We start from the raw sequence: 57308 nt of genomic DNA on the forward strand, positions 1-57308 counted from the left end.
CGCCGGCCCGGTGGGCGCACCCGCCCGCCGGCCCGGCCGGCCGGTTACGCGACCGGCGCGAGCACCGCGTTCGAGGGGCCGCGAGCCGCCGACAGGTCCCGGGACACCGCCTCCGCGTCGCGCAGCGCCCGTACCGCGTTGGACCAGGTCAGCTTGGCCAGGTCGGCCTTCGACCAGCCGCGCGCCAGCAGTTCGGCGATCAGGTTCGGATAGCCCGCCACATCGTCCAGCCCGGACGGGGTGAAGGCCGTGCCGTCGTAGTCCCCGCCGATGCCGATGTGGTCGATCCCGGCGACCTCGCGCATGTGGTCCAGGTGGTCGGCCACCGTGGCGGCCGTGGCCCGCGGGCGGGGGCGTGCCTCCTCGAAGGCCCGGTGCAGGGCCATCGCCCCGGGCGTGGTGTCGAGGTGGTGGAAGCCGTGGGCCCGCAGGTTCTCGTCCGCGGCGAGGGTCCACTCGACCGCCGCCGGGAGGATGAACTTCGGTACGAAGGTGGCCATCGCCACCCCGCCGTTGGCCGGCAGCAGCGCCAGCACGTCGTCCGGGATGTTGCGCGGGTGGTCGCAGACCGCCCGCGCGGAGGAGTGCGAGAAGATCACGGGCGCGGCGGTGGCGGCGAGCGCGTCCCGCATCGTCGTGGCGGCGACGTGGGAGAGGTCCACGAGCATGCCGACGCGGTTCATCTCGCGGACGACCTCGCGGCCGAAGTCGTTCAGTCCCCCGTGCCGGGGCTCGTCCGTCGCCGAGTCCGCCCAGTCGATGGTGTCGTTGTGGGTGAGCGTCATGTACCGCACGCCCAGCTGGTGCAGGGCGCGCAGGGTGGCCAGCGAGTTGTTGATGGAGTGGCCGCCCTCGGCACCCATCAGGGAGGCGATCCGGCCGTCGGCGCGGGCCGCCTCCATGTCGTCCGCCGTCAGCGCCCGCACCAGGTCGCGCGGGTAGCGCCCGATGAGCTGGGCGACGATGTCGATCTGCTCCAGGGTGGCGCTGACCGCCTCGTCCCCCGCGTAGTCGGAGCGGACGTAGACGGACCAGAACTGCGCGCCGACCCCTCCGGCCCGCAGCCGGGGGATGTCGGTGTGCAGGTGGGCCGACTGGTCCGAGGCGAGGTCCCAGCGGTCGAGGTCGTAGCGCACCGTCGCCGGTGAGCCCGCGGGGGCGGCCCCGTTGCGCAGCGCCCAGGGCAGGTCGTTGTGCCCGTCGACGACCGGGTGCTCGCCGAGCAGGGCACGCGCCTCCTCCAGGCGCCGCGCCGCGCTCACTTGCCGAATCCGAAGGAGTCCGCGCCCGCCACCTTCGTACGCAGCCGCTTGCCCTTCTCGGTGGCCTGGTCGGCCAGCTCCTGCTGGAACTCCCGCATCCGCCCCAGCAGCTCCGCGTCGTGCGCGGCGAGCATGCGCACGGCCAGCAGGCCCGCGTTGCGCGCCCCGGCGACGGAGACGGTGGCGACGGGGACGCCCGCCGGCATCTGCACGATGGACAGCAGCGAGTCCATGCCGTCGAGGTACTTCAGCGGGACCGGCACGCCGATGACCGGCAGCGGGGTGACGGAGGCCAGCATGCCGGGCAGGTGGGCCGCCCCGCCCGCGCCGGCGATGATCGCCTTGAGTCCGCGCCCGGCGGCCTGCTCGCCGTACGCGATCATCTCGCGCGGCATCCGGTGGGCGGAGACGACGTCGACCTCGTAGGGGATCTCGAACTCGTCCAGGGCCTTGGCGGCGGCCTCCATGACCGGCCAGTCCGAGTCCGAGCCCATGACGATGCCGACGACGGGGCCCGCGGAGGGGGCAGTGGTGCTCATTCGGTGATCGTTCCTCTGAGGTAGCCGGCAGCGTGACGTGCTCGCTCCAGCACATCGTCCAGATCGTCGCCGTAGGTGTTGACGTGGCCGACCTTGCGGCCGTGCTTCACGTCCTTGCCGTACATGTGGATCTTCAACTGCGGATCGTGGGCCATGCAGTGCAGGTACGCCGCGTACATGTCGGGGTAGTCCCCGCCGAGCACGTTGGCCATGACCGTCCAGCGGGCCCGGGGGCGCGGGTCGCCCAGGGGGAGGTCCAGGACCGCGCGGACGTGGTTGGCGAACTGGGAGGTGACGGCGCCGTCCTGGGTCCAGTGGCCGCTGTTGTGCGGGCGCATGGCCAGCTCGTTGACCAGGATCCGCCCGTCGGCGGTCTCGAACAGCTCCACGGCCAGGTGGCCGGTCACGTCGAGCTCCTTGGCGATGCGCAGGGCCAGGGCCTGGGCCTCGCCCGCCAGGGCCTCCGAGAGGTTCGGGGCCGGGGCGATCACCGTGTCGCAGACCCCGTCCACCTGGACGGACTCCACGACGGGGTAGGCCACCGCCTGGCCGTGCGGGGAGCGGACGATGTTGGCCGCGAGCTCGCGGACGAACTCGACCTTCTCCTCCGCGAGGACCGGGACGCCCGCCTTGAAGGGGGCCTCCGCGTCCTCGGGCGCGCGGACGAACCACACGCCCTTGCCGTCGTATCCGCCGCGCACCGTCTTGAGGATGATCGGGAAGCCGCCCACCTCGTCCGCGAAGGCCGCCGCGTCCGCCGGATCGCGCACGATCCGGTGGCGGGGGCAGGGCGCGCCGATCTCGTCGAGCCTGGCGCGCATCACCCCCTTGTCCTGGGCGTGCACCAACGCGTCGGGCCCCGGTCGGACGGGGACGCCGTCCGCTTCCAGGGCCCTGAGGTGCTCGGTGGGCACGTGCTCGTGATCGAACGTGATCACGTCGCAGCCGCGCGCGAAGGCGCGCAGCGTGTCCAGGTCGCGATAGTCGCCGATGACGACGTCGCTCACGACCTGGGCCGCCGAGTCCTGAGGGGTGTCACTGAGGATCTTGAATTTGATTCCGAGGGGGATACCCGCCTCGTGGGTCATGCGGGCGAGCTGTCCGCCGCCGACCATGCCGACTACCGGGAACGTCACTCCTCCAGGGTATCCGCCGGTATTCCGCCATCCGGACGGGCCCTGGCGCGGAACGTGCGTACACCGCGGTGTGCCGTGCGTCGCAGGGTGCCCGAAGGCACAGACGGGGCACAGGGGGGACACTTACGATGGGTGGGTTGACGGAATGCCACCGGACGCCCGTACGGGGCGGTGACCGACAGGGACTGAACCATCAGATGAGCACGCCGGGCAACGGATCTGTTCTCGAACGCGTACGCGGCCTCGTACGGGAGGTCGCCAAGTTCGGGGCGGTCGGCGGTCTGGGTGTGCTGGTCAACCTGGGTGTCTTCAACCTGATCCGGCACACGACCGACCTCCAGGTGGTGCGCGCGAGCGTGATAGCCACCGTCGTGGCCATCGCCACCAACTACCTGGGCTTCCGCTACTTCGCCTACCGGGACCGGGCCAAGAGCGGCCGCACCCGCGAGCTGACCCTGTTCGCCGTGTTCAGCGGCGTCGGCCTGGTCATCGAGAACGGCGTGCTGTACACGGCCACGTACGGCTTCGGCTGGGACGGCCCGGTCGCGACGAACGTGTTCAAGTTCGTCGGCATCGGCACGGCGACCGTCTTCCGCTTCTGGTCCTACCGGACCTGGGTCTTCAAGGCCCTGCCCGCCGGGCCGGAGGCCGCGGCCGCTCCGGCGCCCGCCGCGCCCCTGTCCGGGCCGGCGCCCCTGCGCACGGGCGCGAGGCCGCGGCCGGTCCCCGAACCGGAGCCGGCGAACAACTGAGCCGGCTCTCCCGCCGGCACCGCCGCGGCCGGGCCGGACCTCAGCGGACCGTCACCCGCGGCTCCCCGCGCTCGGGGGCCGTCCGGCTCAGGAACAGGGCGAAGACCGGCGGCTTCGCCTGCAGCAGTTCGAGCCGCCCGCCGTCCGCCTCCGCGAGGTCCCGGGCGACCGCCAGGCCGATGCCGGTCGAGTTGCGGCCGCTGATGGCCCGCTCGAAGATCCGGTTGCCGAGGTCGGGCGGGACTCCGGGGCCCTCGTCCGTCACCTCCAGCACGGCCTGGTTGCCGATGACCCGGGTGCGCAACGCGACCGTGCCGCCGCCGTGCATGAGCGCGTTCTCCACCAGGGTCGCCAGGACCTGCGAGACCGCCCCCGGAGTGCCGACGGCCCGTACGCCGGGCTTGCCGGAGCGTACGAGGGCCCGGCCGGCGCTGCGGTAGGCGGGCCGCCACTCCTCCTCCTGCTGCTTGACGACCTCGTCCAGGTCGAAGGGGACCGCCGAGCCGGTCCGGGGGTCCCGGGAGTTCGTCAGCAGCCGCTGGACCACGTCCGTGAGGCGCTCGACCTGGGTGAGGGCGATCGTCGCCTCCTCCCGGACCGTCGCCAGGTCGTCGGTGACGGTGATCTCCTCCAGCCGCATGGACAGGGCCGTGAGCGGGGTGCGCAGCTGGTGGGAGGCGTCGGCGGCCAGTCTGCGCTCGGCGGTCAGCATCCGGCCGATCCGCTCGGCGCTGGAGTCCAGTACGTCGGCGACCCGGTCGAGCTCGGGTACCCCGTACCGCTTGTGGCGGGGCCTCGGATCGCCCGAGCCCAGCCGCTCCGCCGTCTCGGCGAGATCGGTGAGCGGTGAGGCCAGCCGGTTCGCCTGCCGTACGGCGAGGAGTACGGCCGCCACGACGGCCAGCAGGGCCACGGCGCCGACGACGGCCAAGGTCCGCCCGACCTCCCGGGTCACGGTGGACCGGGACTCCTCGACGATGACGGTCTCGCCCTGCTCACCGCGCGCGATGCCCCGGACGACGCTTCCGGAGATCCGGTCCCCCACCTCCACGGCGGGCCGGTCGGGCACGGTGACCCGCGCGTAGTGGCCGGCGTCGAGCTGCTCGGCGAGCGCCAGGGGGTCGATCTGCCGCTTCTCCGCGAGGTCCGTCTCGACGATGCCCATCAGCCGCAGCGCCTCGGACTCGATCCGGTCCTGGGCGCTGCTGGTGATGGTGCGGGTCTCCACGATGACCAGGGAGACCCCGAAGACGGCGATGACGACGAGCACCACGGCGAGCGTGGAGTTGATCAAGCGGCGGCGCATGGCTCGGGTGGTTCCTCGGGTCGGCGTCTCGGGGCGGGTCCTCGGGGTCGGTTCCCCGGGAGGCCGGTCAGCTCTTCTCGAAGCGGAAGCCGACGCCCCGGACGGTGGCGATGTAGCGGGGGTTCGCCGCGTCGTCGCCCAGCTTCTTGCGCAGCCAGGAGATGTGCATGTCGAGGGTCTTGGTGGACGACCACCAGGTGGTGTCCCAGACCTCGCGCATCAGCTGGTCGCGGGTCACGACCCGGCCGGCGTCGCGGACCAGGACGCGCAGCAGGTCGAATTCCTTGGCCGTGAGCTGGAGCTCCTCGTCGCCCATCCAGGCGCGGTGCGATTCGACGTCGATCCGCACGCCGTGGGTGGCGGGGGGCTGGGCCGTCTCGGCGGCGCCGCGCCGGAGCAGGGCCCGGACCCGGGCCAGCAGCTCGGCGAGCCGGAAGGGCTTGGTCACGTAGTCGTCGGCGCCGGCGTCCAGGCCGACCACCGTGTCGACCTCGTCCGCGCGGGCGGTGAGGACCAGGATCGGGAAGCCGTGGCCCTCGGCGCGCAGTCTGCGGGCCACTTCCAGGCCGTCCATGCCCGGCAGGCCCAGGTCCAGGACGACGAGGTCGACGCCGCCCTGCAGTCCCGCGTCCAGGGCCGTGGGGCCGTCCTCCCGGACCTCGACCTCGTACCCCTCCCGGCGCAGGGCGCGGGCGAGAGGTTCCGAGATGGATGCGTCGTCCTCGGCGAGCAGTACACGCGTCATGTGGGTGATGGTAGTCCGCACGAGCTAAAAGGAGGGGCCTGCCCACAGAGCCCTGCCGATCTGGGGTTATGACGGTCTGGCGACCTTCGAATACCGTCAAACGGTTCCCTGAGAGCCTTGTGATCCATATCTCAAGTCCTTCCATATGCGGCAGTGTCGTGTCGTATGGTGGCGAGACGCCTGATGCACTACCAAGGGACCTTTGTGCCGAAAAGCGAGCCGAAGGTCTCTGATTTCTGTTCGGGCCGGTCGGCAGTCTTGATGAAGAAGTGACGGACTGCTGTCTCCGGCCCCGAAGACAGCGAAGACCTGTGGGCCGGCCCTGCGCGCGATGGTGCGCGACAGGGCGTGGATCCCGGTGAACGGCTGACCCTCCGCCCCGATCCGTCGGGGCGGGCCCCCGGGCGTGGGGCGGGTCGACCGCCGCCGGTGCCGGCCACCCCTCACCGGGCGCTCATCAGCTCACAAGGCCGAGGCGTCCCGAGCAAGCAAGGATCGACCATGGCTTCCAGCCTGACGAAGGACCCGGCGGATCCGTCCACCGAGAAGACCTTCTTCGGCCACCCCCGTGGCCTGGCCACTCTGTTCATGACCGAGATGTGGGAGCGCTTCTCCTACTACGGCATGCGCGCCCTCCTCGTCGTCTACCTGATCTCGGGTGGCGTCGACGCCGCGACCGACAGCCAGGGCGGCGGCCTGGCCATGAAGGCCGCCACGGCCACGGCCATCTACTCCATCTACGTGGCCATGGTCTACCTCATGGCGCTGCCCGGTGGCTGGTTCGGCGACCGCGTCTGGGGTGCCCGCAAGACGGTCGCCATCGCCGGTGGCGTGATCATGGCGGGCCACTTCTCGCTCGCCCTGCCGGGCCAGGCGATGTTCTTCGTCGGCCTCGCGCTGGTGGCGGCCGGTTCCGGCCTGCTGAAGGCCAACATCTCCACGATGGTCGGCCACCTCTACGACGGTCCGCAGGACCCGCGTCGCGACAGTGGCTTCACCCTCTTCTACGTGGGCATCAACCTCGGTGCCTTCGTCGCGCCGTTCGTCATCGGCACCGTCGGCCAGACCGTCAACTGGCACCTGGGCTTCGCCCTGGCCGGCGCGGGCATGGCGGTGGGCCTGATCCAGTTCATGCTGGGCACCAAGCACCTCAGCCCGACCAGCAGCCTGGTTCCGAACCCGCTGTCGGCGCAGGAGCGCACCGCGATCGTCATGAAGGTCGCCGGAGCGGTCGGTGTCGTCGCCGCCTTCTACGCGGTCATCGGCTTCACCGGTGTCTTCACGCTGAACTGGGCCCTGGTGCCGCTGACCCTGGCGGGTCTGCTGATCCCGGTCGGCGTCCTGGTCCGCATCAAGCGCGACAAGGACCTGTCGGCGCCCGAGCAGTCGAAGATGAACGGCTACATCTGGTTCTTCGTCGCCGCCGCCGTCTTCTGGATGATCTACGACCAGGGTGGTTCCACGCTGGCCGCCTTCGCCGAGAAGAACTCCGCGAACACGGTCTTCGGCTTCGACTTCCCCTCGACGTGGTTCCAGTCCCTGAACCCGCTCTTCGTCATGACCCTGGCCCCGGTCTTCGCCTGGCTGTGGATCTGGCTGGCGCGCAAGAACCAGGAACCGACGACCATCGTGAAGTTCTCGATGGCCCTGGTCCTCGTGGGCGCCTCGTTCTTCGTCTTCGTCGTGCCGATGGGCATGGCGAACGGCGGCGACAAGGTCAGCCCGATGTGGCTGGTCTCGATCTACATGATCCAGACGATCGCCGAGCTGTGCCTGTCGCCGGTGGGCCTGTCGGTCACCACGAAGATGGCCCCGCAGAAGTACGCGAGCCAGATGATGGGTGTCTGGTTCCTCGCGGTCACCGCCGGTGACTGCACCACGGGCCTGCTCTCCATCGCCGGGGTCGACCTGAACGGCACCACGATCATCGCCGCGCAGGCCGCGCTGGCGGCGCTCGCGGGCTTCGCGATCTACATGTACCGCAAGAAGGTCCAGACGATGATGGGCGACGTCCACTGACGCCCTGAACCGCTGCCTCACCGGGACGGCCCGGCACACCTCGCGGTGTGCCGGGCCGTCCTGCCGTACGGGCGCCGGCGGGCGCCGTACCGGGCCTAGCGGGTGCCGCGCAGGCGGCGCCAGGGGGTGAAGGTGAACACCGCGCCGCCGAGCAGGACCACCGTGCCGGCGATCAGGGCCAGGGCCTTGATGCCGCCCTCGTCCTCTGCGCCGGTCTCGGCGAGGTTGCCCGAGGAGGCGCCGGCGGAGGTGTTCCCGGTGCTGGACGGGGAGCCCGATCCGCCCTGCTGGGCGGTGGTGTCCAGCTCCAGCGAGACGCCGCTGCTGGTCGCCTTGCAGGGGACGTTGATCGGCGCCGCGCCCGGTGCCATCGTGACGTCGATCGTCAGCTGGTCCGGGCTCAGCGTCACCTTGCCGGTCTTGCCGGGGGTGTAGGTGCCGGTCATGTCGCTGAGGCTGACGGGGGCCTTGTCCGGGATGGGCTCCGCGTTGGCCGGGCCGGAGACCTTGACCGCGCCGGTGTCGGCGCCGCCCAGTTTGACGTTCATCGAGGGCTTGAGGGCCCCGGCGGGCAGGGCCATGGGCGCGGCCATCGCGCCCTTGGCGGTCTTGACGGTCAGGTCGTAGCCGCCGCCCTTCTTCTTCGCGTTGATCGTGACCGGGGTCTTGATGCCGCCGGGCACGACCGGGCCGCAGTCGAAGGCGACCTCGACGGCCTTGCCCGGGAAGTCGGTCTGACCACCGGAGCCGGCGGTGGTGCCGCCGTTGTTCGTGCCTCCGTTCGTGGTGCCGCCGTTGGTGGCGCCTCCGTTCGTGGTGCCTCCGTTGCCGGAGCCGGCGGACACGTCGATGGTGGCCCCGGCGGCCACGTTCCCCTGCGGCGCGCACTTGGTGACGAACGTGCCGAAGGAGAAGGAGACGGCGACGTCGTACTTGCCGGGGGTCAGAGTGATCTTGCCGGCCTTGGTGAGCTTCAGCTTGCCCTTCATCGCCGACATGACCATGGGGGCCTTCTTGGCGATCGGCGGGTTCTTCTTCTCCCCGACGACCTTCAGCTCCCCCATCCCGCCGCTCAGCGCGATCCAGCCGGTCGGCTGGACGGCGTCCTTCGGGATGTCCATCAGGTCGGTGTTGTTCGAGGCGGGCTTGACCGTCTCCCAGACCACGTCGACCTCGTCACCGACCTTGGCCGAGGCCGGGGCCGTGACCTTCGCCGTGGTCTCGCCCTCGACCGGGTCGCCGCCGCCGGCCGGCGGCACGCACTTGACCTTGTACGTGGTCTCGGCGGCCAGGGCGGGAGAAGCCGATGTGGCGATACCCGCGCCGCCGAGCAGCAGCGCGACCACGGCCGCGCTCACCCTCCGTTGGGTCTTCACGAATGTCCCTTCGTCGTCGAACGTTTCTCAGACGGTGCGGACGTCTGCGGTGCTGTCTCCGGCGCGCTGTCCGGGGTGAACCACGGCAGGACCGCCGCGGTGGTCTCAGGGGTCTCCGCGGACGGTGCGGAGCGGGCCGGCGCGGATCCCCGCGGGGCGGGCGTCCGCGGCAGCCGGGCCGTCACGGCCGCCGTGCCGTCCTGGGGCCGCGCGCCCCGGTGGCGGCCGCCGGCGGGGCCGGGACGCGGGCGGACCCGGTCGACGACGGCCATGCCGACGCGGAAGACGGCGGCGGGGACCACCACCAGGAGCAGGCCCCAGAAGAGCAGGACCCCGTACGGCCGGTCCACGCGCCAGGGCTGGGTGGCCACGACGGTCTCGCCGTACTTGAGGGAGAGCGTGTAGTCCCCGTGGGCCCCCGCGGCGAGGGCGGCGTCCAGGGCGATCTCCGCCTTGCCGCCGGGCGCGATGGTCCCCTTCCAGCGGACCTCCTCCCACCGGGGCGCGAACACCCCGTGGGCGGTGCCGAGCTGGAAGACGGGGTCCTTGACGGGTGCGGAGCCGAGATTGCCGACGGTGACCGTGAACTTCCGGCTCGGCGGGGCCCCGAACCAGGTGAGCACCCCGTCCCCGCCCTCCAGCCGGACCCCGGTGAGCATCGCGAGGCGGGCGGTGCCGGACGCGGCCGGCAGCTCGGCCACCGGGTGGTCCGTGATCCTCAGCGGAAGGGCCACGGTGGACTGGTCGCCGTTGACGGAGGTGACGTTGACGACGCACGGGCAGGGCTCGGGCGGCGCCGCCACGGGCAGCCGGGCGGCGAAGCGCCCGTCGTCGGCGACCGAGACGGCGGCTCCGTCGGCGTTGGCGCAGCTGTTGGTGCCGCCGATCATGTTCTGCCCGCAGACCAGCAGCATCACCATGGTCCTCGGACGCCAGCCGGTGCCGGTGACGGTGATCTCGGCGCCCTTGGCGGCCTCCGGCAGGGAGAGGGCCGCGGCGGCCCGGCCCTCGTCGGCGGCCGCCGGCGGCGCGGGCGCCAGGAGCAGGGCGCACGCCGCCAGCCCCGCCGCGAGGAGGGCCGCGAGTCCCGCGGTGGCTCGGGGGCGTACGCCGGGCAGGGCACTCACGTGGCTGCTCCCGTCAGTTCGTGTTCCGGTGCGTGGGCGGGTCCCGTTCCCGGGGCCGCGCCGGGCGGTTCGCCGCGCGGCGGCTCCGGCCGGGGGCGCCGGCCCCGTACGAGGTACAGCGCGGTCAGCGCGGTCCCGCCGAGGGCGGCCAGGCCGGCGGCGGTCCAGCCGGCGATCCGCCAGGGCACGAACCACGCGCTGGTGCCCGCCTCGGCCCGGGCGCCGCCGGGAGCGCTGACGGCGACGGTGACGCGGACCCGGTCGAGGACGGGGGCTCCGGGCCAGGGCTCGGTCAGCGCCACCCGCTCACCGGGGAGCAGCTCCACGGGCAGGGTGCGGGGGCCGCGGCCGGGTACGTCGCCGAGGCGGCCGTCGGCGCGGATCTCCAGCTCGGGGGCCAGGGCGACGTTGCCCCGGTTGACCAGGGTGTACGCGACCTGGGCCGAGGCGCCGCGGCCGCGCACGGCGACGTCCTCGACGGTGAGGGCGGCCAGGGTCGGTCCGCCGACCCGCAGGTGGACCCGTACGCCCACCTCGCGGCCGCCCTCGGTGGCGACCACGGCCGCGGGGTGGTCGCCGGGCGCGGAGGCGGGCGGGACGGTGACGGTGAAGGGGACCACCGCGCGGGTGCGGGGCGGGATCGTGACCGCGGCGGCGGGTCCGAAGCTGATCCAGGCCCCGGCGCCGGTGGCCGGGGCGGGCGCGGGGGCTGCCGGGCGCACGGCGGGGGCGTCCTCCGCCGCGGTGGGGGCGTCGGCGCCGCGCAGGGTGACGGTCCGCTCCTGGTCGGTGGTGTTGGACAGGGCGAGGTGGTCCTCCAGGACGGCGCCGGGGGTGCCCGCGAGGTAGAAGTACGGGCGGGCGCCGCCGAGCCGGCCCGCGGCGGGCTCGGCCGTCCAGCCGGACCCGTCGGCGGCGGCGGGGCGGGCGGGGGCGGCGTGCAGCGCGAGGGCGGTGAGCGCGGTGAGGAACAGGGCGCCGGTGCGCCGGAGGCTGTGGGGCACGGGCATGGCCGGGGTGCTCCGTTCAGGACCGGGCCCGCCGGCCGCGCCGGGTCAGCCACAGGACGCCGGCGGCGCCGGCCAGCAGCACGGTGGCGCCGAAGGTGCCGAGGGCGAGGGCGGAGTCGACGGGGCCGGTCTGCGGCAGGGTGTCGCCGGACGCCTCGCCGCCGGTCGGGGCGGCGGCCCCGGCGGCCGCCGTGACGTCCAGTTCGAGCGAGGGCCGGGGGCTGTTGCCGGGGACGCAGGTGGTCGTGGTGCCCATGGCCTTGATGGTGAGCACCCCGGCGGTGAAGGTGACCCGGCCGCTCTTCCCGGGCGTGTAGGTGCCCGAGAGGTCGCTGATCCTGATGGGCGTGTCGGCCGGCGCGGCCTCGGCGTTGGGCTGCCCGGAGACCGGGACGGACACCTTCTCCGCGCCGTCGGCGAGGATGACCGCGCTCGGGGACATGGCGCCCTTGCCGAGTTCGATCGGGCTGGAGGAGACACCCTTCTGGAAGGACATCGTGAGCTTGTAGGAGTCGCCCTCCTTGACGGCCTTGATGTCGATGGGCGACACGGCCGACTTGTCCCCGATCGGGGTCTTGCAGTCGTAGGCCACGTCGACGACGTCGGCGCGGGCCGCGGGGGCGGCCAGCAGTACCGCCGAGCCGGCCAGCGCGGAGGCCAGCGCGAGTGCGGTGGTGCGTTTCCGGTCGGACACCTTCGTCTTCCCCTCGGGCCACAAGTTACTGACGACACATCAGATTGGTGGCTCAAGGTACGCCCGGGTCCTTGCGGAGGGAAGACAAAGGACGGCCCGGATCGACGGCCCGTCGGCCGCGCGGTTTCAGGCCACGGGAGCCTGCGGGGCCACCCGTACGCCCCGCTGCCAGACGGCCGAGACGAGCGGGACCCCGGGCCGGTAGGCGAGGTGGACGTGGCTGGGGGCGTCGAGGAGGGCCAGGTCCGCCCGGGCTCCGGGAGTGAGCGTGCCGATGTCGCCGCGGCGCAGCGCGCGGGCACCGCCGGCGGTGGCCGACCAGAGGGCCTCGTCGGGGGTCATGCCCATGTCCCGGACCGCGAGCGCGATGCAGAACGGCATGGAACTGGTGTAGGACGAGCCGGGGTTGCAGTCGGTGGACAGCGCGACGGTCGCCCCGGCGTCGAGCAGGCGGCGGGCGTCGGGCCACGGGGCGCGGGTGGAGAACTCGGCGCCGGGCAGCAGGGTGGCCACGGTGGTGGCGGCGGCCTGGGCGAGCGCGTCCACGTCGGCGTCGGTGAGGTGGGTGCAGTGGTCGGCGGAGGCCGCCGCCAGCTCCACGGCGAGCTGGACCCCGGGGCCGTGGTTGAGCTGGTTGGCGTGGACGCGCGGGATCAGCCCGGCGGCGGCTCCGGCGGTCAGGATCGCGCGGGCCTGGTCCCCGTCGAAGGCGCCCTTCTCGCAGAACACGTCGACCCAGCGGGCGTAGGGGGCGCAGGCCGCCAGCATCTCGCCGGTGACGAGGTCGACGTAGGCGGCCGGGTCCTCGGCGTAGTCGGGGGAGACGATGTGCGCGCCGAGGTAGGTGACCTCCTCGGTGTGCGCGGCGGCGATGCGCAGGGCGCGGGCCTCGTCGGCGACGGTGAGTCCGTAGCCGGACTTGGTCTCGACGGTGGTGGTGCCCTGGCGGCGGGCCTCGCGGAGGTGGCGCAGGAGGTTCGCCTCCAGCTCGGCGTCGCTGGCGGCGCGGGTCGCGGCGACCGTGGTGCGGATGCCGCCGGCGGTGTAACCGCGTCCGGACATGCGGGCGTTGAACTCCGCGGTGCGGTCGCCGGCGAAGACCAGGTGCGAGTGCGAGTCGACGAAGCCGGGGATGACGGCGCTGCCGTGCGCGTCGTACGCGGTGTCGGCGGCCGGCGCCTCGGCGGCGGGGCCGACCCAGGCGATCCTGTCGTCCTCGATGACGACGGCCGCGTCCTGGATCAGGCCGAGGGCGGTGCCGTCACCGAGGGCGGGGTCGTTGGTGACGAGGCTGCCGATGCGGGTGATGACGGTGGTGGTCATGAGTTCCTCTCAGAACCGGGCCGCCCCGGGCCGCGCGCCCGGCGCGCGGCGCGGGGGCCGGGGGCCGGGCCTCGGGGTCGGGAAGCGGCGGGGGCGGGGCGCGGTGTCAGGCGCGGAGGGCGGCGATCGACGCGGCCAGGGCCGACGGTACGTCCCCGACCAGCGCGTGGACGCCGTCGCGGACGATGTGGCGACCGCCGACCACGGTGTGGCGGACGTCCGCCGCCGTGGCGGCGAACACCGCCGTCTCCGCCCCGAGGCGCGGCAGGGGTCCCGCCGTGCGGACGGAGTCCAGGGCGAGGGTGGTGAAGTCCGCGAGGGCCCCGGGCTCCAGGCGGCCCGCGTCCGGCCGGCCGAGGGCGGCATGGCCGTCGGCGGTGGCGGCGGAGAGCAGGGCGTTCGCCGTCCAGTGCCCCCGGGTGCGGCTGCGCAGGCGCTCGTTGAGCTCCATCGCCCGGGCCTCTTCGAGCAGGTCGATCACGGCGTGGCTGTCGCTGCCGAGCGACAGCGGGCTGCCCGCGTGCTGGAGGCGGGCCGCCGGCCCGATGCCGTCGGCGAGGTCGCGTTCGGTGGTGGGGCACATGCAGGTGCCGGTGGAGGTGCCGCCGAGCAGGGCGATGTCCGCGTCGGTCAGGTGGGTGTTGTGGACCCCGGTGGTGCGCGGGCCGAGGACCCCGTGGTCGGCGAGGAGCTCGGTCGGGGTGCGGCCGTGGGCGGCCCGGCAGGCGTCGTTCTCGGCGGTCTGCTCGGAGAGGTGGACGTGCAGGGGGGCTTGCCGCTCCGCGGCCCAGGCGGCGACGGTCCCCAGTTCCGCCGCGGGCACGGCGCGGACCGAGTGGATCGCGGCGCCGACCAGCGCGTGCTCGCGGGGCTTGAGCGCCGAGACGCGCTCCGCCCAGGCCTCGGCGGTGCCGTCGGAGAAGCGCAGCTGGTGCGGTTCGGGCTCCCGGCCGAAGCCCGAGGACAGGTAGGCGGTGTCGAGGAGGGTGATGCGGATGCCGGCCTCGGCGGCCGCCTCGATCAGGGCCTCCCCCATGGCGTTCGGGTCGGCGTAGGGGGCGCCGCCGGGCGCGTGGTGGACGTAGTGGAACTCGCCGACGTTCGTGATGCCGGCCAGGGCCATCTCCGCGTACACGGCGCGGGCGAGCGCGAAGTAGCGCTCGGGGGTGAGGTTCTGGGCGACCTTGTACATGACGTCGCGCCAGGTCCAGAAGGTGCCGGAGCCGACCTGGACGGTGGAGCGCAGCGCGCGGTGGAAGGCGTGGCTGTGCGCGTTGGCCAGGCCGGGGACGGTCAGCCCGCGCAGCGGCTCGGCGCCCGGCGGCGGGGTCGGCGCACCGGTGGTCAGGGCCGCGATCCTGCCGTCGGCCGCTACGGCCAGGGCCACGCCCGGCTCGACGTGGGTGCCGAGCCAGGCGTGTTCCAGCCAGTACGTCTTCCGCGCCGCCACCGCGTTCCCCTTCACCTGCATGCGAGTCCTTCCAGTACGTCGGCGAGGGCGAGGACGCCGGCCACGCAGTCGTCCTCGGCGGCGAACTCCCGCGGCGAGTGGGAGACGCCGGTCGGGTTCCGTACGAACAGCATCGCGGTCGGGACGGCCGCGGAGAGGATTCCTGCGTCGTGTCCCGCTCCGGTGCCGAGCACCGGGACGGCGCCGCCCAGGATCCGGTTCAGCTCGTCGCGCAGGGCGTGCTCGAACTCGACGACCGGGGTGAAGGACTCCCGGACGACCGCGAGGTCGACGCCGTCCTGGTCGGCGCGTTCGCGGGCGGCCTTCTCGACGGCGGTGACCACCGTGTCGAGGGTGGCCTGGTCGGCCGCGCGGGAGTCGAGCCAGCCCCGTACCAGGGACGGGATCGCGTTGACCCCGTTGGGCTCGACGGAGATCTTCCCGAAGGTGGCGACGGCGCCGGCGAGCGCCGCTTCGGCGCGGGCCGCGAGGACCGTCGCCGCGTAGGTCAGCATGGGGTCGCGGCGGTCCACGAGCCGGGTGGTGCCGGCGTGGTTGGCCTCGCCGCGGAAGTCGAACCGCCAGCGGCCGTGCGGCCAGATCGCGGACGCGATGCCGACCCGGTCCCCGCTGAGGTCGAGGGCCCGGCCCTGCTCCACGTGCAGTTCGACGAAGGCGCCGATGCGGGCGAGGCGCTCGGGGTCCGCCCCGATGGCGGCGGGGTCGTACCCGGCGGCCTCCATGGCGGCGGGCAGGCTGACACCGTCGGCGTCGCGGAGCTCGTAGGCCTTCTCCCGGGTCAGCTGCCCGGCCGCGAGCCGGGAGCCGACGCAGGCGAGCCCGAAGCGGGCCCCCTCCTCGTCACCGAAGTTGGTGATGGCCAGGGGCCTGGCGAACTCCGCTCCCCTCCTGCGGAGTTCGTCCAGGGCCGCGAAGGAGGACACCACCCCGAGGGGGCCGTCGAAGGCCCCGCCGTCGGGGACGGAGTCCAGGTGCGAGCCGGTGACCACGGCGTCCCCGGCGAGGGGGTCGCCGAGCCAGGCCCACTGGTTGCCGTTGCGGTCGGTCTCGTACGCCATGCCGCGCGCCCGCGCCTGCTCCTGGAACCAGGCCCGGCAGTCGGTGTCCGCCCCGGTCCAGGCGTAGCGGCGGTAGCCGCCGGAGCCGCTGTCGCGGCCGAGGAGCGCGAGCTCCGCCCACATGCTGTGGAAGGAGGGGGCCCCGCTCACGGGGGCCTCGCTCGCCGGGGCCTCGCTCACGCGGTGTCACCCTCGCGCATCGGGACACGGACCCCGCGCTCGTCGGCGACCGACTCGGCGATGTCGTAGCCGGCGTCGACGTGGCGGATGACGCCCATGCCCGGGTCGTTGGTGAGGACGCGGCGGATCTTCTCGCCGGCCAGCGGGGTGCCGTCGGCGACGGTGACCTGGCCCGCGTGGATGGAGCGGCCCATGCCGACGCCGCCGCCGTGGTGCAGGGAGACCCAGGAGGCGCCGGAGGCGACATTGACCATGGCGTTGAGCAGCGGCCAGTCGGCGATGGCGTCGGAGCCGTCGAGCATGGCCTCGGTCTCGCGGTACGGGGAGGCCACCGAGCCGCAGTCGAGGTGGTCGCGGCCGATGACCAGCGGGGCGGCCAGTTCGCCGCTCGCGACCATGTCGTTGAAGCGCTCGCCGGCCTTGTCGCGCTCGCCGTAGCCGAGCCAGCAGATCCGCGCGGGCAGGCCCTGGAAGTGGACCCGCTCGCCGGCCATCTTGATCCAGCGGTGCAGGGACTCGTTCTCCGGGAAGAGGTCGAGCATCGCCTTGTCGGTCTTGTGGATGTCGGAGGCCTCGCCGGACAGGGCGGCCCAGCGGAAGGGGCCCTTGCCCTCGCAGAACAGCGGCCGGATGTAGGCGGGGACGAAGCCGGGGAAGGCGAAGGCGCGGTCGTAGCCGGCCAGTTGGGCCTCGCCGCGGATGGAGTTGCCGTAGTCGAAGACCTCGGCGCCGGCGTCCATGAAGCCGACCATGGCCTCGACGTGCGTGGCCATGGACTCGCGGGCGCGGGTGGTGAAGCCGGCCGGGTCCTTGGCCGCGTAGGCCGCCATGTCGTCGAAGTCCACCCCGACGGGGAGGTAGGCCAGCGGGTCGTGGGCGCTGGTCTGGTCGGTGACGATGTCGATCGGGGCGCCCTCGGCCAGCATCTGCGGGAGGAGCTCGGCGGCGTTGCCGAGCAGGCCGATGGACAGCGGCCTGCGGGCGTCGCGGGCCTCGACGGCCAGCTGGAGCGCGTGCTGGAGGCTGTCGGCCCGCACGTCCAGGTAGCGGTGCTCGATGCGGCGCTCGATGGCGCGCGGGTCGACGTCGATGCAGATGGCGACGCCGTCGTTCATCGTCACGGCGAGCGGCTGGGCGCCGCCCATGCCGCCGAGGCCGGCGGTCAGGGTGATGGTGCCGGCGAGGGTGCCGTCGAACTTCTTGGCCGCGACGGCCGCGAAGGTCTCGTAGGTGCCCTGGAGGATGCCCTGGGTGCCGATGTAGATCCACGAGCCGGCCGTCATCTGCCCGTACATAGTCAGGCCGAGCTGTTCCAGGCGGCGGAACTCCTCCCAGTTGGCCCAGTCGCCGACGAGGTTGGAGTTGGCGAGCAGGACGCGCGGCGCCCACTCGTGGGTCTGCATGACGCCGACGGGGCGGCCGGACTGGACGAGCATGGTCTCGTCCTGCTTGAGGGTCCGCAGCGTGCGGACCATCGCGTCGTACGAGCGCCAGTCGCGGGCGGCCTTGCCGGTGCCGCCGTAGACGACGAGCTTGTCGGGGTGCTCGGCGACCTCGGGGTCGAGGTTGTTCTGGAGCATCCGCAGCGCGGCCTCCTGCTGCCATCCCAGGGTGCTGAGTGCGGTACCGCGCGAGGCCCGTACGGGGCGAGGTCCTGACATGGCTGTGCCTCCTCCGATGTTGGTCAATCCATTCACATCCTCGCTTCCTGAATAGATTCAGTCAACAGCTGCGGGCGGGCGGGTGTGCCGCGGGCACGCGGGCCGGGAAGGTGATGGAGTGGGCGGCGGGAGGTACGGACGTGGGTGGAGCCGGGGCGGACGGTGCCGGGCGGCGGGAGCGCGCCGTGCGGGCCGCCGTCGAACAGGGGCTGGTGGGCGCGGACGATCCGCTCGTCTGCCTGCTGGACACGGCCGGCATCCGGGCCGCCGCGGCCGGGCTGACCGCCGCCTTCGCCGCCGCCGTGCCGCCCGGCACCCCCGTGCTGCACGCCTTCGCGGTGAAGGCCGCCCCGCTCGTCCCCGTACTGCGGCTGCTCGCGGACGCCGGACTCGGTTGCGAGGCGGCCGGCCCCGGCGAGCTGGCGCTGGCCCGGGCGGCGGGGGTACCGGCCCGGGACACCGTCCTGGACTCCCCCGCCAAGACCGTCGCGGAACTCCGCGACGCCCTCGCGGCGGGCGTCGCCGTCAACGTCGACAACCCCCAGGAACTGGAGCGCCTCGACGCCCTCCTCGCCACGGCCCCGGCCGGCGCCCCCCGGCCGCGGATCGGGCTCCGGATCAACCCGCAGACCGGCGCGGGCTCGATCGCCGCGCTGTCCACCGCGACGGCGACCTCCAAGTTCGGGATCCCCCTGCGCGACCCGGGAGCGCGCGCCTGGCTCGTACGGGCCTTCGCCGACCGGCCCTGGCTGACCCGCCTGCACACCCACTCGGGCTCCCAGGGCGTACCGCTGGCGCTGATCGCGCAGGGCGTGCGGGAGCTGCACGCCCTGGCCGAGGAGGTCAACCGCACCGTCGGGCGCCGCCAGGTCGACACCCTCGACATCGGCGGAGGCCTGCCGGTCGACTTCTCCCGTGACACGGGCGGGCCGACGTACGGGCAGTACGTGGCCGCCCTGCGCGCCGCGGTACCGGCGCTCTTCGACGGCTCGTACGGCCTGGTGACCGAGTTCGGCCGGTCCCTGCTGGCCCGGCACGGCCTGGTCCTCGCCCGGGTGGAGTACACGAAGACCGCCGGGGGCCGGGCCGTCGCCGTCACCCACGCGGGGGTCCAGCTGGCGACCCGCACCGTGTACGCCCCGGCGGCGTGGCCGCTGCGCATCCTGCCGTTCGACGCGGACGGCGCGCCCAAGACCGGGCCGCCGCTCGCCCAGGACATCGCGGGCCCGGCCTGCTTCGCCGGCGACCTGCTGGCCTCGGCCCGCGAACTGCCGGAACTGGCCCCGGGCGACCTGATCGCCGTCCCCGACACGGGGGCGTACTTCTTCACGGCCCACTACGGCTACAACAGCCTCCCGCGGCCCGCCGTCCACGGCTTCTCGCTCACGCCGCCGGGCGGGGTCCGCTTCACGGTGGTCCGGCCGGGGCAGCCGGTCGCGGACATCGTGGCGGAGGCGGGCGCGGCGTTCCGCGACGCGCTGCTGTAGCCCCTCCCGGCACCCCGCCGCCGGGGACGGCTACTCCACGAACAGGCCGCGCGCGGCGGCCCGGGCGTCGAAGGCCTCCAGCCGTGCCTGCGCGTCCGGCAGCGCGTCCGCCATCGCCTCCAGGAGGACCCGCCCCAGCAGCATCGGCGCGCACGCCGTGTCGAAGGCCAGCCCCGTCCCGACCGGCGCCGGGATCAGCAGGTCCGAGTGGCGGGCCACCGGCGCGAAGGCAGAGTCCGCGACGGTCACCACCGTAAGGCCGTCCCCCCGGGCGCGTTCCAGGGTCTCCACGACCTCCCGGGGATGGCGGGGCAGCGCGAAGCAGAGCAGCGCCGTGGCCCCGTCGGCGCGGGCCGCGTCGATACGGTCCTCCAGCATCGAGCCGCCCTCGTCGAGGAGCCGCACGTCCGGGTGCACCTTGGCGGCGAAGTACGCGAAGCCGCGGGCCTGGGACGACGCCGCCCGCAGCCCCAGCACCGGCAGCGGGGCCGACGCGGCGAGCAGCCGCCCGGCCTCCTGGACCGGGGCGGGGTCGGCGAGCGCCGCGGACAGCTGCCGCAGGTTCTCGATCTCGCCCTGCACGGCCTGCTGGTACTCGTTGTACGCGTCCCCGTGCGGTACGCCGGTCCGTTCGGCGGGGGCCACGTCGCGCAGGTGGCGGCGGAGCGCGGGGTAGCCGTCGAATCCCAGCGCCACCGCGAAGCGGGTCACCGAGGGCTGGCTCACGCCGGCCAGCTCGGCGAGCTCCACGCTCGACAGGAACGGCACCTCGGCGGCGCCGCGCACCATGCAGTGCGCGATACGCCGCTGGGTCGGCGTCAGCCGGTGCCCCTCGAACAGTTTCTGCAGACGCGCTGCCGGGCTGTCGCTCATCCCGCCCCCTCCGTTCCCGTCCCGCCCCGTCCCCGGTGGCTATTCAGTCACGGAGCACTCTGCATGCGCTTATGCAGCTCGGCAACCCGCGCCCACGATCCGGATACGGGGGCCAGCCCCAGTGCGGGGGCCCGCACGCGTTCCTACGGTGGAGGGATGGACGCCCAAGATCTGAAGAAGGAACTCGACGCGACCCTGGACGCCCGGCGGGAGCTGGGTCCGGAGTACGAGGCCGCACTGGTGGACTCGTTCGTCGAGAAGGTGGACACGCAGGTCCGTCGCCGGCTGGCCGAGGAGCGCCTGGCCGCCGCCCGCGGGGACGGGCCCGCGGCGCGCCCCGCCGCGGGGGACGCGAACTTCGGCGAGCGCTTCGGCTTCGCCATCATCACGCTGGTGCTGGCGATCCCGCTGTCCGCCATCGGCGCCACGCAGGCCGGGGGACTGGAGGGACTGCTGGTGACGTGGGCGGGGATCGTCGGCGTGAACTTCATCCACGCCCGCAAGCGCCTGCGCCGCACCCGCCCGGCCTCGGACTGACGGCACCGGCGCGCGGGCCCGGGCCGCCGGGCCGCTCCTGGGCCGGTGCCGCGGGCCCGCGCCGGGGAAAAGCACGCGGGGACCGCCGCACCCCGGTCGCCCGGGGGCGGGACGACGGCGGTCCCCGCGAGGACACGGGCCGGGTCAGGGCCGTCCGCGTCCATGGCGTCCACGCGGTCCGGGAGCCGCTCCGGAGTCGCGCAACGCCGTTTCGTGGCGCCGGCCGGGGTTCCGGTCTCCCGGTCCTCCCTGCCGACGACCACCACTGTGCCGGAACCGTGTTAAGCCGGTGCTGCCGTCACGTGACGGGCCCGTACCGATCACGCGACGGGCCCGTTCCGATCACGCGACGGCGGTGGTGCTGTACCGAAGGCACCGCCCGCACCGGAGGCACCGCCCGTACCGCCCGCACCGCCCGGCACCGTCCCCGTACCGCCCGCCGCAGGTGCTACTTCGCGCCCTTGGCCAGGAACGCCAGCAGGTCCTGGCGGCTGACGACACCGGTGGGCTTGCCCTCCACCAGCACGATCGCCGCGTCCGCCTCGCCGAGCACCGCCATCAGCTCGGACACCGGCTCGCCGGAGCCGACCTGCGGGAGCGGGGCGCTCATGTGCTTCTCCAGCGGGTCGCCGAGCGAGGCGCGCTGCGCGAACAGCGCGGCCAGCAGTTCCTTCTCGACGACGGAGCCGATGACCTCTGCGGCCATCACGTCCGGGTGGCCGGCGCCCGGCTTGACGATCGGCATCTGCGAGACGCCGTACTCGCGCAGGACCTCGATCGCCTCGCCCACGGTCTCCTCGGGGTGCATGTGGACGAGGGACGGCATGGCGCCCTCCTTGTCCGCGAGCACGGCGCCGATCCGCGCGGCGGGACCGGCCTCCTCCAGGAAGCCGTGCCCGGCCATCCACTCGTCGCTGAAGATCTTGCTCAGGTAGCCGCGGCCGCTGTCGGGCAGCAGGACGACGACCACGTCGTCCGGGCCCAGGCCCTCGGCCGCGCGCAGGGCGGCGACGACCGCCATGCCGCAGGAGCCGCCGACGAGCAGTCCCTCCTCCTTGGCCAGGCGGCGCGTCATCTGGAAGGAGTCCTTGTCGGACACCGCGATGATCTCGTCGGTGACGTTCGGGTCGTAGGCGGTCGGCCAGAAGTCCTCGCCGACGCCCTCGACGAGGTACGGGCGCCCGGAGCCGCCGGAGTAGACCGAGCCCTCCGGGTCGGCGCCGATGACCTTGACCTTGCCGCCGCTGACCTCCTTGAGGTAGTTGCCGGTGCCGGAGATGGTGCCGCCCGTGCCGACGCCCGCGACGAAGTGGGTGATCTTCCCCGCGGTCTGCTCCCACAGTTCGGGACCGGTGGTCTCGTAGTGCGAACGGGGGTTGTTCGGGTTGCTGTACTGGTCGGGCTTCCAGGCCCCCGGCGTCTCGCGCACGAGGCGGTCGGAGACGTTGTAGTACGAGTCCGGGTGGTCCGGGTCGACGGCGGTCGGGCAGACCACGACCTCAGCGCCGTACGCCCGCAGGACGTTGATCTTGTCCAGGGACACCTTGTCGGGGCAGACGAAGATGCACTTGTAGCCCTTCTGCTGGGCCACGATGGCGAGTCCTACCCCCGTGTTGCCGCTGGTCGGCTCCACGATGGTGCCGCCGGGCTTGAGGGCTCCGCTCTGCTCGGCGGCCTCGATCATCCGTACGGCGATCCGGTCCTTCACGGATCCACCGGGATTGAAGTACTCGACCTTGGCAAGGACGGTGGCCCGCAGGCCTTCGGTCACACGGTTGAGCTTCACCAGCGGGGTGTTGCCGACGAGGCTGATCATCGAGTCGTGGAATTGCACCATGTTCTCCAAGGAGGGGACTCCACGGGTTCTCCGGGAGGTCCGGCCAGAGTATGCGGAAAGGGATTGACCGACCGTCCGTACGGGGCAGGAAGGTCAACGAGGACCGAAGGAGGTGGCCTGAAGGGTGTCCAGGGCGAGAACGGCCCGCCGCATCGCGGCGGGGGCGGCGTACGGCGGGGGCGGCCTCGGGCTGGTCGGGGTCGCCGCGGTGGGGCTGGTACTGGCCGAGGTGCAGTTCGCCAAGCGGACGGTCGGCAGCGGGCTGCCGGATCCGCCGCGCGCGGACGGGCTGTACGGGAGCGAGTTCGGCGGCCCCGAGCAGAGCCCCGGGCCGCTGCGCCTGGGCATGCTGGGCGACTCGACGGCGGCCGGCCTCGGCGTGCGGCGGGCCCGGCAGACGCCGGCGGCCCTGCTGGCCTCGGGGCTGGCGGCGGTGGCGGAGCGGCCGGTGGAGCTGCGCAATGTCGCGCTCTCGGGTGCCATGTCGGACGACCTGGACCGCCAGGCGGGCCTCCTGCTGGACAGCGGGGGGCCGGCCCCGGACGTATGCGTGATCATGATCGGCGCGAACGACGTGACGCGCCGGATGCCGCCCACCCAGTCCGTACGGCTGCTGACCACCGCGGTGCGCAGGCTGCGGCTCGCGGGCGCCGAGGTCGTGGTGGGCACCTGCCCGGACCTGGGCACGATCGAGCCGGTGTACCAGCCGCTGCGCTGGGTGGCCCGCCGGGTCTCGCGCCAGCTGGCCGCCGCGCAGACCATAGGGGTGGTCGCGCTGGGCGCCCGTACGGTCTCCATGGGGGACCTGCTCGGCCCCGAGTTCGCCGCGAACCCGCGCGAGATGTTCGGCCCGGACTCCTACCACCCCTCCGCGGAGGGGTACGCGACCGCGGCCATGGCCGTGCTGCCGACCCTGTGCGCGGCGCTCGGCGTGTGGCCGGAGTCGGACCGGCTGGACGTGTCCCGCGACGAGGACATGCTCCCGGTGGCCGAGGCGGCGTCCGCCGCGGCGGGCCAGGCGGGTACGGAGGTCACGGCCGCGCGCGGGCCCTGGGCTCTGCTCAAGCACCGCCGCCGGCGGCGGCTGCCGGGCGAGGACCCGACCCACACCCCGGCCCCGGCCCCGGAGACCCCGGTGTCCTGACCCGGGCGCTCCCGGGCGCTCCCCGGGGGCCCGGCTGCCCCGGGGAGCGCCCGGGAACGCCCGGCCCCGGGGCGGGGGCACACTGGAGTCGGACGGCCCAGGGCCCGGCGCCGCGGGCCCGCGCGGAGCCCGCGCGGAGCCGGGGGCGGCGCGGTCCGGCGCCGCGCCGCGGGCCACCGCGTACCCGTCGGTCGCGCGGGAGCGACCGGCATCACACCGCAAGGCCGGTGACCTCGACCGTACGGGGCGGTAACTTCGCTTGCGGTCCCGGTTAGAGCCGCAACACACCCTTGGAGCCCCGATGCCCGAAGCCGTCATCGTTTCCACCGCCCGGTCGCCCATCGGACGCGCCGGCAAGGGGTCGCTCAAGGACGTCCGCCCGGACGACCTGACCGCGACGATCATCCAGGCCGCGCTCGCCAAGGTCCCGGGGCTGGACCCGCGCGACATCGACGACCTGATGCTGGGCTGCGGCCTCCCCGGCGGCGAGCAGGGCCACAACCTGGGCCGCGTCGTGGCCGTGCAGATGGGCATGGACCACCTGCCGGGCCTGACGGTCACCCGTTACTGCTCCTCCTCGCTCCAGACCTCGCGGATGGCCCTGCACGCCATCAAGGCGGGCGAGGGCGACGTCTTCATCTCCGCGGGCGTCGAGATGGTCTCCCGGTTCGCCAAGGGCTCCTCGGACGGCCTCCCGGACACGCACAACCCGCTCTTCGCCGAGGCGGAGGCCCGTACGGCCGCGGTCGCGCAGAGCGAGGGCAGCTCCTGGCACGACCCGCGCGAGGACGGCCTGATCCCGGACGCGTACATCTCGATGGGCCAGACGGCCGAGAACCTGGCGCGCGTCAAGGGCGTGACCCGCCGGGACATGGACGAGTTCGGCGTGCGCTCGCAGAACCTGGCCGAAGAGGCCATCAAGAACGGCTTCTGGGCCCGCGAGATCACCCCGGTCACGACCCCGGACGGCACGGTCGTCTCCGCCGACGACGGTCCGCGCGCCGGAGTGACCCTGGAGGGCGTCGAGGGCCTCAAGCCCGTCTTCCGCCCGGACGGCCTGGTCACGGCCGCCAACTGCTGCCCGCTGAACGACGGCGCCGCGGCGCTGGTCATCATGAGCGACACCAAGGCGCGGGAGCTGGGCCTGACCCCGCTGGCGCGGATCGTCTCCACCGGCGTCACCGGCCTCTCCCCCGAGATCATGGGCCTGGGCCCGGTCGAGGCCTCCCAGCAGGCGCTGCGACGGGCCGGCCTGACCGTCGGGGACATCGACCTGTTCGAGATCAACGAGGCCTTCGCGGCGCAGGTCATCCCGTCCTACCGGGACCTGGACATCCCGCTCGACAAGCTGAACGTCAACGGCGGGGCCATCGCCGTCGGTCACCCGTTCGGGATGACCGGCGCGCGCCTCACCGGCACTCTGATCAACAGCCTGCAGTTCCACGACAAGCAGTTCGGCCTGGAGACGATGTGCGTGGGCGGCGGCCAGGGCATGGCCATGGTCATCGAGCGGCTGAGCTGAGCCGTAGCGGAGGGTAGGGGTCGCCCGAGGCACGAGGGCGGCACCTGCCCGCAACGGTGGCGAAGCACAGCGCGACCAAGGTCATCGAGCGGCTGAGCTGAGCCGTAGCGGAGGGTAGGGGTCGCCCGAGGCACGAGGGCGGCACCTGCCCGCAGCGGTGGCGAAGCACAGCGCGACCAAGGTCATCGAGCGGCTGAGCTAGGCGCATGGCAAGCGCCGCAAGGGGTCCGGGTGGGTGCCTTGCGGCGTACTGACGCCGAATCTAATCCGGTCGCGGCCGACCTGTGACCGAATCTCCCCCAGGATGTGACCTATCTCCTGGGGGATCGGCATATATGCAGGTCAGAGGACGTTCGGCGCGGCCCTGTGTGACCAAAGCCCTGTCCAATTCGTGACGTAATGCACTGCACACCATTCCCATGCCGGGACACTCTGATGTAGGAAGTCGGGGGATCGAATCACATCAGGAGTTAGTCAGTGAGCGCCATGTCTCTTGCCCTACTGCTGACCACGGCCGCTGCCACGGCCGTGGGCGCTGCTGCGCTGCACGCCGTCCACGGCCTGCGCAAGCAGGTCACCGCCCTGCGCGGGGAGCTGGCGGTGTCGGCCCACCCCCGCGGTGCGACCGTTCCGCACGCCCGCCACGCCGTGGAGTCCCCCGCCGCGGAGATACGGGCCGCCGTGGCGGAGGCCCTCGCCGAGGAGCGCGAGCGCGAGCTGGCCGAGGCGCGCGCCTTCTGGGCCGCGCAGGAGGCCCGTGACGCCGCGGACGCGCCGTCGCTGCTGGGCGGCCTGCCCGGGCTCGGCGAGGACGCCCCGCTCTTCCTGCCCCGGCAGGCGGACCTGGTCGGCCTGGAGCCGCTGCTGGGCGAGGAGCTGGCCGAGGAGTACCCCGAGGACTCGGCGGAGCTGGCCGCCGCCCGCCGGCGCCACCCCTCGCACCCGGACTTCGTACCCGTCCAGGCCTCGCACCCCGGCGCGGACCACGAGCGCACGGTGAGCCGTCTGGAGGAGCTCGCGGAGGCCCGTACGGCCCTCGCGGACGTCCGTCCGGGCCCGCTGGGCACGCTCGACGTGTACGTCTTCACGGACGGCACCACGCTGTGCATGACCCCGGGCCACCGGGAGACCGCGGAGCGCCTGGCCGAGGCCCTGCGCTCGGGCACCGCGCCCGTACTGCTGGGCGGCTCGGGCATCTCGGGCGCCTACGCGCTGACCTTCTCGTGCGGCGACTCCGAGGACCCGGACAGCAACGTCTACATCCTCGCGGACCGCGTCATCGCATCGCTCTGACTTCCGCCTGCTCCACCAGTCGAACGGCCTCGTCCAGCAGTACGGACGGGGCCTTCGCGCCGTCCGGGGCGGCGTGTTCGCGCAGTGCCTGCGCGAGGTCGGTGCCGGCCACCTGGAGCTGGTCCCCCACGACGAAGACCCCCGCGTCCGGAAGCTCCCGCTCCGGGCCTCCTTCGAGCCGCTGCGCCCGCGCCGCGAGCTCGCGGGCCAGGTCCAGCGCCACGGCCGCCGCCCCCCGCGCCAGGCGGCTCTGCGGAGCCGCCCTCAGCCGGTCGGCGAAGCGTTCCACGACGGCGGTCAGGGGTGAGGTATCGAGCACGCGGCTGACCCTACGCGCCGTGCGGGCACCATTGCCAACGGGCGGACGCTCGGGCACGGTGGCGTGAAGAGAGAACAGCACGGCGATACCTCCGGAGGCGCCCATGTCCGTAGAGTTCTCCGAGCAGACCCACCGCAACATGATCGACAGAATCCCCCGGGCCACCGGCCGCGAGCTCTCCGACTGGCTGCGCGCCGTCGACGAGGGCCCCTCCCTGCTCCGCTTCGAGGAGAAGGTGAGCTGGCTCCTCGGCGCGCACGAGCTGTCGTACGGCCAGGCCAAGGCGATCATCCACGAGTACGACCTGCGCAGGGCCGCACGCCGCTTCGGCTGAGCCCCGCGTCCCGTGCGGTGCCGCGCGGAACGCGGGAAGGCCCCGCGAGCGGTGTGCTCGCGGGGCCTTCCCCTTGCTGTGTGCCGACGGGCCCGCGGGCCGGTCCGGCTAGTCGTCGCCCGAGAGGATCTGGAAGATGCGCAGCATCTCGATGTAGATCCAGACCAGCGTCGTGGTGAGGCCGAAGGCGGCGAGCCAGGCCTCCTCGCGCGGGGCGCCGTAGGCCACGCCGTCCTCGACCTGCTTGAAGTCCAGGGCGAGGAAGCAGGCACCGAGGATGACGCCGAGGGCGCCGAACAGCAGGCCGAGGCCGCCGCTGCGGAAGCCCAGGCCGTCGCCGCCCGCGAAGACGGAGAAGAGCAGGTTCGTCAGCATGAGCAGCATGAAGCCGAGGGCCGCCGCCATGACGAAGCCGGTGAAGCGGCGGGTGACGCGGATCCAGCGCATCTTGTACGCGAAGAGCACGGCGGCGAACACGCACATCGTGCCCATCACGGCCTGGATGACCACGCCGGGGCCCATGTAGGTGCTCACGGTCGCGCTGAGCACGCCGAGGAAGACGCCCTCGAAGGCCGCGTAGGCGAGGATCAGGCCGGGCGAGGCCTTGCTCTTGAAGGACTGGATCATCGCGAAGACGAACGCGACGAGCATCGCGCCGATGGCGATGCCGTACGACGCCCCGAGGTTGGCGGGGTCGACCGGCAGCGCGATCCAGGCGAGGGTCGCGGTCACGATAAGCGTGCCGAGCGTCATGGCCGTACGGCTCACGACGTCGTCCATGGTCATCGCGTTGGTGTGCGCCGGCGCCTGCGGCATGCCCGTCGCCGGGTCGGTCGCGTACGGGTTCGTCGCGTAGGGGTTCGCTGCCCCGGCCTGCTGGTGCTGCTGGGCGTCGAAGCCCGCGTAGCCACCGTTGTCGCGGCTGAACCCCCGTCGCGAGAAGACCGGGTTACTGCTCCTCATCTCACTCCTCCGTGGCCACCGAGCGCGGCCTTAGCAACAAGAGTAATGCGCTCGCAAAGAAAGCACCCTACTGCTGGAGGAGGATCTTAGGAGAAGGGGCGGCGAAGCGCAGGGGGATAAAGAGCGGAACACGTACGGAACACGTACGGGCCGCGGAGTACCCGGAACCGGACTCGAACCGGCACGGCCCGAAGGCCAGCGAGGTTTAAGCTCGCCGTGTCTGCATTCCACCATCCGGGCAAGGCGTGCGGCCCCCGCGGGAAAATCCTTGAACGCCGGGGTCGAGCCTATCCGGATCGATTGGGCGGCCGTCGGGCCGCGTATGCGATGTTGTCTGATTTTATTGGCGCTTGAGGGTGCGTCAGACCCGAGAACGCGGGGTCGGCCCGTTCTGGACGGCAATCGGCGCCTGGTCGGGAATGACGGGATTTCGATGGCCCGCGCCACCCTCGCGCCACCCCGTCCGCCACCCCCGGAGCCGCCCCCGTCCCCCGGCATCCCGCGGCCCGCCGGCCCCGCGATTGGCCCCCGGCCGCCCGCCCCCGTCCCCCGGCCGTCGGGGTACATGTCATACCAGAGGAGGAGGCCGAGGCCGCCGCGGTCAACCTCCAGTGGGCCGGAGAACGGGCACCGCGGCTGATCCGCGGCGGGGGTGGCCGCGTCGAGGATGAGGGGGTCCCCGCAGATCACGGACCCCACCGGTCCGCCGCCCAAGGAGTCGCCCCCGTGACCACCACGAACTACGCCCCGCACACCGCCCAGGCCGTGGCCGCGCGCGCCTCGGGGCTCTCCAAGGTGTACGGCCAGGGCGAAACCCAGGTGGTCGCCCTGCACAAGGTCTCCGTGGACTTCGCCCAGGGCCAGTTCACCGCGATCATGGGCCCCTCGGGCTCCGGCAAGTCCACCCTGATGCACTGCGTCGCCGGACTGGACACCTTCTCCGACGGCTCCGTCCGCATCGGCGACACCGAGCTGAGCACCCTCAAGGACAAGCAGCTCACGCAGCTGCGCCGGGACAAGATCGGCTTCATTTTCCAGGCCTTCAACCTGCTGCCGACCCTGACGGCCCTGGAGAACATCACGCTCCCCATGGACATCGCGGGCCGCAAGCCGGACCAGCAGTGGCTGGACACCGTGATCCGCATGGTCGGCCTCTCGGACCGCCTCGGCCACCGCCCCACCCAGCTCTCCGGCGGCCAGCAGCAGCGCGTGGCGGTCGCCCGCGCCCTGGCCTCCCGCCCGGAGATCATCTTCGGCGACGAGCCCACCGGGAACCTGGACTCCCGCTCCGGCGCCGAGGTCCTGGGCTTCCTGCGCAACTCGGTCCGCGACCTGGGCCAGACCGTCGTCATGGTCACCCACGACCCGGCCGCCGCGTCCTACGCCGACCGCGTCATCTTCCTGGCCGACGGCGAGATCGTCGACGAGATGCTCAGCCCCACCGCCGACGGGGTGCTGGACCGCATGAAGGCCTTCGACGCCAAGGGCCGTACGAGCTGACCCGGGGCCGGCCGCCCCCGTAGCCCTCCGCCGCACCTCCAGCCCCAGGACTGAGATCCCATGTTCCGTACCGCCCTGCGCAACGTCCTCGCGCACAAGGCCCGACTGCTGATGACGGTGCTCGCCGTCACCCTCGGCGTCGCCTTCGTCTCCGGCACCCTCGTCTTCACCGACACCCTCAACAAGGCCCTCTCCGGCCAGTCCGCCAAGAGCTTCGACGGGGTCGCCGTCTCCGTCACCTCGTCCGGCCAGACCCGCGACGAGGACGGCCGGAAGGAGGGCGAGCCCGGCATCGGACAGCAGACCCTCGACAGGGTCAAGGGCGTCAAGGGCGTCGACACCGTCTCCGGCCGGGTCTCCGGCTTCGCCGGCGTCGGCGACGAGAAGGGCAAGCTGATCGGCTCCGGCTGGTCCAACCGGGGCGCGAACTTCGCCCCCGTCAAGGACGGCAAGGACCCCCGCTACACCTTCACCGACGGCGCCGGGCCGGCCGCGGCCGACCAGATCGCCCTCGACAGGGCGACCGCGAAGCAGGGCGGGTACGAGGTCGGCGACACGGTCCGCGTCGCGACCAACGGGCCCGTGAAGGAGTACGCCCTCAAGGGCGTCTTCACCACCGAGGACGGCTCCGTCAACGCGGGCGGCAGCCTGGTCCTCTTCGACACCGCCGTCGCCCAGCAGCTCTACCTCCAGCCCGGCTACTACCAGGAGCTCCTGGTCAGCGCCCAGAAGGGCGCCTCCGCCGACCGGCTGCTGGCCGACATCGAGCCGCTCATCGACTCCACGACCACCAAGGCCCAGACCGGCGCAGCCCTCGCGGCCGAGCAGGCCAAGGCCATCGAGCGGGAGATGAGCGGCTTCAGCACCGCGCTGCTGATCTTCGCGGGCATCTCCCTCTTCGTCGGCGTGTTCCTGATCTACAACACCTTCACCATGCTGGTGGCCCAGCGCACCAAGGAGCTTGCCCTGCTGCGCGCCGTCGGAGCCAAGCGCGGCCAGGTCATGCGCTCGGTGCTGGCCGAGGCGGGCCTCGTCGGCGTCATCTCCGCCACCATCGGCCTGGTCAGCGGCATCGGCCTGGCCGTCGGCATGCGCGTCCTGATGAACGTCCTCGACGCCAAGATCCCCGCCGGCGAGCTCGTCATCGCCCCCGGCACGATCGTCTCCGCGCTGGTCGTGGGCCTGGTCGTCACCGTCCTCGCCGCGCTCGTGCCGGCCTGGCGGACCGGCCGGATCCCCCCGGTCGCCGCCATGGGCAGCGCCCACCTGCCGGCCAGCGCGAAGTCCCTGATGCTGCGCAACATCTTCGGCATCCTGCTCGGCCTGGCCGGCTTCGGCATCACCTTCCTCGGCGTCTCCATGGCCAGCGACGGCCGCTACGTGGTGGCCGCCGGCGGGTTCTTCCTGATGCTCGCCCTGATCGTGCTGCTCCCGCTGCTCTCCCGGCCGGTCATCGCCGCCGTCCGCCCCGTCCTGGAGCGCGTCTTCGGAGTCCCGGGCAAGCTCGCGGCGCAGAACGCGGTCCGCAACCCGCGCCGTACCGCCGTCACCGCCGCCTCGCTGGCCATCGGCCTGACCCTGGTCACCTCGATGTCGGTGCTCGGCATCACCCTGGGCAAGGCCGTGGACCGGATGAGCACGGACAAGCTCAAGGCCGACTACAAGGTCTCCATGTCCGGCGGCATGGGCGGCCTCGACCCGTCCGTGACCGAGACCCTGGCCAAGGCCCCCGGTATCAAGGCGGTCTCCCCGCAGACGGCCGGCTACGTCAAGGTCGGCGAGGACTTCCGCTCGGTCTCGGGCGTCAACCCGGCCTCGATCGGCGACATGCTGAACATCCAGGTCGTCGGGGGCAGCCTCGACAGCCTGGCCCGCGGCGAGATCGCGGTGGCGCAGAAGACCGCGGCCTCGCAGAACCTGTCGGTGGGCGCTGTCCTGCCGGTCCAGTACGACGACGGCAGCAAGGGCGAGCTGAAGGTCGGCGCCGTCTACAAGGAGCTGGAGGGGCTGCTGTCCCCGTACGTCATCGACGACGCGGTGCTGCGCGCCCACAGCGAGGACCCGTACCTCCCCGAGGTGTACGTCAACACCACCGGCGGCGACTCGAAGGCGGGCCAGGCGGCGGTCATCGACGCGCTCGGCAAGAACCCGGCGATCACCGTCGCCACCCAGCAGGACATCCGCAACGAGATGGGCGGCATGATCAACCTGTCGCTGAACATCATGTACGGCCTGCTCAGCATGGCGCTGATCATCTCGGTGCTCGGCGTCGTCAACACCCTCGCGATGTCCGTCTTCGAGCGGACCCAGGAGATCGGCATGCTGCGTGCGGTCGGCCTCGACCGGGGCCGGGTGAAGAACATGATCCGCCTGGAGTCCGTGGTCATCTCGCTCTTCGGCGCGGTGCTCGGCGTCGCGATCGGCGTCTTCCTCGCCTGGGCCGGCGGCACCACCTTCCGCAAGTCGGTCCCCGGCTACGAACTGATCCTCCCGTACGACCGGATCGGCGTCTTTCTCCTGTCCGCCGCCCTGGTCGGCGTCCTGGCCGCCATGTGGCCGGCCCGCAGCGCCGCCCGGCTGAACATGCTGACGGCCATCAAGACCGAGTAGCGCCGGCGGCGCGGTGACGCACGAGGGCCCCGGGGCGTGTCGCCCCGGGGCCCTTCCGCGCCGCCGGACGGACCGGGCCCGGGCCCGGTCCGCCTGCTCAGCCGCCCCAGGTCCGCAGGCGCAGCGGCAGTCCGGCGTCCCCGCCCGCCGCGGACCGCACCGCGAGCACCTGGTTGACGCCGAGCCGGCCCCGCTCGAAGCCGAGCGCCGACGCCGCCATGTACAGCTGCCAGACCCGGGCCCGTCCGGGCGAGGTCAGCCGGACCGCCTCGTCCCAGTGGGCCTCCAGCCGCGCCACCCACGCCCGCAGGGTCAGCGCGTAGTGCTCGCGCAGCGCCTCCACGTCGCGCACCTCGAAACCGGCCCGCTCCAGCTCGCCGACGGTGGTGCCGAGCGGCGAGAGCTCCCCGTCGGGGAAGACGTACGCGTCGATGAACTCGTTGATCCGGTACGCCTCCTCGTCCCCCTGCGGCCGGCGGGCGATCTGGTGGTTGAGCAGCAGGCCGCCGGGCCGCAGCAGGGCGTGCAGGGTCCGGGCGTACTCGCGGTAGCGGTCGGCCCCGACGTGCTCGGCCATCCCGATGGACGAAACGGCGTCGTACGGGCCGTCCTTGACGTCGCGGTAGTCCTGGATCCGGATCTCCACCAGGTCCGCGAGGCCCTCCTCCGCGACCCGCTTGCGGGCGTACGCGGCCTGCTCCCGCGAGAGGGTGACCCCGGTGACGCGGGCTCCGTGCTCCCGGGCCGCGTGCAGCGCCAGCGAACCCCAGCCGCAGCCGACGTCCAGGAGCCGCTCACCGGGTCTCAGGGCGAGTTTGCGGCAGACCAGTTCGAGCTTGTCCCACTGGGCCTCCTCCAGCGTGGAGCCGGCGGTCCAGTAGGCGCAGGAGTACACCATCGAGGGGCCCAGCACCCGCTCGTAGAAGGCGTTGCCCACGTCGTAGTGGTGGCTGACGGCCTGCCGGTCGCGCGTTTTGGTGTGCCGCGTCCCGCCGCGCCGGGCGGCCTCCTCCGGCGGGGGCGCGGGCGCCGGCCACGGCCGCGCGAGGGCGACCAGATCCCGTACGGCGGCCCGCGCCCGCGGATCGGCCAGCAGCGCCGCCGGGGGCGCGGAGGACGGCTCCGCCGCCCGGTGCGCCCGCGCGCCCGGACGCAGGTCGCGGAGCCGGCCGCGGCGGTCCGCTGCCGGGGCGGGCGGCGCGGGCTCCCGATCCCGGGCCCACAGCAGGCCGCCCACCCGGTCCAGCAGCTCGAACAGGTCGCCCTCCACGGTGAGGTCGCCCGCCACCCAGGCGCGGGCCAGCCCCATCTCGCCGGGCCTCCACAGCAGCCGGCGCAGGGCGCGGCGGTTGCGGATGACGAGCACCGGCCCGGTGAGCGGGCCCGCCTCACTGCCGTCCCAGGTCCGGATGCGGACGGGCAGCGGTGTGCCCAGCAGGGTCTCGGCGACAACGGCCAGCCGCGGCGCGGCGTCGGTCATGGCGTACCTCCACGAAGGCTCCGGCCAAGCGGTCTACCCATCCCGGGCCGCGGATACGCCGAAGGGGCCGCCCGCACCACGGATGGCGGGCGGCCCCTTCGGGGACGTGCTGGGTTCTGCTCGGTCGTTCCCGGTCCGCCGCGGGGGCGGACCCGGTTCAGGAGGCCTTGGCCTTCTGGGCCGGCGCGACCGCGGCCGGGGCGGGCTTGGCGGCCTCGTAGAACTCCTCGCGCGGGGTCTCCAGCGCGCCGAGGGAGACGACCTCGCGCTTGAGGAACATGCCGAGGGTCCAGTCGGCGAAGACGCGGATCTTTCGGTTCCAGGTCGGCATGGCCATGCCGTGGTAGCCACGGTGCATGTACCAGGCGAGCCGGCCCTTGAGCTTGATCTTCGTCTTGCCCATGACGATCATCGCCACGCCCTTGTGGAGGCCGAGGCCCGCCACCGCACCCTTGTTGGAGTGGGCGTAGTCGGTCTGCGGGAAGCCCCGCATGCCCGAGATGACGTTGTCGCCGAGGACCTTGGCCTGGCGCAGCGCGTGCTGGGCGTTCGGCGGGCACCAGGCGTTCTCGACGCCGGCCTTGCGGGCGGCGAGGTCCGGCACCTGGGCGTTGTCGCCGGCGGTCCAGATGTAGTCCGTGCCCTTGACCTGGAGGGTCGGCTCGGCGTCGACGTGGCCGCGGGGGCCGAGCGGCAGGCCGTAGCGGGCCAGCACCGGGTTGGGCTTGACGCCGGCGGTCCAGACGATGGTGCTGGAGTCGACCTCAAGGCCGTTCTTCAGCACCACGTGGCCGTCCACGCAGGAGTCCATGGAGGTGTTGAGGTAGATCTCGATGCCGCGCGACTCAAGGTGCTCCTTGCCCCAGGTGCCGAGCTTGGGCCCGACCTCGGGAAGGATCTTGTCGGCCGCGTCGACCAGGATGAAGCGCATGTCCTCGCGCTTGACGCTGGAGTAGTACTTCGCGGCGTCGCGGGCCATGTCCTCGACCTCGCCGATGGTCTCCGCGCCGGCGAAGCCGCCGCCGACGAAGACGAAGGTGAGGGCCTTGCGGCGGACGTCCTCGTCCGTCGTGGACTCGGCCTTGTCGAGCTGCTCAAGGACGTGGTTGCGCAGGCCGATGCCCTCCTCGACACCCTTCATACCGATGCCCTGTTCGGCGAGGCCGGGGATCGGGAAGGTGCGGGAGACGGCGCCGAGCGCGATCACCAGGTAGTCGAAGGGCAGCTCGTACGCCTCGCCGACCAGCGGCGTGACGACGGCGACCTTGCGGTCCTGGTCGATGCTGGTGACCCGGCCGGTGAGAACCTCAGCCTTGGGCAGCACGCGTCGCAGCGGGACGACGACGTGCCGAGGCGAGATGCTGCCTGCGGCCACTTCGGGGAGGAAGGGCTGGTAGGTCATGTACGAGCGCGGGTCGACGACCGTGACGGTCGCCTCGCCGTAACGCATCTTCTTCATGATGCGCTTGGCTGCGTACAGGCCTACGTACCCACCTCCTACAACGAGGATCCTGGGACGCTCCGTGGTGCTCATGAGAACGAGTATCCAGCACCCTCAGGGGTGACGCTCGTGAGCCCCTTCACAAGGACCTGGGGACCCTCTGCTACACTCCGCCGCCCACGTGACCGAGGTCATGGCGCACAACGGGAACCACGGTGTAACGGGAGTCGTTGTAAACCCGTCCTGAACTGGCCCGTAGGCCCGCAAGCGGAGTGGACCACCGGCTTTCGTCCGTACCTCCGACACGGAACTCGCAGCCTCCGACATTCGCACGAACGCGCGAGGAAACGGGCCGGAACGGGTCGGGGAGGCCCCGAAGGACCTCCCCGTTGGCCCAACAGGCCTTTTTTCCTTGTGAAGAACTTCACGAACTTCGTTTGGATCACCGCGCCCGAGGCTCCCGCAGGGCCCTCCAGGCCCCCTCCCGGGCTCCTGAGGGGCCCCTCAGGCGATCGACCAGGCGATGCCGTCGAGGATGTCGTGCTCGGAGACGACGACCTCCGCCGCCCCGATGCGCTCCATGATCGCCAGCAGGACGAGGGCGCCGGCGCCGATCACGTCCACGCGGCCCGGGTGCATCACCGGGATCGCCGCGCGCTCGGCGTGGGTCAGCCGCAGCATCCGCCCGCTGATCTCCCGCACCTTCTCGTAGGGGATCCGGGAGTGGTGGATGGCCGCGGAGTCGTACGCGGGCAGGCCGAGCGCGATCGCGGCCACCGTGGTCACCGAGCCGGCCAGGCCCACCAGGGTGCGGGCCTCGCCGAGCGGCACCGTCCGGGCGGCCAGGTCCAGCGCCGCCTCGATGTCGGCGCGTACGGCGGCGACCTGGGCCCCGGTCGGGGGGTCGCTGACGACCCCGTCCGCGACCAGGTGGCGCTCGGTCATCCTGACGCAGCCCACGTCCACGGACCGGGCCGCCCGGACGTGCTCCTCGCCGACGACGAACTCGGTGGAGCCGCCGCCGATGTCCACCACGAGGAACGGCTTCTCCAGGTGGTCCGCGCCGGCCAGCTCCCGGGTGGCGCCGGTGAAGGAGAACTCGGCCTCCTGGTCGCCGGAGATCACCTCGGGCTCGACGCCCAGGATCTCCAGCACCCCCTGGACGAACACGTCCCGGTTCTCGGCGTCACGGGAGGCCGAGGTGGCCACGAAGCGCAGCCGCTCGGCGCCCAGTTCCTTGATGACGGCGGCGTACGCGCGGCAGGCGGCGAAGGTGCGTTCCAGCGCCTCCGGGGCCAGCCGACCGGTCCGGTCCACGTCCTGGCCCAGGCGGACGACGGTCATCCGCCGGTCGAGCTCGGTCATCGCGCCCGTCCGCGGGTCGCAGTCGGCGACCAGCAGGCGGATGGAGTTCGTACCGCAGTCGACGGCCGCGACCCGGGTCACTGCCCGGCTTCCGTCGGCGCGGCGGTCTCTCCGGTGCCGGGGTTCCCGGCCTTCTCCGCGCACGGGGTGACGCACGCGCCCTTGGCCCACCACTCGGGCAGCATCGCCAGCGCCTCGTCCCCGAACGGGTTCACACCCGGGCCGGCCGCCAGGGAGTGGCCGACCAGCACGTGCAGGCACTTCACCCGGTCCGGCATGCCGCCCGCGCTCGGGAAGCCCTGGAGGACCTCGATGGCGTCCCGGCGCCGGATGTAGTCCTCGTGCGCGGCCCGGTAGGCGGCGGCGAGCTGCGGGTCGTCGGCGAGTCGGGCCTGCATCTCCTTCATCACGCCGTTGGCCTCCAGCGTGCCGATCGCGGAGGCCGCGCGCGGGCACGTCAGGTAGTACAGCGTCGGGAAGGGGGTGCCGTCGGGGAGCCGCGGCGCGGTCTCCACCACGTCCGGCCGGCCGCAGGGGCAGCGGTGCGCGATGGCGCGCAGCCCGCGCGGCGGGCGGCCGAGCTGCTGCTCGAACGCCTCGATGTCCGCGTCGGTCGGCTCGGTCCGGTCGGTCTGGGGCGGGGGCGTCTGCATGCCTGGAGGAATTCTCTTCGTTCGCGGTTCTTTGACGGATGGGCTGGGGCGCCGCGCGCCGGCGGGCCCCGGTACGCGCTCAGTCGCCGGGGCGGTCGGCCTTGTCGACGCCGTCCCAGACATTCGAGTACCAGGGGCGGTCGGAGCCGGCCCGGCCGGTCCGGGGACGCTCGTCCGCGGCCGCCCCGGGGTCGGTCATGATGTAGCCGATCTCCCCCGGACGCAGGAAGTGCAGGTGCTTGCGCGCCTGCTGCTCCGCGTAGGCGTTGTCCTGCCAGCGGGCCTTCTCGTCGCGGAGCCGTTCGAGCCGGTCCCGCGCCGTGGCGGCGTCGCGCTGCTGCTTCGCGATCTCCGAGCGCTGGGAGACGTACTGGCGCATCGGGTACGCGAGGGCGACGACCAGGGTACAGAGGACGAGCACGAGGAGCGCCGCCCGGCCGGTGAGACGGCTGCGCCTGACCTGGCGCCGCGTCTGGGAGCGGTAGACGTGGGCGGCGGTCCGCTCACCGAGCTGCTTGAGCCTGGTCGCGGTGGAGAAGGTGGAGAACCGATCCCGGTTCCCGGCCATTGATCCCGCCTCCCCTGTGCGCACTACGCAATACGTCCCCGCACACGGTACGGGACCGAGTGCGGGGACGTACGGAGGCTAGGCGCAGCCTTCGGTCGGAGCTGTCAGCCCTTGAAGCGCGGGAACGCGGAACGGCCCGCGTACACGGCGGCGTCGTCGAGGATCTCCTCGATGCGCAGCAGCTGGTTGTACTTGGCGACGCGGTCCGAGCGGGCCGGGGCGCCGGTCTTGATCTGGCCGCAGTTCACGGCGACGGCGAGGTCGGCGATGGTGACGTCCTCGGTCTCACCGGAGCGGTGGGACATCATGCACTTGAAGCCGTTGCGCTGGGCCATCTCGACGGCGTCGAGGGTCTCGGTGAGGGAACCGATCTGGTTCACCTTCACGAGCAGGGCGTTCGCGGAGCCCTCCTCGATACCGCGGGCCAGGCGCTCCGGGTTGGTGACGAAGAGGTCGTCGCCGACGATCTGGACCTTGGCGCCCAGGCGGTCGGTGAGGGTCTTCCAGCCGGCCCAGTCGTCCTCGTACAGCGGGTCCTCGATGGAGACCATCGGGTACGCGGAGACGAGCTCCTCGTAGTACTCGGTCATCTCGGCGGCCGAGCGGGACTGGCCCTCGAACTCGTACTTGCCGTCCTTGTAGAACTCGGACGCGGCGACGTCGAGCGCGAGCGCGATGTCCTTGCCCGGGGTGTAGCCGGCCTGCTTGATGGCCTCGACGATGAGGTCGAGCGCGGCGCGGTTGGACTCCAGGTTCGGGGCGAAGCCGCCCTCGTCGCCCAGGCCGGTGGAGAGGCCCTTGGTGTGCAGGACCTTCTTGAGGGTGTGGTAGACCTCGGCACCCCAGCGCAGCGCCTCGGAGAAGGACTCCGCGCCGATCGGGGCGATCATGAACTCCTGGATGTCCACGTTGGAGTCGGCGTGCGACCCGCCGTTGAGGATGTTCATCATCGGAACGGGCAGCAGGTGCGCGTTCGGGCCGCCGAGGTAGCGGAACAGCGGGAGGTCCGAGGCCTCGGACGCGGCGTGCGCGACGGCGAGGGAGACGCCGAGGATGGCGTTGGCGCCGAGCGAGCCCTTGTTGTCGGTGGCGTCCAGGTCGAACATGGCCTGGTCGATCAGGCGCTGCTCGGTGGCGTCGTAGCCGACGAGCTCCGGGCCGATCTGCTCGATGACGGCGAGGACGGCCTTCTCGACACCCTTGCCGAAGTAACGGTTGGGGTCACCGTCACGGAGCTCGATGGCTTCGAATGCACCGGTGGAGGCGCCGGACGGAACTGCAGCACGGCCGGTGCTGCCATCGTCGAGGCCCACCTCGACCTCGACCGTGGGGTTGCCTCGGGAGTCCAGGATTTCCCGGGCTACGACGACGTCGATGGACGGCACGAGCATCTCCTTCTGGGATGTGACGCTGAGTGTGCGGTGGCGTGTCGGGCCGTGGGACGGCCCAGCCGCTTAGAGCCTAACCGGCTCCGGGCACTGGGCCCGCCGACCGCCCGGGTCCTGGGACGAAAAAGGGCCCGAATACCCGCGTTACGGGACATAAGGCCGCAGTTTTCAGGGGTTCTGACGGTGCGCATGCCGCCGCCCGGCGCGCGAGTGGACGCGCGCCGGGCGGGGGGACGGACCTGCCGTGTGCTCACGGCCGCGGCTGGTGCCGCGGTGTTCAGCTGAGCTTCAGCTTCTGACCCGGGAAGATGAGGTCGGCGTCCGGGACGATGTCCTTGTTCAGCTCGAAGAGCTTCTCCCAGCCGTCCGTGACGCCGTTGGCCTCGGCGATGGTGCCCAGGGTGTCGCCGGCCTTGACCTCGTACGAGCCGTTGCCGGTCTTCGGGGCCGCGGCGGCGGGGCGCTCGGAGCGGGTGGTGGGAGCCTCGGCGCGCTTGGTCTCCTGCTTGGGCGCGGCCTTCTGCTCGACCTTCTTGGACTCGGTCTTCTTCGACTCGGCCTTCGGCTTGGCCGGGGCCTCGGCGGCGCCGCCCGCGTAGGAGGAGTTCGACAGGCCCTTGCCGCAGTGCGGCCAGGCGCCCTTGCCCTGGCCCTTGAGGACCTTCTCGGCGACGGCTATCTGCTGCGCCTTCGAGGCCTGGTTGGCCTGCGCGGCGTACGCCTTGCCACCGAAGGCGGCCCAGGTGGAGGACGAGAACTGCAGGCCGCCGTAGTAGCCGTTGCCGGTGTTGATGGCCCAGTTGCCGCCGGCCTCGCACTGCGCGACGCGATCCCACTCGGAGGCGGTGGCGGCACTGGCGGTGCCGGCGGTCATCAGGGGTGCGGCGACGGCGACACCGGCGACGCCGGCGAGCGTGACGATACGGGCGGCCTTGTTGGCGCGACGGTGCTTGCCCTTGCCGGAAAGCAGCATGGAGTTCTCCTCACCGACGCCTACGAGGTGAGCTGTCGGGTTCGGGCGGATGAGTTGCCCGGCCGTGCGATCGGGTCGCACGTCTTAACCCCCAGCCGGTGGCGTGACCGTCTCTCAACGGCCGCTCCCGGCACTTACCTTGGTTCCCCCGCTCCTGCCTTCGGCGCTTGACGCGACGACTGTTCCCTCCGTCCGCCGGCAGGATTCGGCGATGCGGTCGAAGGAGCCCGCGGTGGCGAGCGATTCAGAAGGTAGACAGGTCTCCCCCCGATGTTCAACGAGCGCCATCGGGGAGAAACAGGCCCTACTTGCGTTCCTCCCGAGCGCGTTTGCGCAGGTGAGGCCGGGGTTTGCGGAAGCCCCGGGGCCGGACACGCCAGTTGACCGGAAGAGACACATGTCTCACTTACAGAATTCCGACAATCAGCGCGTACCGGACGCCCGAAGTGCCCCTATTCCGCGCTTAGATCCAGATTTTGGCCGGGCTTGATGAGGTCCGCGTCCTCGCCGATGACCTGCTCGTTGGCCGCGTAGAGCGCGTTCCAGCCCCCCTTGAGGCCGTTGGCGTCCGCGATCGTGGCCAGGCTGTCGCCGGCCCGGACGGTGTACGTGGGGTCCGACGCGGCGTCAGCCGTGACGGGCGCCTCCACGGCGGGGGCCCCGCGGTGCTTGCCGGCGCCCGCCGTCTGACCCGCGAGCTGCGCCGTCGGCGAGGTCGGGGCGCTCGGGGCGCTCGGGGAGGCCGGGGCGCTCGGGGCGCCGGGCGTCGCCGAGCCGTCGGGAACGCCGGGAAGGGCCGGGGCCGTCGGGTCGGCGGCCGGCGGGGTGACCGGCGGCGTGGTGGGCGCCGTCGGGTCCAGCGGGGTGGCGCCGGGCCCACCCGGGAGGACCGGGGCGGTCGGGTCGGCGGGCTGCACCGGGGCCGTGGTCGGGTCGTCCGGCGCCGGCATGACGGGCAGTCCGAGGGAGGGCGCCAGCGGGCCCTCCGGCGTGGTGGGCGACGGGCTCACGGCCGGGGCCGGGGTCGGCGCCCCGAAGTCGGTGGGGCGCGTACCGGTGCCGGTCGCCGGCACCGTGTCGTCCGGCCGGGACGGGGTGGGGCGCACGGGCTTGGCCTCGCCCGGCAGGCCGGGGTCGACCTCCGCGGCCGGACCCGACTGCGCCAGTCCGGCGGAGGAGGCGCACAGCGGCCACGCCTGCGGCCCCTGCGCGGCGAGCACGCGCTCGGCCACGGCTATCTGCTGGGACCGGCTCGCGAGGTCGGGCCGCTCGGCGAAGTCGAGGCCGCCGGCGTTGCGCCACTGGTCCTGCGTGAACTGGAGCCCGCCGTAGGCGCCGCTGCCGCTGTTGGCGCTCCACGCGCCACCGCTCTCGCACTCGGCGACCTTGTCCCATGTGGAGGTCTCGGCGGCGGTGGCACTGGTCGCCGCGAGCAGCGGCAGGGCCAGTGCGGAGCCGGCGACACCGGCGGTGACAACCAGGGCGGGTACCTGGCGGGGGCGTCTGTGGCGGCCGTTCCCGGAACGCATGAAGGTTCACCTTTCGCATAACGGCGGGGTAACGGCAGAACCTAGCGGGCCTCGAACGTTTGTCACAAGTTTCGACTGAAACTGACTTGAAGTCAGCCGTTTTCGCCCTGCTCCGGCAGCGTGAAACGGACCGGGAGGGTGCGCAGTCCGCGCATGATGAGCCCCCCGCGCCAGCGCAGTTCGGACACGTCCACGGCGAGCTCCAGATCGGGCAGGCGCGTCAGGAGGGTGGCGAGCGCCGTCTGCCCCTCCAGCCGGGCCAGCGGTGCACCGAGGCAGTAGTGGATGCCGTGCCCGTACCCCAGGTGCTGGTTGTCCGTCCGGGAGAGGTCCAGGGTGTCCGGTTCGGTGAACCGCTCCGGGTCGCGGTCGGCGGCCGCGAGGACGACCAGGACCGGGTCGCCGGCCGCGATCTCCTCGCCGCCCAGGGTGAGTTGGCGTGTGGCGAAGCGCCAGGTGGCCAGCTCCACCGGACCGTCGTAGCGCAGGAGTTCCTCCACCCCGGTCTCCAGCAGGCCGCGCTCGCCGGCTGCCAGGGAGCGCTGCAGCCGCCCGCGCTGGTCCGGGTTCATGAAGAGGGAGTGGACGCCGTTCCCGATGAGGTTCACGGTCGTCTCGAAGCCGGCGAACAGGAGGATGAAGGCCATCGCCGTGGCCTCGGCCTCCGTCAGGTGGTCGCCGTGGTCGCTCGCCCGGATCAGGTCCGAGATCAGATCATTGCCCAAGTCATCCCTTTTGCGATGAATGAGCTCCCCGAGATAGGCGCGCATCTGCTTCACCGAGCGGGCCACTCCCCCGCGCGGGCCACCGCCGTGGCGGATCATCATCCCGGCCCAGTCGCGGAAGTCGTCCTGGTCCTCGCGCGGTACTCCGAGCATCTCGCAGATGGCGTAGATGGGGAGCGGGAAGGCGAACTCGTGGATGAGATCCGCCTCCCCCCTCCCCCCGGCCTCCGCCTCGGCGCGGGCCCGCTCGACGAACGCGTCGATGAGGTGGTCGGTGAGCTCCTGCACCCGCGGCGTGAACTCGGCGACCCGGCGCGGGGTGAACGCCTTCGACACCAGCCGCCGCAGCCGCGTGTGGTCCGGCGGGTCGATGTTGAGCAGATGCGTCATCAGCTCCGCCTTGCGCTCGCCCGGGATGCCCGTCTTGCCCCGGGCGTGCGCGGGCTCGGCGTGGTGCGCCGGGTTCTTGCTGAGCCGCTGGTCGGCGAGGGCCTGGCGGGCGTCGGCGTACCGGGTGACCAGCCAGGCCTCCACGCCGCTGGGGAGCTTGGTGCGGTGCACCGGGGAGTGCTCGCGCAGCCAGGCGTAGGCGGGGTAGGGATCGGTCGCGAACTCCCAGTCGAACAGGGTCGGACCCTGGGCGGAGGGGGCGTCGGCTGGGACTGCGGGGTTCGGCTCGTGCACCCCACGACCGTATCCCGGCGCGCGTGCGCTGCCCCATATGGGGGGTTCGTCGCGGCTGTCCGTAGATCGGCCAGGTCTTGACCTGGCGGAGTCCGGCATTCCTACTGTCGGTCTTGTGGATGTGAGGATCTTGAAAAGCAGCTTCGCGGTGGTGGAGAGACGGGCCGAGCACACGGTCAAGTTCTTCTACTCCCACCTGTTCTGGCACAACCCCGGAGTCCGTGAGCTCTTCCCGGCCTCCTTCCAGGACATGGAGCGGCAGCGGGACCGGCTCTTCGCCGCGCTCACCCACGTCATCGCCCACCTGGAGCACGAGACCCTCCTGCCCTACCTCCGCGAGCTGGGACGCGACCACCGCAAGTTCCTGGTGGGCCCCGAGCACTACGCGGCGGTGGGGGCCAGCCTGCTCGCCGCCCTCGCCGAGACCTCCGGCGAGGCCTGGACCCCGTCCGTGGAGAAGGCCTGGACCGAGGCCTACCAGGTGATCGCCGACGCGATGGCGGCCGGGGCCGCCGCATCCGAGGACCCGCCCTGGTGGGACGCGGAGGTCGTGCGCCACCTCGGCTACGGACCGGACATCGGCGTCCTGACCCTGCGGCCGCACGCCCCCCTGCTCCACCTCCCCGGCCAGTACGTCAGCGTGAGCAGCGAGCGCGTGCCCCGGACCTGGCGCACGTACTCCGTCGCCAACGCCCCGCGCCCCGACGGCACCCTGGACCTGCACGTCAGCCGGATCGAGGGCGGCCGGGTCAGCACCGTGCTGGTCCGCGACACCCGGCCGGGCGAGGTGCTGCGGCTGGGCGCCCCCGGCGGGCAGCTGACATTCCGCCGCGAGGACCGGCCCGCCAGCCTCATAGCCGCCGGCACCGGCTGGGCGCCCGTCCGCGCCATCCTGGAGGACCTCGCGGCGCACCCTCCCGATCAGGACGTACGGCTCTTCCTCGTCGCGCGGGACGCCGCCCACCTCTACGACCGGCCGCTCGTCGACGCGTACGCCGCCGCCTGCCCCTGGCTCGCCGTCACCTACATCACGCCCGCTCCGGGGCAGCACCGCAACCAGGCCACCGACCGGCTCGCCACCGCGCTGAGCAACCGCGGCCTGTGGCCCGACCAGGACGTCTACCTCAGCGGTCCGCCGGTGTTCATCGAGGAGACCGCCCTCCTCCTGGAGGAGCTGGGCGCCCTGCCCGGCCGGATCTTCTACGACACGGTCCCCGTCGGCGGCTCCGGCCACGGCGCGGGCGGGCGCCCCCTGGGCTTCGGCGAGTGGTTCCTCAGCCGTCCGGGCCCGCACTGGCACAACCCCTCCGGCCGCGCCCCGCGCGCCCGTTGAGCCGGTGGCGGCGCGGAGCTACGCGCCGACGCCCTCGGCGGCCCGGATCGCGTCCCGGTAGGCGCGGGCCGCCGCCCGCAGCGCGGCCTCGGGGTCGATGCCCGCCTCCTCCGCGCGGGCCGCCACGGCCAGCAGCTCGTACCCGACGCCCTCGCCCCGGGGCAGGGCCACGTCCAGCCCGCCCGTACGGACCCGGCCGGCCAGTTTCGCGGCGAGCGCGAGTCCGGGCTGACCGAGCGGGACGCCGTCGGTGACCGACGCGCGCTGCTTCTCGACCGCCTTGGTGCGCTCCCAGTGCGCGTGCACGTCCTGCGGGGTCTCGGCCGTCGCGTCGCCGAACACGTGCGGGTGGCGGTGGATCAGCTTCTCGACCAGGGCCCCGGCCACGTCGTCGATGGAGAACGCCCCCAGACCTTCCTCGGCTTCCTCGGCCCCCTCGTCGCCGTCCGCGGCCCCGTCACCGCGGCCCCCGCCGTCGCCTCGGCCACCCTCCTGAGCGATCCGGGCGTGGAAGACCACCTGGAGGAGGACGTCGCCGAGTTCCTCGCGCAGCTCCTCCCGGTTCCCCGTCTCGATCGCCTCGACCAGCTCGTACGCCTCCTCGATCGCGTACTTGGCCAGCCCGCGGTGGGTCTGCTCCGCGGTCCAGGGGCACTCGCGCCGCACCCGGTCCATCACCTGGACCAGGTCGAGCAGGCGCGCCCCGGGCAGGTCGTAGGAGCCGGGGAGCAGCTCCAGGGCGGGCATCTCGACGCGGCCGGAGCCGGCCAGCCGCGCCAGCCCGTCGGTGAGCCGCTGGTCGCCCTCACCGCCCGGGAGCACCACGACGGTACGGCCGCCCGCGCAGGCGTCCACCAGCTCGTGCGCGTCCGGCGTCGCGTGCGCGACCTCGATGCCGGCCTCGCGCAGGTACGGCAGCTGCGGGTGGCCGGGGTCGGCGCACAGCACGCGGTCGGCGCCGTGCAGGGTCTGCCACGCGGGCCACGACAGCACCCCGGGGGCGACCCGGTGGCTGGTGGTCAGCAGGACGATGCGGCCGGTGGGCCCGGCGGGTACGTGGTCGGTCACCCTTCGAACCTACCGCGCCCCCCGGCCCCGGGGCCGGGGGCCCCCGGGCGCCCGTACCCGCCTCCGTCAGACCCCGGCGGGCGCCGCCTGCTCGGCCACGGTCCGCTGGGTGATCCAGGGCGTGTCCGCCGTGCCGAGCCCGATCTGCTTGGCGTCCCAGGCCCCGTAGCGGGGGTTCACCTCGATGTCGAGAGCGGCGGCGGCCTCGGCGAGCGGCCCCAGGATCTTGTCCTCGCCGAAGCGGTCACTGAGCTTGCCGAGCAGCAGCTGGAAGCGCAGCTCCTCGTCGATCTGCCCGGGCGCGAGGGGGACCCTGCTCTGCAGCGCCCGCTGCTCCAGGTCGCCCCCGCCCCCGCCCTCGCCCTGCTGTGCCTTGCGGGCCTCCTCGATCTCCCTGGTGCTGACGGAGATCCCGGCGGTGTCGGCCGCCTTCTCCAGCACCCGGAGCTGGATCATCTTGCCGAGCTTGACCCGCTCCAGTTGCGGGGTCGCCCGGATGAGCTGGGCCCCCTGCTCGGACCGGCCCTGGGCTGTACGGACGTCGTTCACCTGCGCCTGGAGCGCGGACGTGGTGATGCGTTCGCCGCCGACGACGGCCGCGGTACCGGGGCGGGTCTCGCCCGAGCAGGCGGCCAGCAGGGGGGCCGCCAGGAGCAGGGCGGCGGAGACGGAGAGCGCTGTGCGACGGTGCAAAGGAGCCTCCAGGGCCGGGAGATTGTGCGTTCTTGCACAAGGCCGTGCGGTGATCGATGTTATGCAGTCGGGGTGATCCGAGCCACCACTTCGGCCAACGATTCGCACGGTGTTGGGGTGCGCGCTGTTCGCGTCGCGGCCACCCCGCGGCCATCCCCCGGTCCGGCGGCGGTGCCAGGGTCGGCCCACCATGTCGACACCGCACCACGCGCCGCGCCGCCGCGGCCCCGCCGGCCCGGCGCTCGCCGCCCTGCTCACGGCGGTGGCCGTGTGCGCGGGGGACGCCGCCGCCCGCGTCTTCCCGTACGGGCCGCGCCACCGCAGCGTCAACGACCTCGGCAACCAGTTCGTGCCCTTCCACGCGCACCTGTGGGACCTCCTGCACGGCCGTGCCCACGGCGGACTGCTGTTCAACTGGCAGTCCGGGTACGGCACGAGTTTCCTGCCGGACCTCGGGACGTACCTGGCCAGCCCCTTCGCGCCGCTGGTGGCGCTCTTCCCGCGCGCGGACATCGATCTCGCGGTGTATGTCGTCACCGTCCTCAAGACGGCGGCCGCCGCCGCCGCGATGAGCCGTCTGCTCCGCGCCCAGGCCCCGGGGCCGTGGTGGGCGGCCGCGCTGCTCGGCGCCTCGTACGCGCTGTGCGGCTGGTCGGTGGTCGAGGCCTCCTACAACCCGATGTGGCTGGACGGTCTGATCGCCTTCCCGTTGCTGTGCCTGACCGGCGAGTGGGCGCTGCGCGGGCGCCGGCCCGTGGCGGCCGCCCTGGTCGTCGCGCTGTGCTGGACGGCCAACTTCTACACCGCGTACATGGCGACGCTGGGCGCCGCGCTGGTGCTGCTGGTACGGGTGCTGCTGACGCACGGGGGTGCTCGGGCCCGGGCGGCGGCGGTGGCGCGGGCGGGTGCGGCGACCGTGCTGGGGATCGCGCTGGCCGCCCCGGTACTGGCGCCGCTGTTCCTCAGCTCGGGGCAGGCGTACCCGGGATGGGTCCGGGAGTTCGCGCCGGTGTCCTGGGCGGACCTCTTCGCCCGGCTGCTGCCGGCGACGTACTCCTTCTCCTCCCCCGCCGTCTTCGTCGGCACCGGGACGCTCCTCCTGGTGGCCGCGCTCCCCTTCCACCGGGCCGTTCCCGTGCGCACCCGCTGGTACTGGGCCGGGCTGACCGCGTGCGTCGCGCTCTCCCTCCAGTGGGCGCCGACCCATCTGGCCTGGCACCTCTTCGCCACCCCGAACGGCAGCCCGTACCGGCAGACCTTCGTCCTGGCCGGGATCGCCGTCATCGCCGCCTGGGCCGGGCTCGCGGCGGGCCCCCCGGCACCCCGGGCGCTCGCGGCGGGGGCCGGCCTGCTGACGGCCGCGGCCCTGTGGGCGCGCGGCAGCGCCCTCGGAACGGACTGGGGGTACGCGCTCTACGGCGGCGGCCTGGTCCTGGCGGCCCTCGCCTGGTGGGCGGTGCGCCACCGGCCCGGCCCGGGCGGGCCGCGGCCCGCGGTGCGGCGGACGGCGGCGGCGCTGCTCGCCGCGGTACTGCTGGCCCAGGCGGCCGCCACGACGGCCCAGGGCCACCGGGGCAAACTCGGCGCTCTGGACGACTACCCGTCCTGGGGCCCCGCCCACACCGCGCGCGCCGGGTCGCTGGCGGACGCCGGGGGCTGGCCCGCGTACCGCACCGACCCGGGCCGGCCCGCGCTGTCGGGCAACGACCCGCTGCTCCTCGGCGGGGAGGGCGGCGCGTACTACAGCAGCCACACCCCCGAGGTGCTCACGCGCACGATGGCCGCGCTCGGGGCGGGCTGGACCTCGCGCGGGCGCAATGTCCAGAGCATCGACAACCCGGTGACGGACGCCGTCTTCGCGGTCGGCGCCCGGCTGCGCCCGGACGGCGCCGTCGCCCGGGCCGAGGTGCCGCCGCTGGTGACGGTCCGCCCGCCCGGGCCGCCCGGCCGGTACGGGGACTCCCCCTTCGCCAACCAGGAACTGCTGCTGGGGGCGCGGGTGTACGAGGACCCGGTCGCGCCCGGCGTCTGCCGTGCGGGTACGGAGGCCTACCTGTGGGCCCCGGAGTACGACGCGACGGCCCGCCTCGCGGACGGCCCCGCGTTCCGGCTCAGCGGCAACGCCCCCCGCAACCGGGCCGCCGTGCAGCCGCTGGGCGTCTCCCGGGGGGCCTCCTCGGCCCTCATCCTCGACGCGTCCCCGCCCGCTCGGTGGTCCCTGTCCTGCCTGGACCGCGACCGGCTGGCCGCCGCGGTGGCCGCCTTGCGGGCCACGGCGGCGACCTCGGTGCGGGTGGGCCCCTCGGACGTCCGGGCCACCCTGGCACCGGGCACCGCGGGCACGGCGGTCCTCGCCGTGCCCGCGATTCCCGGCTGGAGCTGCAACGGCCGCCCGGCCTCGGCGCACCTCGGCCTGGTCGCCGTCCCGCTGGACGGCCATACCACCACCCTCAGCTGCACGTTCCGGCCGCCGGGCCTGCTCCCGGGCGCGGCCGTCGCGGCGCTCGCCGCGGCGGCGCTGCTGGCGTGGGCGGTCCGCTCGCGTCGGGCGACCCGGCCGCGCAGGCCCTGAGGGGCGTCCCCGCGGGGCACGGCGCGCGGGTCAGCGGACCTGGCCGAGCCAGTGCAGGGTGCGGCGGATCTCGGCGGGGAAGGGGTGGGCCGGGCCGTGCAGCCGGTCCGCGTCGAACAGCAGCCGGGCCAGGGTGTCGTGGGCGGCCTGCCGGTCGCCGAGGGAGAGCAGCAGGTGCGCTATCCGGCGGCGGACCTCCAGCGGGAGCCCCGGGTCCGGGTTGGCGTAGTGGTTCTCGAAGAGGGGCAGCAGCGAGCGGTACTCCGCCAGGGCGGCGGCCGGTTCGCCGAGTTGCTCCAGGCACTGCGCCGCGTCGTAGCGAAAGCGCAGGGACTGCGGATCGCCGGCCGGGAACTCGTCGGCCAGCCGCCGCAGTTCCGGCAGGGCGCGGCGGTACTGGCCGTCGTCCATCAGCGTGGCCGCGTACTGCTTGCGCAGGGAGCGGACCACCGGCGAGTGCGCGCCGTGCTCGGCCTCGGCGGCGGGCAGGATGCCGCCGAGGATGTCCCCGGCCTGCGTGAGCCGGCCCTGGTCCAGGAGCTCGCGGGCCTCGTCCACGGCGCCCGGGATGTCCGGCCGCGCCGGCGTCGGCGGGGCGGACGGCTGCGGCGGGACGACCGCGGCCCGGTCCGGCCAGGGCGCCTGGGGGCGGACGAAGGGGCGGGTCGGGTCGAGCGGGCCGGCGGGCGCGCCGCCGCCCCGGCCGGGCAGCAGCGGGGCGAGCGACTCGTACACCTCCTGCGCGGAGCCGGGGCGGTCCTGGGGGTCCTTGGCGAGGAGGCGCAGCAGCAGCGCCTCCAGCGCGGGCGGGATCTCCGGGCGCACCTGGCGGACCGGCAGCGGGGGCTCGTACAGGTGGCGGTGCAGGACGCCGAGGGCGGTGGAACCGGCGAAGGGGACGTTGCCGGTGAGGAGTTCGTAGAGCAGCACGCCGAGGGCGTACAGGTCGGTGTACGGGCCGACCGCGCCGCCCATGGCCTGTTCGGGGGCCATGTACGCGGGGCTGCCGATCGGGGTGCCGGTGCTGGTGAGGCGGGTGGTGTCGGTGTCCATCACCGAGGCCACGCCGAGGTCCAGGACCAGCACGGTGCCGTCCGGGCGGACCATCACATTGCGCGGCTTGAGGTCCCGGTGCACGATCGGTACCGCGTGCACCGCCGACAGCACCCCGCACAGCTGCGCGACGACCGCGACCGCCCAGGGCCAGGGGTACGGGTCGTGCTCGGCGAGGTGGTCGGCCAGGTCGGAGCCCTCGACGTAGCCCATCACGAGGAACAGCTCGTCGCCGTCGTTGCCCGCGTCGTGCACGGTGACCAGGCCGGGGTGGTCGACCTGGGCCGTGACGCGGCACTCGCGCACGAAGCGGTGCCGCAGCTCCTCGGCGACGGTGCCGGGGCCGGCGACCTTGTCGGGGCGCAGCAGTTTGACCGCGACCCGGCGGTCCAGGCGCTGGTCGTACGCCGTCCAGACCTGGCCCATGCCGCCCTGTCCGAGGACGGTCGCGAGCTGGTAGCGGTCCCCGATGAGCCGGTCGGTCACCGGTTCGGGTCCTGGTCCCGGGGCGGCTGGTTGCGCAGGAGCTCACTGAGCTCGTCGAGTTCGGCGCGGACCTGCCCGATCCGGGGCGGCGGGGTGGGCCCCGCCGGCGGCTGCTGGGGCACGGGCGGCTGCTGCGGGCCGGTGTGGTGCTGCGGGCCGGTCTGGTGCTGCGGGCCCGTCTGGTGCTGCCGGCCCGTCTGGTGCTGCGGCGCCGGCGGGTAGCCGTAGCCCTGGGTCGGCTGCTGCTGCTGCCCGGCCCGGTACGGCGCGGGGGCGCCCGGGTACCAGTAACCGGCCGCGGCCCTGGCCTCGTAGTGGCGGATGTCCGCGATCAGGAAGTACACGCAGGTCGCGATGCCGGTGAGGATGAGGCCGCCGGCTCCGGTGTTGCCCTGCCAGCCGCTGGTGTCGGGCGTCTCGTCGAGGCCGATGAGTGTGATCCAGCCGGTGACGAGCGCGAAGCTGACTCCCAGCAGCACCCAGTCACGGGTTCTGCGGGTGACGGCCGCCAGCCGCAGGACCGTGCCCCACGCCAGGAAGCCGCAACTCAGGATCGGCAGCAGCGCGAACAGCACGCGCAGCGCCACCACGCCCCCGGGAGTGGGCGGGGTTCCCTGCTGCGGCGGAATGCCGGGGCCGTGCATCGCTGCTCCTGACGGGCCGTACGGAAGAAGGATTCGGGTCAGAGCGTATACAGCGATTCCGGCCGCCGGTGAGGGATGTACCCAACCGTTGCAGGGTCGCCGCACACCGGGTCACTCCGGTGCGACCGTGCCGTCCGAGAGGCCGTCGTAGAGGCCTTGGACGAGCTGCTCGCCGAGTCGTGCCGCGACCCGCAGCGCGTCCTCGAACTCGGCGAGCTCGCGGAACCGGACCCCGTAGCGCCGCTGCTGCGCCAACGGCAGCCGGGGCAGCCGGACCCGGCGGACGTCGAGGCGGCCGGCGGTGGAGGTGTGGCTGCCGGCCCGGCGGGCGGCGGCGGCGCGCAGGAAGCCGGCCAGGAACCACGGGTCGAGGGCGGCCGGGTCGGGGCGCAGCAGGCGCAGGCCGCGGCCCGGCACCGCGCCCGCTGCGGCCGGGCCGACGACGCGGGCCACGGCGGCGGAGCCGACGACGGGGACCAGGACGTCGCCGGGTGCGGTGAGCACGGGCTCGTCGGCGGTGGCCGCGAGGAGGCCGGAGGGGCCCCTCCCGGCGTACACGTCCTCCTCGGTGAGGACGGGGGCGTCGCCGCGGCCGCCGCCGGTGCCGGAGTACAGCACCAGGGCTCCGGCGCGCACGAGTTCGCCCACGGTGGTCATCGCGGGCAGGCCGGGCGCCGCGGCGGGGGAGGCGGGCGGCGGGGTGAGCCGGGCGGCCCGGGTGAGGCTCGCGTCGAGCCGTTCCCGTACGGCGCCCAGCGCGGCGGGCCCGCCGGGGGCGGCCGGCGGGGGCAGGTGGCGGGCGGGGGTGAGGTCCACGTCGTCGTCGAGCAGTTCGAGGAGGGGCACGACCCGCCTGACGCCCGGCAGTCCCTCCACCGCGCCGGTCCGGTCGTACGTGCTCCAGGCGGTCTCCACCACCTCCCGGACAGCGGGCCAGGCGGTCCGGGACCGGCCCTCGGCGGCAAACCCGCCGCCGCCCGGGACGGGTTCCGCCGACCCGGGGGCGGCGGCCGCCGTCGCGGCGCCCGCGTCGACGAGCAGCAGCCCCGGCGGCGGCGCCGCGTGCGGGGCGGGCCTGCGCAGCACCCACAGGTGCAGCGGGATCCCGTACGGCGGCGCGGCGCCGGCGGGGAGCGCGATCACGGCCCTCAGCGCCCCCCGGCGCAGCAGGTCGGCGCGGATACGGCGGCCGGAGCGGCGGGCGGCGACGGCGGGCGGCAGGAGCAGGACGGCGGTGCCGCCCTCGCGCAGGTGGGCCAGGGCGTGCTGGACCCAGGCGAGTTCGGATTCGGTGCGGGCCGGGAGGCCGTACTCCCAGCGCGCGTCGTAGGCCAGCTCCTCGTGCCCCCAGTCGCGCTGGTTGAACGGCGGGCGGCAGAGCACCGCGTCCACGCCGACCCCGGGGAAGGCGTCGGCGCGCAGGCTGTCGGCGGCGGCCGGGCGGACGTCGCAGGCGCCGTGCAGGGCCAGGCGCAGCGCCGCGAGTGCGGCGACGCGGGGTGAGGCGTCCTGCGCGTAGACGGTGGTCGCGCCCGCGACGGCCCGCAGCAGCGCACCGGTGCCGCAGGCCGGGTCGAGCACGGTACGCACGCCCGGCCCCGCGAGGGCGGCCAGCAACGCGGCGAGGCCGTCGGGGGTGGGCGTGTACTGGCGGGGGTTGGCGTCGAGGTGGCGGCCGAGGAGGAACTCGAAGGTTTTGCGGGCGCCGAGTTCGGCGGCGAGCGCGACGGCGGCCCGCAGCAGGGGCACCGACTCGGGGGGCGGCGCGGCGGCGCCCGGCGGGTGGTCCGGCCCGAGGCGCGCGGCGAGCACCCGGGCGAGGGCAGGGCGCAGCAGGACCGCCATGCGCGCGTCGGAGACGGCCGCCGGCTCCAGCCATTCGGTGGGCCGGTCCCGTACGAGGAGCAGCGCGCCGGCGACTTCGACGAGCGCGGCGACGGCGCCCTCGGGGTGCGCGGCGACCTGCTGCCAGACGCGCTCGCGCAGCGGGACCTCGGCGAGCTTGCCCTGGGCGCGGAGCCAGCGCTCGACCTCGGGCAGGGCGAAGGAGGGGCTGGTGGCGGTGCCGCCGACGGGCCGGGGGAAGTCGGCGTGGCGGCGGCGCCAGTTGCTCACGGCGGCGCGGCCGACCCCGGCCAGGCGGGCCACTTCGGCGGCGGTGACCTCGGCCGCGGCCGTCCGGTCGTCGGGCGCGCCGCCTTCCGGGGCCGCGGGAAGGGCGTCGGCGGGCGCGGCCGGGACGTCGGTCTCCTCGAACATGCGCGGAGCATACTGATTCACACTGTGAACCCACCACCCCGCGCACGCCCTGTAGACACGGTTCACACGCCCCGGTCGGCGGCGCGGCGGCTCAGGTACCGAGGATGGTGGTGAGGAACTCCCCCGTCCAGGCCAGCAGTTCCCGCCCGACCACCGGCTTGCCGCCGATCTTCCCGGCCTTCGGGCGCGGGACCAGCACCTGCGAGGTGGCGGGCTTGAGGATCGCGCCCGGGTAGAGCCGCTTGAGGCGCAGCTCCTGCGACTCGCGCAACTCCACCGGCCCGAAGCGCACGTTGGGCCCCTGGAGGGTGATGTCCCCGACGCCGCAGGCGCGGGCGAGCATCCGCAGACCGGCTACCAGCAGCAGGTTCTCCACCGGCTCGGGCAGCTTGCCGTAGCGGTCGGTGAGCTCCTCCCGGACGGCCTTGATGTCCGCCTCGGAGTTGGCGGCGGCGATCGAGCGGTACGCCTGCAGGCGCAGCCGCTCCCCGGGGGCGTAGTCGTGCGGGACGTGCGCGTCCACCGGCAGCTCGATCTTGACGTCCAGCGGCGGCTCCTCCTCCACCCCGCCCTCCACGGCCGCCCGGTAGTCGGCGACGGCCTCGCCGACCATGCGGATGTACAGGTCGAAGCCGACGCCCGCGATGTGGCCGGACTGCTCGCCGCCGAGCAGGTTGCCCGCGCCGCGGATCTCCAGGTCCTTCATGGCCACGTACATGCCGGCGCCCATCTCGGTGTGCTGGGCGATGGTCGCGAGCCGCTCGTGCGCGGTCTCGGTCAGCGGCTTCTCCGGCGGGTAGAGGAAGTACGCGTACCCGCGCTCGCGGCCGCGCCCGACCCGGCCGCGCAACTGGTGCAGCTGCGAGAGGCCGAAGTTGTCGCCGCGCTCCACGATGAGGGTGTTGGCGTTGGTGATGTCGATGCCCGACTCGACGATCGTGGTGGACACCAGCACGTCGAACTTCTTCTCCCAGAAGTCCACGACGACCTGCTCCAGGGCCTGTTCGGACATCTGGCCGTGCGCCGTCGCGATCCGCGCCTCGGGCACGATCTCCCGCAGCTTGGCGGCGGCCCGGTCGATGGACTCGACCCGGTTGTGGATGTAGAAGCACTGGCCCTCGCGCAGCAGCTCGCGGCGGACGGCCGCGCCGATCTGCTTCTCCTCGTACGGGCCGACGAAGGTGAGCACCGGGTGCCGCTCCTCCGGCGGCGTGGTGATCGTCGACATCTCGCGGATGCCGGTCACCGCCATCTCCAGGGTGCGCGGAATGGGGGTCGCGGACATGGTCAGCACGTCGACGTTGGCGCGGAGCTTCTTGAGCTGCTCCTTGTGCTCGACTCCGAAGCGCTGCTCCTCGTCGACGATGACCAGGCCGAGGTCCTTGAACTTCGTCTCCTGCGAGAACAGCCGGTGGGTACCGATGACCACGTCGACCGAGCCCTCGCGCAGGCCCTCCAGGGTGGCCTTCGACTCGCTGTCGCTCTGGAACCGCGACAGGGCCTTGACCTTCACCGGGAACTGGCTGTAGCGCTCGGAGAAGGTGCCGAAGTGCTGCTGCACCAGCAGCGTCGTGGGCACGAGTACGGCGACCTGCTTGCCGTCCTGCACCGCCTTGAACGCCGCGCGGACGGCGATCTCGGTCTTGCCGTAGCCGACGTCGCCGCAGATCAGCCGGTCCATCGGGACCGACTTCTCCATGTCCTCCTTGACCTCGGCGATGGTGGTGAGCTGGTCGGGCGTCTCCGCGTACGGGAAGGCGTCCTCCAGCTCGCGCTGCCAGGGCGTGTCCGGGCCGAAGACGTGGCCGGGGGCCGCCATGCGGGCGCTGTACAGCTTGATCAGGTCGGCGGCGATCTCCTTGACCGCCTTCTTCGCGCGCGCCTTGGTCTTGGTCCAGTCGGCGCCGCCGAGCCGGTGCAGGGTGGGGGCCTCGCCGCCGACGTACTTGGTGACCTGCTCCAGCTGGTCGGTGGGGATGTAGAGCCGGTCGCCGGGCTGGCCGCGCTTGGCGGGCGCGTACTCGACGAGGAGGTACTCGCGGGTGGCGCCCTGGACGGTGCGCTGGACCATCTCGACGTAGCGGCCGACGCCGTGCTGCTCGTGCACGATGTAGTCGCCGGCCTCCAGGGTCAGCGGGTCGATGGTCTTGCGGCGCCGGGTGGGCATCCGCCCCAGGTCCTTGGAGGCGGTGCGCTGGCCGGTCAGGTCCGTCTCGGTGAGCACGGCGATCTTGAGCGCGGGGTCGACGAAGCCGTTGTCGAGCGAGCCGCAGGCGACGTGGACCAGGCTCGGCTCCAGAACGCGCAGGTCCGACTCCAGCCGGGCCGCGATGCCCTCGCCGCCGAGCACCTCGACGGTACGGGCGGCCGGGCCGTGGCCCTCGGTGAGGTAAACGGTGTGCCAGCCGTCGGCGATCCAGCCCTTGGTGTCGGCGAGCGCGCGGGCGGTGTCGCCCCGGTACGCCTCCGGGGCGTGCATGCCGAGCTTGAGGATGTCGGACCCGGCCGCCTCGTCGGCGGAGAAGGGGGACACCGACCACCACATCATGCCGATCTCGCGGGCCCGGTCGCGGACCTCGGCGATACCGCGCAGCGACGCCGCGCCGACGTCGATGGGGGCCTCGCCGCCGCCCGCGGTGGCCGCCCAGGAGGCCATCAGGAACTCCTGGCTCGTGGCCACCAGGTCGGCGGCCCGGGTGCGGACCCGTTCCGGGTCGCAGACCACGGCCATCGCCCCGGCCGGCAGGACGTCGATCAGCAGTTCCATGTCGTCGACCAGGACGGGGGCCAGGGACTCCATCCCCTCGACGGCGATCCCCTCGGCGATCTTGTTCAGCAGCTCGCCGAGTTCCGGGTGGGCCTCGGCGAGGGCCGCCGCGCGCTCGCGCACCTCGTCGGTGAGCAGCAGCTCCCGGCAGGGCGGGGCCCACAGGCCGTGCTCGGCGATCTCCAGGGACCGCTGGTCGGCGACCTTGAAGTAGCGGATCTCCTCGACCTCGTCGCCCCAGAACTCGACGCGCAGCGGGTGCTCCTCGGTGGGCGGGAACACGTCGAGGATGCCGCCGCGCACGGCGAACTCGCCGCGCTTCTCCACGAGCTCCACCCGCGCGTACGCGGCGGCCGCCAGAGCCTTCGTGACCTCCCCGAGGTCAACGCTCTCGCCCTGCCGCAGGGCGACGGGCACCAGCTCTCCCAGCCCCTTGACCTGCGGCTGGAGCACGGATCGGATCGGCGCGACGACGACGGAGACGGGGCCGGCGGCCGGGTCGTCGACGCTCGGGTGCACGAGCCGGCGCAGTACGGCGATCCGGCGGCCGACGGTGTCGCTGCGCGGACTGAGCCGTTCGTGCGGGAGCGTCTCCCAGGACGGGTAGTCCACCACCTCGTCGGGCGAGGGCATCAGCGACCGCAGCGCGGCGGCCAGGTCCTCGGCCTCCCGGCCGGTGGCGGTGACCGCGAGGACGGTCCGCCCGGTCCGCCGGGCCAGCGCGGCGATCGCGAAGGGGCGCGCGGCGGCGGGGCCGACCAGGTCCACGTGCATGCGGTTGCCGTCACCGGCCGCGGTGACCGCCTCGGTGAGGGCGGGGTCCCGGGTGACGGCGTCGAGCAGTCCGTGCAGGCTCATGAGGCAGGCTTTCCGTCCGGTGGAGGGCGTGGAGGGACAACGCGAAGGGCCCGACACGTCGCACGGGCCGGGGTCTCCCACCCTACGACGCGCCCGGGGCACCCGCGCGAGGGATTCCGGTCGCCCGTGGGGGTGACGGCACCGGGCACCGGCCCCGCGACGGCCCGCGACGAACGACGCCGGTCCGGGACCGCAAGGCCCCGGACCGGCGTACCCCCGTAAGGTCCCGCGCGCCGCTAGTCGCTCGCGATCGCGTTCAGGACGTTCATCCGCCCCGCCCGGAAGGCTGGGATCAGCGCCGCGAACAGGCCGACCAGGGCCGAGCCGGCGAACACCCCGAGGATCGTCGGCCACGGGATCTCCAGCACGTTCAGCCCCTCCAGTGCCAGGAGCCGCTGCGCGGTGGCCCCCCAGCCCATGCCCAGCCCGAGGCCGAGCAGGGCGCCGAAGAGGGCGATGACCACCGACTCCAGGCGGATCATGCGGCGCAGCTGCCGGCGGGAGAGGCCGATGGCGCGCATCAGGCCGATCTCGCGGGTGCGCTCCACCACCGACAGGGCGAGGGTGTTCACGACGCCCAGGACCGCGACGACGATGGCGAGGGCGAGCAGCGCGTAGACCACGTTGAGGAACTGGCTGACCTGGTCCTTCAAGGACTGCTTGTAGTCGGCCTGGTTGCGCACCTTGTACT

The 57308-nt window shown here is 73.4% G+C and carries 45 protein-coding genes, 1 tRNA gene and 1 riboswitch (1 of these 47 running past the window's edge); of the genes, 12 read left to right on the top strand and 34 right to left on the bottom strand.

The window, feature by feature from the left end; translation table 11 throughout:
• Positions 1 to 44 precede the first annotated feature (44 nt).
• Genes ACFWUQ_RS10640 through ACFWUQ_RS10650 form a run of 3 tightly spaced genes read right to left on the bottom strand, consistent with a single transcriptional unit; the run spans position 45 to position 2937 of the window.
• A complete protein-coding gene (locus ACFWUQ_RS10640; RefSeq protein WP_384535710.1) occupies positions 45 to 1262 on the bottom strand; it encodes a dipeptidase in 1218 nt (405 codons plus the stop codon).
• Positions 1259 to 1801 (bottom strand): 5-(carboxyamino)imidazole ribonucleotide mutase, encoded by a 543-nt coding sequence (gene purE, locus ACFWUQ_RS10645; RefSeq protein ID WP_384535713.1) that lies wholly within the window; start codon positions 1799 to 1801, stop codon positions 1259 to 1261. The genes ACFWUQ_RS10640 and purE overlap by 4 nt, the downstream gene beginning before the upstream one ends.
• On the bottom strand, positions 1798 to 2937 hold the full coding sequence (locus ACFWUQ_RS10650; protein ID WP_384535715.1) for a 5-(carboxyamino)imidazole ribonucleotide synthase: 1140 nt from the start codon (positions 2935 to 2937) through the stop codon (positions 1798 to 1800). The genes purE and ACFWUQ_RS10650 overlap by 4 nt, the downstream gene beginning before the upstream one ends.
• A 197-nt stretch (positions 2938 to 3134) precedes the next feature.
• On the opposite strand from ACFWUQ_RS10650, the gene ACFWUQ_RS10655 reads away from it, so the two are divergent.
• Positions 3135 to 3689, top strand: coding sequence for a GtrA family protein (locus ACFWUQ_RS10655; protein WP_384535717.1), 555 nt, complete (start codon positions 3135 to 3137; stop codon positions 3687 to 3689).
• A gap of 40 nt (positions 3690 to 3729) precedes the next feature.
• Here the strand turns inward: ACFWUQ_RS10655 and ACFWUQ_RS10660 are convergent, their stop codons facing one another.
• Positions 3730 to 4995: an ATP-binding protein gene (locus ACFWUQ_RS10660; RefSeq protein WP_384535719.1), complete on the bottom strand. Its 1266-nt coding sequence runs from the start codon at positions 4993 to 4995 to the stop codon at positions 3730 to 3732.
• A gap of 67 nt (positions 4996 to 5062) precedes the next feature.
• Positions 5063 to 5740, bottom strand: coding sequence for a response regulator transcription factor (locus tag ACFWUQ_RS10665; protein ID WP_384535722.1), 678 nt, complete (start codon positions 5738 to 5740; stop codon positions 5063 to 5065).
• A gap of 501 nt (positions 5741 to 6241) precedes the next feature.
• Here ACFWUQ_RS10665 and ACFWUQ_RS10670 point away from each other — a divergent pair.
• Entirely contained in the window at positions 6242 to 7759 is a 1518-nt protein-coding gene (locus ACFWUQ_RS10670) for a peptide MFS transporter (protein WP_384535724.1), read from the top strand.
• Positions 7760 to 7854: 95 nt separating this feature from the next.
• On the opposite strand, the gene ACFWUQ_RS10675 is transcribed toward ACFWUQ_RS10670, so the two are convergent.
• From ACFWUQ_RS10675 to hutU, 8 genes are all read right to left on the bottom strand, one after another.
• Complete coding sequence (locus ACFWUQ_RS10675; protein ID WP_384535727.1) at positions 7855 to 9135, bottom strand: hypothetical protein; 1281 nt, start codon at positions 9133 to 9135, stop codon at positions 7855 to 7857.
• A complete protein-coding gene (locus ACFWUQ_RS10680) occupies positions 9132 to 10262 on the bottom strand; it encodes a hypothetical protein (RefSeq protein ID WP_384535729.1) in 1131 nt (376 codons plus the stop codon). Before ACFWUQ_RS10680 ends, ACFWUQ_RS10675 begins: the two co-directional genes overlap by 4 nt.
• Positions 10259 to 11272 (bottom strand): hypothetical protein, encoded by a 1014-nt coding sequence (locus ACFWUQ_RS10685; protein ID WP_384535732.1) that lies wholly within the window; start codon positions 11270 to 11272, stop codon positions 10259 to 10261. Before ACFWUQ_RS10685 ends, ACFWUQ_RS10680 begins: the two co-directional genes overlap by 4 nt.
• Before the next feature lie 16 nt (positions 11273 to 11288).
• A complete protein-coding gene (locus ACFWUQ_RS10690) occupies positions 11289 to 11966 on the bottom strand; it encodes an LPXTG cell wall anchor domain-containing protein (protein WP_384535734.1) in 678 nt (225 codons plus the stop codon).
• Positions 11967 to 12092: 126 nt separating this feature from the next.
• On the bottom strand, positions 12093 to 13289 hold the full coding sequence (hutI, locus tag ACFWUQ_RS10695; protein WP_384535736.1) for an imidazolonepropionase: 1197 nt from the start codon (positions 13287 to 13289) through the stop codon (positions 12093 to 12095).
• A 106-nt stretch (positions 13290 to 13395) separates the two neighbouring features.
• On the bottom strand, positions 13396 to 14760 hold the full coding sequence (locus tag ACFWUQ_RS10700; protein ID WP_384535739.1) for a formimidoylglutamate deiminase: 1365 nt from the start codon (positions 14758 to 14760) through the stop codon (positions 13396 to 13398).
• Positions 14751 to 15941: an allantoate amidohydrolase gene (locus tag ACFWUQ_RS10705; RefSeq protein ID WP_384535844.1), complete on the bottom strand. Its 1191-nt coding sequence runs from the start codon at positions 15939 to 15941 to the stop codon at positions 14751 to 14753. The genes ACFWUQ_RS10700 and ACFWUQ_RS10705 overlap by 10 nt, the downstream gene beginning before the upstream one ends.
• Before the next feature lie 53 nt (positions 15942 to 15994).
• Complete coding sequence (hutU, locus tag ACFWUQ_RS10710) at positions 15995 to 17659, bottom strand: urocanate hydratase (protein ID WP_384535742.1); 1665 nt, start codon at positions 17657 to 17659, stop codon at positions 15995 to 15997.
• A gap of 113 nt (positions 17660 to 17772) precedes the next feature.
• Here hutU and ACFWUQ_RS10715 point away from each other — a divergent pair, with 113 nt between their 5' ends.
• Complete coding sequence (locus ACFWUQ_RS10715) at positions 17773 to 19146, top strand: diaminopimelate decarboxylase (protein ID WP_384535744.1); 1374 nt, start codon at positions 17773 to 17775, stop codon at positions 19144 to 19146.
• A 30-nt stretch (positions 19147 to 19176) separates the two neighbouring features.
• Here the strand turns inward: ACFWUQ_RS10715 and ACFWUQ_RS10720 are convergent, their stop codons facing one another.
• On the bottom strand, positions 19177 to 20019 hold the full coding sequence (locus ACFWUQ_RS10720; protein WP_384535746.1) for a MurR/RpiR family transcriptional regulator: 843 nt from the start codon (positions 20017 to 20019) through the stop codon (positions 19177 to 19179).
• 156 nt (positions 20020 to 20175) lie between these two features.
• Here ACFWUQ_RS10720 and ACFWUQ_RS10725 point away from each other — a divergent pair, with 156 nt between their 5' ends.
• The gene (locus tag ACFWUQ_RS10725; protein WP_384535749.1) at positions 20176 to 20556 is read left to right on the top strand and encodes a hypothetical protein; all 381 of its coding nucleotides are present in this window, start codon (positions 20176 to 20178) and stop codon (positions 20554 to 20556) included.
• Between the two features lie 448 nt (positions 20557 to 21004).
• Here ACFWUQ_RS10725 and ACFWUQ_RS10730 read toward each other — a convergent pair whose 3' ends face one another.
• On the bottom strand, positions 21005 to 22390 hold the full coding sequence (locus ACFWUQ_RS10730) for a cystathionine beta-synthase (RefSeq protein ID WP_384535847.1): 1386 nt from the start codon (positions 22388 to 22390) through the stop codon (positions 21005 to 21007).
• A 127-nt stretch (positions 22391 to 22517) separates the two neighbouring features.
• On the opposite strand from ACFWUQ_RS10730, the gene ACFWUQ_RS10735 reads away from it, so the two are divergent.
• The 3 genes from ACFWUQ_RS10735 to ACFWUQ_RS10745 all read left to right on the top strand — a co-directional run bounded on the left by ACFWUQ_RS10735 (position 22518) and on the right by ACFWUQ_RS10745 (position 26352).
• Complete coding sequence (locus ACFWUQ_RS10735; RefSeq protein WP_384535751.1) at positions 22518 to 23537, top strand: SGNH/GDSL hydrolase family protein; 1020 nt, start codon at positions 22518 to 22520, stop codon at positions 23535 to 23537.
• 301 nt (positions 23538 to 23838) lie between these two features.
• Positions 23839 to 25059: an acetyl-CoA C-acetyltransferase gene (locus ACFWUQ_RS10740; RefSeq protein WP_384535754.1), complete on the top strand. Its 1221-nt coding sequence runs from the start codon at positions 23839 to 23841 to the stop codon at positions 25057 to 25059.
• Positions 25060 to 25545: 486 nt separating this feature from the next.
• Positions 25546 to 26352 carry a hypothetical protein gene (locus ACFWUQ_RS10745; protein ID WP_384535850.1) on the top strand — a complete coding sequence of 269 codons (807 nt, stop codon included), beginning with the start codon at positions 25546 to 25548 and terminating at the stop codon, positions 26350 to 26352.
• Here ACFWUQ_RS10745 and ACFWUQ_RS10750 read toward each other — a convergent pair.
• The gene (locus tag ACFWUQ_RS10750) at positions 26336 to 26671 is read right to left on the bottom strand and encodes a hypothetical protein (protein WP_384535757.1); all 336 of its coding nucleotides are present in this window, start codon (positions 26669 to 26671) and stop codon (positions 26336 to 26338) included. The genes ACFWUQ_RS10745 and ACFWUQ_RS10750 overlap by 17 nt on opposite strands.
• A gap of 103 nt (positions 26672 to 26774) precedes the next feature.
• Here ACFWUQ_RS10750 and ACFWUQ_RS10755 point away from each other — a divergent pair, with 103 nt between their 5' ends.
• Positions 26775 to 27005: a DUF4287 domain-containing protein gene (locus tag ACFWUQ_RS10755; protein WP_384535759.1), complete on the top strand. Its 231-nt coding sequence runs from the start codon at positions 26775 to 26777 to the stop codon at positions 27003 to 27005.
• Positions 27006 to 27113: 108 nt separating this feature from the next.
• On the opposite strand, the gene ACFWUQ_RS10760 is transcribed toward ACFWUQ_RS10755, so the two are convergent.
• Both ACFWUQ_RS10760 and ACFWUQ_RS10765 read right to left on the bottom strand, forming a co-directional pair.
• Positions 27114 to 27968, bottom strand: a complete 855-nt coding sequence (locus tag ACFWUQ_RS10760) for a Bax inhibitor-1/YccA family protein (protein ID WP_384535761.1) — start codon at positions 27966 to 27968, stop codon at positions 27114 to 27116.
• A 158-nt stretch (positions 27969 to 28126) separates the two neighbouring features.
• Positions 28127 to 28208 (bottom strand) — tRNA-Leu (locus ACFWUQ_RS10765).
• Between the two features lie 486 nt (positions 28209 to 28694).
• Between ACFWUQ_RS10765 and ACFWUQ_RS10770 the strand changes: the two genes are divergently transcribed.
• Both ACFWUQ_RS10770 and ACFWUQ_RS10775 read left to right on the top strand, forming a co-directional pair.
• Entirely contained in the window at positions 28695 to 29468 is a 774-nt protein-coding gene (locus ACFWUQ_RS10770; protein WP_384535764.1) for an ABC transporter ATP-binding protein, read from the top strand.
• A gap of 60 nt (positions 29469 to 29528) precedes the next feature.
• Positions 29529 to 32078 carry an ABC transporter permease gene (locus tag ACFWUQ_RS10775; RefSeq protein WP_384535766.1) on the top strand — a complete coding sequence of 850 codons (2550 nt, stop codon included), beginning with the start codon at positions 29529 to 29531 and terminating at the stop codon, positions 32076 to 32078.
• A 97-nt stretch (positions 32079 to 32175) separates the two neighbouring features.
• Here the strand turns inward: ACFWUQ_RS10775 and ACFWUQ_RS10780 are convergent, their stop codons facing one another.
• The 9 genes from ACFWUQ_RS10780 to ACFWUQ_RS10820 form a co-directional block, all read right to left on the bottom strand.
• On the bottom strand, positions 32176 to 33558 hold the full coding sequence (locus ACFWUQ_RS10780) for a class I SAM-dependent methyltransferase (protein ID WP_384535768.1): 1383 nt from the start codon (positions 33556 to 33558) through the stop codon (positions 32176 to 32178).
• A 157-nt stretch (positions 33559 to 33715) separates the two neighbouring features.
• Positions 33716 to 35092, bottom strand: coding sequence for an NAD(P)/FAD-dependent oxidoreductase (locus tag ACFWUQ_RS10785; RefSeq protein WP_384535769.1), 1377 nt, complete (start codon positions 35090 to 35092; stop codon positions 33716 to 33718).
• A 411-nt stretch (positions 35093 to 35503) separates the two neighbouring features.
• Positions 35504 to 36445: an exopolyphosphatase gene (locus tag ACFWUQ_RS10790; protein ID WP_384535772.1), complete on the bottom strand. Its 942-nt coding sequence runs from the start codon at positions 36443 to 36445 to the stop codon at positions 35504 to 35506.
• The gene (locus ACFWUQ_RS10795; protein WP_384535775.1) at positions 36442 to 37017 is read right to left on the bottom strand and encodes a DUF501 domain-containing protein; all 576 of its coding nucleotides are present in this window, start codon (positions 37015 to 37017) and stop codon (positions 36442 to 36444) included. The genes ACFWUQ_RS10790 and ACFWUQ_RS10795 overlap by 4 nt, the downstream gene beginning before the upstream one ends.
• Positions 37018 to 37096: 79 nt before the next feature.
• A complete protein-coding gene (locus ACFWUQ_RS10800; protein ID WP_384535778.1) occupies positions 37097 to 37585 on the bottom strand; it encodes a septum formation initiator family protein in 489 nt (162 codons plus the stop codon).
• A 104-nt stretch (positions 37586 to 37689) separates the two neighbouring features.
• Positions 37690 to 38976, bottom strand: a complete 1287-nt coding sequence (eno, locus tag ACFWUQ_RS10805; RefSeq protein ID WP_384535780.1) for a phosphopyruvate hydratase — start codon at positions 38974 to 38976, stop codon at positions 37690 to 37692.
• A gap of 274 nt (positions 38977 to 39250) precedes the next feature.
• Positions 39251 to 39946, bottom strand: coding sequence for a transglycosylase family protein (locus ACFWUQ_RS10810; RefSeq protein WP_384535783.1), 696 nt, complete (start codon positions 39944 to 39946; stop codon positions 39251 to 39253).
• Positions 39947 to 39948: 2 nt separating this feature from the next.
• Positions 39949 to 40122, bottom strand: a riboswitch (cyclic di-AMP (ydaO/yuaA leader).
• A gap of 276 nt (positions 40123 to 40398) precedes the next feature.
• On the bottom strand, positions 40399 to 41475 hold the full coding sequence (locus ACFWUQ_RS10815; RefSeq protein ID WP_384535786.1) for a transglycosylase family protein: 1077 nt from the start codon (positions 41473 to 41475) through the stop codon (positions 40399 to 40401).
• A 92-nt stretch (positions 41476 to 41567) separates the two neighbouring features.
• A complete protein-coding gene (locus ACFWUQ_RS10820; protein ID WP_384535789.1) occupies positions 41568 to 42884 on the bottom strand; it encodes a cytochrome P450 in 1317 nt (438 codons plus the stop codon).
• 121 nt (positions 42885 to 43005) lie between these two features.
• Between ACFWUQ_RS10820 and ACFWUQ_RS10825 the strand changes: the two genes are divergently transcribed.
• Positions 43006 to 44217, top strand: coding sequence for a globin domain-containing protein (locus tag ACFWUQ_RS10825; protein ID WP_384535792.1), 1212 nt, complete (start codon positions 43006 to 43008; stop codon positions 44215 to 44217).
• An 18-nt stretch (positions 44218 to 44235) separates the two neighbouring features.
• Here ACFWUQ_RS10825 and ACFWUQ_RS10830 read toward each other — a convergent pair whose 3' ends face one another.
• On the bottom strand, positions 44236 to 45285 hold the full coding sequence (locus ACFWUQ_RS10830) for a MazG family protein (RefSeq protein WP_384535794.1): 1050 nt from the start codon (positions 45283 to 45285) through the stop codon (positions 44236 to 44238).
• 66 nt (positions 45286 to 45351) lie between these two features.
• Positions 45352 to 45978 carry a SurA N-terminal domain-containing protein gene (locus ACFWUQ_RS10835; RefSeq protein ID WP_384535797.1) on the bottom strand — a complete coding sequence of 209 codons (627 nt, stop codon included), beginning with the start codon at positions 45976 to 45978 and terminating at the stop codon, positions 45352 to 45354.
• A gap of 190 nt (positions 45979 to 46168) precedes the next feature.
• Here ACFWUQ_RS10835 and ACFWUQ_RS10840 point away from each other — a divergent pair, with 190 nt between their 5' ends.
• Complete coding sequence (locus ACFWUQ_RS10840; RefSeq protein ID WP_384535799.1) at positions 46169 to 48550, top strand: YfhO family protein; 2382 nt, start codon at positions 46169 to 46171, stop codon at positions 48548 to 48550.
• A gap of 30 nt (positions 48551 to 48580) precedes the next feature.
• Here ACFWUQ_RS10840 and ACFWUQ_RS10845 read toward each other — a convergent pair whose 3' ends face one another.
• From ACFWUQ_RS10845 to ACFWUQ_RS10865, 5 genes are all read right to left on the bottom strand, one after another.
• Entirely contained in the window at positions 48581 to 50089 is a 1509-nt protein-coding gene (locus ACFWUQ_RS10845; protein WP_384535802.1) for a protein kinase, read from the bottom strand.
• The gene (locus tag ACFWUQ_RS10850; RefSeq protein WP_384535804.1) at positions 50086 to 50733 is read right to left on the bottom strand and encodes a hypothetical protein; all 648 of its coding nucleotides are present in this window, start codon (positions 50731 to 50733) and stop codon (positions 50086 to 50088) included. The genes ACFWUQ_RS10845 and ACFWUQ_RS10850 overlap by 4 nt, the downstream gene beginning before the upstream one ends.
• Before the next feature lie 111 nt (positions 50734 to 50844).
• Positions 50845 to 52992: an N-6 DNA methylase gene (locus tag ACFWUQ_RS10855; RefSeq protein ID WP_384535807.1), complete on the bottom strand. Its 2148-nt coding sequence runs from the start codon at positions 52990 to 52992 to the stop codon at positions 50845 to 50847.
• A gap of 91 nt (positions 52993 to 53083) precedes the next feature.
• A complete protein-coding gene (mfd, locus tag ACFWUQ_RS10860; RefSeq protein WP_384535810.1) occupies positions 53084 to 56617 on the bottom strand; it encodes a transcription-repair coupling factor in 3534 nt (1177 codons plus the stop codon).
• A gap of 236 nt (positions 56618 to 56853) precedes the next feature.
• Positions 56854 to 57308, bottom strand: the 3' portion of a protein-coding gene (locus tag ACFWUQ_RS10865) for an ABC transporter permease (RefSeq protein WP_384535813.1). Its footprint extends 2134 nt past the window's final position; the window shows 455 of its 2589 coding nt (coding positions 2135–2589); its start codon lies off the right edge, out of view — the gene reads right to left on this strand; it ends in the stop codon at positions 56854 to 56856.

This window comes from Streptomyces sp. NPDC058662 (assembly GCF_042716255.1).
Classification (GTDB): Bacteria; Actinomycetota; Actinomycetes; order Streptomycetales; family Streptomycetaceae; genus Streptomyces.

What these genes read in the sequence shown, in the direction of transcription:
- purE (WP_384535713.1), bottom strand. Translation starts at nt 1,801, where the DNA reads ATGAGCACCACTGCCCCCTCCGCGGGCCCCGTCGTCGGCATCGTCATG.
- ACFWUQ_RS10655 (WP_384535717.1), top strand. Translation starts at nt 3,135, where the DNA reads ATGAGCACGCCGGGCAACGGATCTGTTCTCGAACGCGTACGCGGCCTC.
- ACFWUQ_RS10660 (WP_384535719.1), bottom strand. Translation starts at nt 4,995, where the DNA reads ATGCGCCGCCGCTTGATCAACTCCACGCTCGCCGTGGTGCTCGTCGTC.
- ACFWUQ_RS10665 (WP_384535722.1), bottom strand. Translation starts at nt 5,740, where the DNA reads ATGACGCGTGTACTGCTCGCCGAGGACGACGCATCCATCTCGGAACCT.
- ACFWUQ_RS10670 (WP_384535724.1), top strand. Translation starts at nt 6,242, where the DNA reads ATGGCTTCCAGCCTGACGAAGGACCCGGCGGATCCGTCCACCGAGAAG.
- ACFWUQ_RS10685 (WP_384535732.1), bottom strand. Translation starts at nt 11,272, where the DNA reads ATGCCCGTGCCCCACAGCCTCCGGCGCACCGGCGCCCTGTTCCTCACC.
- hutI (WP_384535736.1), bottom strand. Translation starts at nt 13,289, where the DNA reads ATGACCACCACCGTCATCACCCGCATCGGCAGCCTCGTCACCAACGAC.
- ACFWUQ_RS10700 (WP_384535739.1), bottom strand. Translation starts at nt 14,760, where the DNA reads ATGCAGGTGAAGGGGAACGCGGTGGCGGCGCGGAAGACGTACTGGCTG.
- ACFWUQ_RS10705 (WP_384535844.1), bottom strand. Translation starts at nt 15,941, where the DNA reads ATGTGGGCGGAGCTCGCGCTCCTCGGCCGCGACAGCGGCTCCGGCGGC.
- hutU (WP_384535742.1), bottom strand. Translation starts at nt 17,659, where the DNA reads ATGTCAGGACCTCGCCCCGTACGGGCCTCGCGCGGTACCGCACTCAGC.
- ACFWUQ_RS10715 (WP_384535744.1), top strand. Translation starts at nt 17,773, where the DNA reads ATGGAGTGGGCGGCGGGAGGTACGGACGTGGGTGGAGCCGGGGCGGAC.
- ACFWUQ_RS10720 (WP_384535746.1), bottom strand. Translation starts at nt 20,019, where the DNA reads ATGAGCGACAGCCCGGCAGCGCGTCTGCAGAAACTGTTCGAGGGGCAC.
- ACFWUQ_RS10725 (WP_384535749.1), top strand. Translation starts at nt 20,176, where the DNA reads ATGGACGCCCAAGATCTGAAGAAGGAACTCGACGCGACCCTGGACGCC.
- ACFWUQ_RS10740 (WP_384535754.1), top strand. Translation starts at nt 23,839, where the DNA reads ATGCCCGAAGCCGTCATCGTTTCCACCGCCCGGTCGCCCATCGGACGC.
- ACFWUQ_RS10745 (WP_384535850.1), top strand. Translation starts at nt 25,546, where the DNA reads ATGTCTCTTGCCCTACTGCTGACCACGGCCGCTGCCACGGCCGTGGGC.
- ACFWUQ_RS10755 (WP_384535759.1), top strand. Translation starts at nt 26,775, where the DNA reads ATGTCCGTAGAGTTCTCCGAGCAGACCCACCGCAACATGATCGACAGA.
- ACFWUQ_RS10760 (WP_384535761.1), bottom strand. Translation starts at nt 27,968, where the DNA reads ATGAGGAGCAGTAACCCGGTCTTCTCGCGACGGGGGTTCAGCCGCGAC.
- ACFWUQ_RS10775 (WP_384535766.1), top strand. Translation starts at nt 29,529, where the DNA reads ATGTTCCGTACCGCCCTGCGCAACGTCCTCGCGCACAAGGCCCGACTG.
- ACFWUQ_RS10780 (WP_384535768.1), bottom strand. Translation starts at nt 33,558, where the DNA reads ATGACCGACGCCGCGCCGCGGCTGGCCGTTGTCGCCGAGACCCTGCTG.
- ACFWUQ_RS10785 (WP_384535769.1), bottom strand. Translation starts at nt 35,092, where the DNA reads ATGAGCACCACGGAGCGTCCCAGGATCCTCGTTGTAGGAGGTGGGTAC.
- ACFWUQ_RS10795 (WP_384535775.1), bottom strand. Translation starts at nt 37,017, where the DNA reads ATGCAGACGCCCCCGCCCCAGACCGACCGGACCGAGCCGACCGACGCG.
- ACFWUQ_RS10800 (WP_384535778.1), bottom strand. Translation starts at nt 37,585, where the DNA reads ATGGCCGGGAACCGGGATCGGTTCTCCACCTTCTCCACCGCGACCAGG.
- eno (WP_384535780.1), bottom strand. Translation starts at nt 38,976, where the DNA reads ATGCTCGTGCCGTCCATCGACGTCGTCGTAGCCCGGGAAATCCTGGAC.
- ACFWUQ_RS10810 (WP_384535783.1), bottom strand. Translation starts at nt 39,946, where the DNA reads ATGCTGCTTTCCGGCAAGGGCAAGCACCGTCGCGCCAACAAGGCCGCC.
- ACFWUQ_RS10815 (WP_384535786.1), bottom strand. Translation starts at nt 41,475, where the DNA reads ATGCGTTCCGGGAACGGCCGCCACAGACGCCCCCGCCAGGTACCCGCC.
- ACFWUQ_RS10840 (WP_384535799.1), top strand. Translation starts at nt 46,169, where the DNA reads ATGTCGACACCGCACCACGCGCCGCGCCGCCGCGGCCCCGCCGGCCCG.
- ACFWUQ_RS10850 (WP_384535804.1), bottom strand. Translation starts at nt 50,733, where the DNA reads ATGCACGGCCCCGGCATTCCGCCGCAGCAGGGAACCCCGCCCACTCCC.
- ACFWUQ_RS10855 (WP_384535807.1), bottom strand. Translation starts at nt 52,992, where the DNA reads ATGTTCGAGGAGACCGACGTCCCGGCCGCGCCCGCCGACGCCCTTCCC.
- mfd (WP_384535810.1), bottom strand. Translation starts at nt 56,617, where the DNA reads ATGAGCCTGCACGGACTGCTCGACGCCGTCACCCGGGACCCCGCCCTC.